The 55,823-nt window shown below is 69.5% G+C and carries 55 protein-coding genes, 2 tRNA genes and 1 pseudogene (1 of these 58 only partly in view); 34 read left to right on the forward strand and 24 right to left on the reverse strand.

Annotated features, from left to right (window positions below; all coding sequences use genetic code 11):
- Nucleotides 1–194 precede the first annotated feature (194 nt).
- On the forward strand, nt 195–1,166 hold the full coding sequence (locus tag ACGFY5_RS06175; RefSeq protein ID WP_392717858.1) for a carbohydrate ABC transporter permease: 972 nt from the start codon (nt 195–197) through the stop codon (nt 1,164–1,166).
- Nucleotides 1,163–2,116 carry a carbohydrate ABC transporter permease gene (locus ACGFY5_RS06180; protein ID WP_392717860.1) on the forward strand — a complete coding sequence of 318 codons (954 nt, stop codon included), beginning with the start codon at nt 1,163–1,165 and terminating at the stop codon, nt 2,114–2,116. The genes ACGFY5_RS06175 and ACGFY5_RS06180 overlap by 4 nt, the downstream gene beginning before the upstream one ends.
- Before the next feature lie 54 nt (nt 2,117–2,170).
- On the opposite strand, the gene ACGFY5_RS06185 is transcribed toward ACGFY5_RS06180, so the two are convergent.
- Nucleotides 2,171–2,443 carry an alpha/beta fold hydrolase gene (locus ACGFY5_RS06185; protein WP_392717862.1) on the reverse strand — a complete coding sequence of 91 codons (273 nt, stop codon included), beginning with the start codon at nt 2,441–2,443 and terminating at the stop codon, nt 2,171–2,173.
- Nucleotides 2,444–2,664: 221 nt separating this feature from the next.
- On the opposite strand from ACGFY5_RS06185, the gene ettA reads away from it, so the two are divergent.
- Genes ettA through ACGFY5_RS06200 form a run of 3 tightly spaced genes read left to right on the forward strand, consistent with a single transcriptional unit; the run spans nt 2,665 to nt 5,328 of the window.
- Nucleotides 2,665–4,335 carry an energy-dependent translational throttle protein EttA gene (gene ettA, locus ACGFY5_RS06190; protein ID WP_392717864.1) on the forward strand — a complete coding sequence of 557 codons (1,671 nt, stop codon included), beginning with the start codon at nt 2,665–2,667 and terminating at the stop codon, nt 4,333–4,335.
- A 4-nt stretch (nt 4,336–4,339) separates the two neighbouring features.
- Nucleotides 4,340–4,747, forward strand: coding sequence for an acyl-CoA thioesterase (locus tag ACGFY5_RS06195; protein WP_392717866.1), 408 nt, complete (start codon nt 4,340–4,342; stop codon nt 4,745–4,747).
- Nucleotides 4,744–5,328 carry a hypothetical protein gene (locus ACGFY5_RS06200; RefSeq protein ID WP_392717868.1) on the forward strand — a complete coding sequence of 195 codons (585 nt, stop codon included), beginning with the start codon at nt 4,744–4,746 and terminating at the stop codon, nt 5,326–5,328. Before ACGFY5_RS06195 ends, ACGFY5_RS06200 begins: the two co-directional genes overlap by 4 nt.
- Here the strand turns inward: ACGFY5_RS06200 and ACGFY5_RS06205 are convergent.
- The 4 genes from ACGFY5_RS06205 to ACGFY5_RS06220 all read right to left on the reverse strand — a co-directional run bounded on the left by ACGFY5_RS06205 (nt 5,312) and on the right by ACGFY5_RS06220 (nt 9,622).
- Nucleotides 5,312–6,166: a hypothetical protein gene (locus ACGFY5_RS06205; protein WP_392717870.1), complete on the reverse strand. Its 855-nt coding sequence runs from the start codon at nt 6,164–6,166 to the stop codon at nt 5,312–5,314. The genes ACGFY5_RS06200 and ACGFY5_RS06205 overlap by 17 nt on opposite strands.
- A 253-nt stretch (nt 6,167–6,419) precedes the next feature.
- Complete coding sequence (locus ACGFY5_RS06210; protein ID WP_392718673.1) at nt 6,420–7,979, reverse strand: glycoside hydrolase family 13 protein; 1,560 nt, start codon at nt 7,977–7,979, stop codon at nt 6,420–6,422.
- Between the two features lie 85 nt (nt 7,980–8,064).
- Entirely contained in the window at nt 8,065–8,481 is a 417-nt protein-coding gene (locus ACGFY5_RS06215) for a globin (protein ID WP_392717872.1), read from the reverse strand.
- Nucleotides 8,482–8,557: 76 nt separating this feature from the next.
- Complete coding sequence (locus ACGFY5_RS06220; protein ID WP_392717874.1) at nt 8,558–9,622, reverse strand: mechanosensitive ion channel family protein; 1,065 nt, start codon at nt 9,620–9,622, stop codon at nt 8,558–8,560.
- 171 nt (nt 9,623–9,793) lie between these two features.
- Between ACGFY5_RS06220 and ACGFY5_RS06225 the strand changes: the two genes are divergently transcribed.
- From ACGFY5_RS06225 to ACGFY5_RS06240, 4 genes are all read left to right on the forward strand, one after another.
- Nucleotides 9,794–10,312, forward strand: coding sequence for an HNH endonuclease (locus ACGFY5_RS06225; protein ID WP_392717876.1), 519 nt, complete (start codon nt 9,794–9,796; stop codon nt 10,310–10,312).
- A 139-nt stretch (nt 10,313–10,451) separates the two neighbouring features.
- The gene (locus ACGFY5_RS06230; RefSeq protein WP_392717878.1) at nt 10,452–12,332 is read left to right on the forward strand and encodes a serine/threonine protein kinase; all 1,881 of its coding nucleotides are present in this window, start codon (nt 10,452–10,454) and stop codon (nt 12,330–12,332) included.
- A gap of 152 nt (nt 12,333–12,484) precedes the next feature.
- On the forward strand, nt 12,485–12,796 hold the full coding sequence (locus tag ACGFY5_RS06235) for a hypothetical protein (protein WP_392717880.1): 312 nt from the start codon (nt 12,485–12,487) through the stop codon (nt 12,794–12,796).
- A gap of 49 nt (nt 12,797–12,845) precedes the next feature.
- Nucleotides 12,846–13,238, forward strand: coding sequence for a DUF5130 family protein (locus tag ACGFY5_RS06240; RefSeq protein ID WP_392718675.1), 393 nt, complete (start codon nt 12,846–12,848; stop codon nt 13,236–13,238).
- 71 nt (nt 13,239–13,309) lie between these two features.
- Here the strand turns inward: ACGFY5_RS06240 and pepN are convergent, their stop codons facing one another.
- The gene (gene pepN / locus ACGFY5_RS06245; RefSeq protein WP_392717882.1) at nt 13,310–15,853 is read right to left on the reverse strand and encodes an aminopeptidase N; all 2,544 of its coding nucleotides are present in this window, start codon (nt 15,851–15,853) and stop codon (nt 13,310–13,312) included.
- A gap of 225 nt (nt 15,854–16,078) precedes the next feature.
- Between pepN and ACGFY5_RS06250 the strand changes: the two genes are divergently transcribed.
- Entirely contained in the window at nt 16,079–16,705 is a 627-nt protein-coding gene (locus ACGFY5_RS06250) for a DsbA family protein (protein ID WP_392717885.1), read from the forward strand.
- Here the strand turns inward: ACGFY5_RS06250 and ACGFY5_RS06255 are convergent.
- Nucleotides 16,702–17,334, reverse strand: a complete 633-nt coding sequence (locus ACGFY5_RS06255; protein ID WP_392717887.1) for a hypothetical protein — start codon at nt 17,332–17,334, stop codon at nt 16,702–16,704. The genes ACGFY5_RS06250 and ACGFY5_RS06255 overlap by 4 nt on opposite strands.
- Nucleotides 17,335–17,452: 118 nt before the next feature.
- On the opposite strand from ACGFY5_RS06255, the gene ACGFY5_RS06260 reads away from it, so the two are divergent.
- From ACGFY5_RS06260 to ACGFY5_RS06270, 3 genes are read left to right on the forward strand one after another with little or no spacing between them, the layout of a single operon-like run.
- A complete protein-coding gene (locus tag ACGFY5_RS06260) occupies nt 17,453–18,640 on the forward strand; it encodes a DUF1015 family protein (RefSeq protein WP_392717889.1) in 1,188 nt (395 codons plus the stop codon).
- Entirely contained in the window at nt 18,637–19,590 is a 954-nt protein-coding gene (locus ACGFY5_RS06265; RefSeq protein ID WP_392717891.1) for an alpha/beta hydrolase, read from the forward strand. Before ACGFY5_RS06260 ends, ACGFY5_RS06265 begins: the two co-directional genes overlap by 4 nt.
- A gap of 12 nt (nt 19,591–19,602) precedes the next feature.
- The gene (locus tag ACGFY5_RS06270; protein ID WP_392717893.1) at nt 19,603–20,070 is read left to right on the forward strand and encodes a ribose-5-phosphate isomerase; all 468 of its coding nucleotides are present in this window, start codon (nt 19,603–19,605) and stop codon (nt 20,068–20,070) included.
- Here the strand turns inward: ACGFY5_RS06270 and ACGFY5_RS06275 are convergent.
- Complete coding sequence (locus tag ACGFY5_RS06275; protein WP_392717894.1) at nt 20,067–20,369, reverse strand: hypothetical protein; 303 nt, start codon at nt 20,367–20,369, stop codon at nt 20,067–20,069. The genes ACGFY5_RS06270 and ACGFY5_RS06275 overlap by 4 nt on opposite strands.
- A 29-nt stretch (nt 20,370–20,398) precedes the next feature.
- Between ACGFY5_RS06275 and ACGFY5_RS06280 the strand changes: the two genes are divergently transcribed.
- The gene (locus ACGFY5_RS06280) at nt 20,399–21,217 is read left to right on the forward strand and encodes an Fpg/Nei family DNA glycosylase (RefSeq protein ID WP_392717896.1); all 819 of its coding nucleotides are present in this window, start codon (nt 20,399–20,401) and stop codon (nt 21,215–21,217) included.
- Here ACGFY5_RS06280 and ACGFY5_RS06285 read toward each other — a convergent pair.
- Nucleotides 21,208–21,663, reverse strand: coding sequence for an ATP-binding protein (locus ACGFY5_RS06285; protein ID WP_392718677.1), 456 nt, complete (start codon nt 21,661–21,663; stop codon nt 21,208–21,210). The two genes, ACGFY5_RS06280 and ACGFY5_RS06285, sit on opposite strands and share 10 nt — an antisense overlap.
- 226 nt (nt 21,664–21,889) lie before the next feature.
- Here ACGFY5_RS06285 and ACGFY5_RS06290 point away from each other — a divergent pair, with 226 nt between their 5' ends.
- From ACGFY5_RS06290 to ACGFY5_RS06305, 4 genes are all read left to right on the forward strand, one after another.
- On the forward strand, nt 21,890–22,264 hold the full coding sequence (locus tag ACGFY5_RS06290) for a hypothetical protein (RefSeq protein ID WP_392717898.1): 375 nt from the start codon (nt 21,890–21,892) through the stop codon (nt 22,262–22,264).
- A gap of 102 nt (nt 22,265–22,366) precedes the next feature.
- On the forward strand, nt 22,367–22,651 hold the full coding sequence (locus tag ACGFY5_RS06295) for a hypothetical protein (protein WP_392717900.1): 285 nt from the start codon (nt 22,367–22,369) through the stop codon (nt 22,649–22,651).
- Nucleotides 22,648–23,859 carry a cupin domain-containing protein gene (locus ACGFY5_RS06300; protein ID WP_392717902.1) on the forward strand — a complete coding sequence of 404 codons (1,212 nt, stop codon included), beginning with the start codon at nt 22,648–22,650 and terminating at the stop codon, nt 23,857–23,859. Before ACGFY5_RS06295 ends, ACGFY5_RS06300 begins: the two co-directional genes overlap by 4 nt.
- Entirely contained in the window at nt 23,856–24,689 is an 834-nt protein-coding gene (locus ACGFY5_RS06305) for a sucrase ferredoxin (protein WP_392717904.1), read from the forward strand. Before ACGFY5_RS06300 ends, ACGFY5_RS06305 begins: the two co-directional genes overlap by 4 nt.
- On the opposite strand, the gene ACGFY5_RS06310 is transcribed toward ACGFY5_RS06305, so the two are convergent.
- Both ACGFY5_RS06310 and ACGFY5_RS06315 read right to left on the reverse strand, forming a co-directional pair.
- Entirely contained in the window at nt 24,683–25,060 is a 378-nt protein-coding gene (locus ACGFY5_RS06310; RefSeq protein ID WP_392717906.1) for a YkvA family protein, read from the reverse strand. The two genes, ACGFY5_RS06305 and ACGFY5_RS06310, sit on opposite strands and share 7 nt — an antisense overlap.
- Nucleotides 25,061–25,139: 79 nt before the next feature.
- Nucleotides 25,140–25,796 (reverse strand): helix-turn-helix domain-containing protein, encoded by a 657-nt coding sequence (locus ACGFY5_RS06315; RefSeq protein ID WP_392718679.1) that lies wholly within the window; start codon nt 25,794–25,796, stop codon nt 25,140–25,142.
- 89 nt (nt 25,797–25,885) lie between these two features.
- Here ACGFY5_RS06315 and ACGFY5_RS06320 point away from each other — a divergent pair, with 89 nt between their 5' ends.
- Nucleotides 25,886–26,638, forward strand: coding sequence for an NAD(P)H-binding protein (locus ACGFY5_RS06320; RefSeq protein WP_392717908.1), 753 nt, complete (start codon nt 25,886–25,888; stop codon nt 26,636–26,638).
- On the opposite strand, the gene ACGFY5_RS06325 is transcribed toward ACGFY5_RS06320, so the two are convergent.
- The 3 genes from ACGFY5_RS06325 to ACGFY5_RS06335 form a co-directional block, all read right to left on the reverse strand.
- Nucleotides 26,628–28,298 (reverse strand): sulfatase, encoded by a 1,671-nt coding sequence (locus ACGFY5_RS06325; protein WP_392717910.1) that lies wholly within the window; start codon nt 28,296–28,298, stop codon nt 26,628–26,630. The two genes, ACGFY5_RS06320 and ACGFY5_RS06325, sit on opposite strands and share 11 nt — an antisense overlap.
- Before the next feature lie 2 nt (nt 28,299–28,300).
- Nucleotides 28,301–29,530 (reverse strand): hypothetical protein, encoded by a 1,230-nt coding sequence (locus tag ACGFY5_RS06330; RefSeq protein ID WP_392717912.1) that lies wholly within the window; start codon nt 29,528–29,530, stop codon nt 28,301–28,303.
- A 122-nt stretch (nt 29,531–29,652) separates the two neighbouring features.
- Nucleotides 29,653–29,723 (reverse strand) — tRNA-Gly (locus ACGFY5_RS06335).
- A gap of 120 nt (nt 29,724–29,843) precedes the next feature.
- Between ACGFY5_RS06335 and ACGFY5_RS06340 the strand changes: the two genes are divergently transcribed.
- A tRNA-Pro gene (locus ACGFY5_RS06340) sits at nt 29,844–29,917 on the forward strand.
- An 85-nt stretch (nt 29,918–30,002) separates the two neighbouring features.
- Here ACGFY5_RS06340 and ACGFY5_RS06345 read toward each other — a convergent pair.
- From ACGFY5_RS06345 to ACGFY5_RS06355, 3 genes are all read right to left on the reverse strand, one after another.
- Complete coding sequence (locus ACGFY5_RS06345) at nt 30,003–30,419, reverse strand: PIN domain nuclease (RefSeq protein WP_392717914.1); 417 nt, start codon at nt 30,417–30,419, stop codon at nt 30,003–30,005.
- Nucleotides 30,410–30,634, reverse strand: coding sequence for a hypothetical protein (locus tag ACGFY5_RS06350; protein WP_392717916.1), 225 nt, complete (start codon nt 30,632–30,634; stop codon nt 30,410–30,412). Before ACGFY5_RS06350 ends, ACGFY5_RS06345 begins: the two co-directional genes overlap by 10 nt.
- Before the next feature lie 68 nt (nt 30,635–30,702).
- Nucleotides 30,703–32,262 (reverse strand): M12 family metallopeptidase, encoded by a 1,560-nt coding sequence (locus tag ACGFY5_RS06355; RefSeq protein WP_392717918.1) that lies wholly within the window; start codon nt 32,260–32,262, stop codon nt 30,703–30,705.
- 76 nt (nt 32,263–32,338) lie between these two features.
- On the opposite strand from ACGFY5_RS06355, the gene ACGFY5_RS06360 reads away from it, so the two are divergent.
- The 5 genes from ACGFY5_RS06360 (at nt 32,339) to clpX (ending at nt 38,149) form a co-directional block, all read left to right on the forward strand.
- A complete protein-coding gene (locus ACGFY5_RS06360; RefSeq protein WP_392717920.1) occupies nt 32,339–33,700 on the forward strand; it encodes an MFS transporter in 1,362 nt (453 codons plus the stop codon).
- Nucleotides 33,701–33,856: 156 nt separating this feature from the next.
- Nucleotides 33,857–35,227: a trigger factor gene (gene tig, locus ACGFY5_RS06365; protein ID WP_392717922.1), complete on the forward strand. Its 1,371-nt coding sequence runs from the start codon at nt 33,857–33,859 to the stop codon at nt 35,225–35,227.
- 241 nt (nt 35,228–35,468) lie between these two features.
- On the forward strand, nt 35,469–36,041 hold the full coding sequence (locus ACGFY5_RS06370) for an ATP-dependent Clp protease proteolytic subunit (RefSeq protein WP_392718681.1): 573 nt from the start codon (nt 35,469–35,471) through the stop codon (nt 36,039–36,041).
- A 44-nt stretch (nt 36,042–36,085) separates the two neighbouring features.
- Nucleotides 36,086–36,751, forward strand: coding sequence for an ATP-dependent Clp protease proteolytic subunit (locus ACGFY5_RS06375; RefSeq protein ID WP_392717924.1), 666 nt, complete (start codon nt 36,086–36,088; stop codon nt 36,749–36,751).
- Between the two features lie 114 nt (nt 36,752–36,865).
- Nucleotides 36,866–38,149, forward strand: coding sequence for an ATP-dependent Clp protease ATP-binding subunit ClpX (clpX, locus tag ACGFY5_RS06380; RefSeq protein ID WP_392717926.1), 1,284 nt, complete (start codon nt 36,866–36,868; stop codon nt 38,147–38,149).
- A gap of 73 nt (nt 38,150–38,222) precedes the next feature.
- On the opposite strand, the gene ACGFY5_RS06385 is transcribed toward clpX, so the two are convergent.
- Complete coding sequence (locus tag ACGFY5_RS06385; RefSeq protein WP_392717927.1) at nt 38,223–38,912, reverse strand: hypothetical protein; 690 nt, start codon at nt 38,910–38,912, stop codon at nt 38,223–38,225.
- Nucleotides 38,899–39,408 (reverse strand): RNA polymerase sigma factor, encoded by a 510-nt coding sequence (locus ACGFY5_RS06390; RefSeq protein ID WP_392717929.1) that lies wholly within the window; start codon nt 39,406–39,408, stop codon nt 38,899–38,901. The genes ACGFY5_RS06385 and ACGFY5_RS06390 overlap by 14 nt, the downstream gene beginning before the upstream one ends.
- Nucleotides 39,409–39,547: 139 nt before the next feature.
- Between ACGFY5_RS06390 and ACGFY5_RS06395 the strand changes: the two genes are divergently transcribed.
- Nucleotides 39,548–40,441, forward strand: coding sequence for a YndJ family protein (locus ACGFY5_RS06395; RefSeq protein ID WP_392717931.1), 894 nt, complete (start codon nt 39,548–39,550; stop codon nt 40,439–40,441).
- On the opposite strand, the gene ACGFY5_RS06400 is transcribed toward ACGFY5_RS06395, so the two are convergent.
- Complete coding sequence (locus tag ACGFY5_RS06400) at nt 40,398–40,961, reverse strand: helix-turn-helix domain-containing protein (protein WP_392717933.1); 564 nt, start codon at nt 40,959–40,961, stop codon at nt 40,398–40,400. The two genes, ACGFY5_RS06395 and ACGFY5_RS06400, sit on opposite strands and share 44 nt — an antisense overlap.
- Nucleotides 40,962–41,077: 116 nt before the next feature.
- Between ACGFY5_RS06400 and ACGFY5_RS06405 the strand changes: the two genes are divergently transcribed.
- A complete protein-coding gene (locus tag ACGFY5_RS06405) occupies nt 41,078–41,932 on the forward strand; it encodes an EamA family transporter (RefSeq protein WP_392717935.1) in 855 nt (284 codons plus the stop codon).
- Nucleotides 41,933–42,010: 78 nt separating this feature from the next.
- Nucleotides 42,011–42,802 (forward strand): annotated as a pseudogene (locus ACGFY5_RS06410) (carbon-nitrogen hydrolase family protein); the annotation flags it as partial.
- Nucleotides 42,803–42,831: 29 nt separating this feature from the next.
- Here the strand turns inward: ACGFY5_RS06410 and ACGFY5_RS06415 are convergent.
- Both ACGFY5_RS06415 and ACGFY5_RS06420 read right to left on the reverse strand, forming a co-directional pair.
- Nucleotides 42,832–43,698 (reverse strand): GNAT family N-acetyltransferase, encoded by an 867-nt coding sequence (locus tag ACGFY5_RS06415; protein WP_392717937.1) that lies wholly within the window; start codon nt 43,696–43,698, stop codon nt 42,832–42,834.
- Between the two features lie 20 nt (nt 43,699–43,718).
- The gene (locus ACGFY5_RS06420; RefSeq protein WP_392717939.1) at nt 43,719–43,922 is read right to left on the reverse strand and encodes a hypothetical protein; all 204 of its coding nucleotides are present in this window, start codon (nt 43,920–43,922) and stop codon (nt 43,719–43,721) included.
- Between the two features lie 129 nt (nt 43,923–44,051).
- Here ACGFY5_RS06420 and ACGFY5_RS06425 point away from each other — a divergent pair, with 129 nt between their 5' ends.
- The 3 genes from ACGFY5_RS06425 to ACGFY5_RS06435 are packed head-to-tail and all read left to right on the forward strand — an operon-like array spanning nt 44,052 to nt 48,508.
- Nucleotides 44,052–46,691 carry a valine--tRNA ligase gene (locus ACGFY5_RS06425; RefSeq protein WP_392717941.1) on the forward strand — a complete coding sequence of 880 codons (2,640 nt, stop codon included), beginning with the start codon at nt 44,052–44,054 and terminating at the stop codon, nt 46,689–46,691.
- A gap of 27 nt (nt 46,692–46,718) precedes the next feature.
- The gene (locus ACGFY5_RS06430) at nt 46,719–48,083 is read left to right on the forward strand and encodes a bifunctional folylpolyglutamate synthase/dihydrofolate synthase (protein ID WP_392717943.1); all 1,365 of its coding nucleotides are present in this window, start codon (nt 46,719–46,721) and stop codon (nt 48,081–48,083) included.
- Nucleotides 48,080–48,508: a DUF4233 domain-containing protein gene (locus tag ACGFY5_RS06435; RefSeq protein ID WP_392717945.1), complete on the forward strand. Its 429-nt coding sequence runs from the start codon at nt 48,080–48,082 to the stop codon at nt 48,506–48,508. Before ACGFY5_RS06430 ends, ACGFY5_RS06435 begins: the two co-directional genes overlap by 4 nt.
- Before the next feature lie 658 nt (nt 48,509–49,166).
- On the opposite strand, the gene ACGFY5_RS06440 is transcribed toward ACGFY5_RS06435, so the two are convergent.
- Nucleotides 49,167–49,982 carry a hypothetical protein gene (locus ACGFY5_RS06440; protein WP_392717947.1) on the reverse strand — a complete coding sequence of 272 codons (816 nt, stop codon included), beginning with the start codon at nt 49,980–49,982 and terminating at the stop codon, nt 49,167–49,169.
- Here ACGFY5_RS06440 and ACGFY5_RS06445 point away from each other — a divergent pair.
- From ACGFY5_RS06445 to ACGFY5_RS06455, 3 genes are all read left to right on the forward strand, one after another.
- A complete protein-coding gene (locus tag ACGFY5_RS06445) occupies nt 49,968–52,361 on the forward strand; it encodes a bifunctional polysaccharide deacetylase/glycosyltransferase family 2 protein (RefSeq protein ID WP_392717949.1) in 2,394 nt (797 codons plus the stop codon). The two genes, ACGFY5_RS06440 and ACGFY5_RS06445, sit on opposite strands and share 15 nt — an antisense overlap.
- An 82-nt stretch (nt 52,362–52,443) precedes the next feature.
- Nucleotides 52,444–53,130, forward strand: a complete 687-nt coding sequence (locus ACGFY5_RS06450; protein WP_392718683.1) for a winged helix-turn-helix domain-containing protein — start codon at nt 52,444–52,446, stop codon at nt 53,128–53,130.
- A 2-nt stretch (nt 53,131–53,132) separates the two neighbouring features.
- Complete coding sequence (locus ACGFY5_RS06455) at nt 53,133–54,500, forward strand: sensor histidine kinase (protein ID WP_392717951.1); 1,368 nt, start codon at nt 53,133–53,135, stop codon at nt 54,498–54,500.
- On the opposite strand, the gene ACGFY5_RS06460 is transcribed toward ACGFY5_RS06455, so the two are convergent.
- Nucleotides 54,497–55,823: the 3' portion of an acyltransferase family protein gene (locus ACGFY5_RS06460; RefSeq protein ID WP_392717953.1), read on the reverse strand. The gene runs 173 nt beyond the window's last position; only the last 1,327 of its 1,500 coding nucleotides appear in the window; its start codon lies off the right edge, out of view; it ends in the stop codon at nt 54,497–54,499. The genes ACGFY5_RS06455 and ACGFY5_RS06460 overlap by 4 nt on opposite strands.

The following is a 55,823-nucleotide window of genomic DNA, read 5'->3' on the forward strand; positions in this document are numbered from 1 at the left end:
CGGCCGGGCATCAGCGCAAGATGGTGAAGCTCGCGTGACGGCAGTGGCGCCCCCGCGGATGGATGGCGGCAATCCTCCTGGCGTCACGGCCCGAGCACGGGCGTGCGCTGTTGAAACCTGTGCGGGTCGGATGCCCGGTGGATGTCCCCTTCGCGGGGGCCGGCCGGGCATTGCGGCATCGGAAGGAGTGGGCCGTGGATTTCGTCGACTGGGGCCCGAAGCTGTTCAACGCCCTGCTGGCCGTCGCGATCTTCGTCGCGGTGGTGGGGCTGCTGTTGATCGTGGTCGACCGGGCACCCAAGCGCGGCCACGACAAGTACCAGCTGGCGCTGTTCCTGCTGCCGGCACTGTTCATGCTCGGCGTCGGCCTGGTGATCCCCGCGATCCGGACGACGATCCTGTCGTTCACGAACGCGGCGGGCGACTTCGTCGGCTTCGACAACTACGTGTGGATGTTCACCGAGGACGAGTCCCTGGTGACGATCCGCAACACGATCATCTGGACGGTGCTGACGCCGATCCTGGCGACCGGCATCGGCCTGATCTACGCGATCCTGATCGACAAGGCCAGGACCGAGGCGATCTCGAAGTCGCTGGTGTTCATGCCGATGGCGATCTCGTTCGTCGGCGCGGGCATCATCTGGAAGTTCATGTACGCCTATCGGGGCGGCGGCAACGAGCAGATCGGTCTGATCAACCAGCTCATCGTCTGGTTCGGTGGAGAGCCCACTCAGCTGCTGCTCGACCCGCCGCTCAACACGTTCCTGCTGATCCTCGTCATGGTCTGGATCCAGGCGGGCTTCGCGATGGTCGTGCTCTCGGCGGCGATCAAGGGCATCCCGGCGGACATCGTCGAGGCCGCGCGCATCGACGGCGTCACTCCGTGGAGCATGTTCTGGCAGGTCACGGTGCCCTCGATCCGGGGCTCGCTGATCGTGGTGCTGTCCACGATCACGATCTCGGTGCTGAAGGTCTTCGACATCGTCCGGACGATGACCGCCGGCAACTTCGACACGAGCGTCCTCGCGAACGAGATGTACACGCAGGCGTTCCGGTTCCGTGAGCCCGGCCGCGGTGCCGCGCTCGCACTGTTCCTCTTCGTCCTGGTGATCCCGCTGGTGCTGTACCAGGTTCGCGTTCTGCGCCAGCGGGAGGAGACCCGATGAGCACGGTAGAAGCGGCCGCCGCTACTTCCACGCCGCCGATTGCGGTCGTCGACACGAAGTCCGGCCGGGTGCGCAAGCGGCTCACCTCGCGGACGGCGTCGGCCATCTCGTTGTTGATCGCGGTGGTCTGGACGATTCCGACGTTCGGGCTGCTGCTCTCGTCGTTCCGCCCCGAGCGCGAGATCAAGACGACGGGCTGGTGGACGGCGTTCACCAACCCGTCGTTCACGCTGGAGAACTACGAGACGGTGCTGTTCGGGACGTCGTCCACGCAGCTGGCCAGCTACTTCGTCAATTCGATCGTGATCGCCGTCCCGTCGACGATCTTCGCGTTGGTGCTGTGCTCGCTGGCCGCGTACGCGCTGGCCTGGATCGACTTCAAGGGCCGCAACTGGGTGTTCATCGGCATCTTCGCGCTGCAGATCGTTCCGCTGCAGATGGCGCTGATCCCGCTGCTGCAGCTGTTCTCCAACGGTGCGCACGTCGGCAGCCTCACGATCGTGCCGGACCTCAACCTGACCGGTTCGTTCGTGACGGTCTGGCTCGCGCACACCGCGTTCGCGCTGCCGCTGGGCACGTACCTGCTGCACAACTTCATCTCCGAAATCCCTCGGGAGATGGTGGAGGCGGCACGGGTCGACGGTGCCGGGCACGGCGCGATCTTCCGGAAGCTGATGCTCCCGCTGATCACGCCGGCGCTGGCCTCGTTCGGCATCTTCGAGTTCCTGTGGGTGTGGAACGACCTGCTGGTCGCGCTCACGTTCACCGGTGGCACGAAGGACGTCGCTCCGCTGACCGTGCGGCTGGCCGAGATGGCCGGTTCGCGTGGTGACCGCTGGGAGCGGCTGACCGCTGGTGCGTTCGTCTCGCTGATCGTCCCGCTGGTCGTGTTCCTGTCCCTGCAGAAGTACTTCGTGCGTGGCCTGCTGGCCGGTGGCCTCAAGGGCTGACGCACGAGCACGACCGAGACGCCGGGCCCAACCTCTTCGGGCCCGGCGTTTCGTCTACTTCAGGAACGTCTCGAGGTCCGCCGCGAGTCGGTCGGGGTACTCGGCGTTGACGGCGTGGGAAGCGTCGTCGTAGACCTTCACGGTGCCGTTCGGCAGCAGTCGCCGCGCGTTCTCGGCGCCGGCCTCCGCATCGTGCATCCGGGACTCGCCGCCGAAGATCACCAGCGTCGGTATCCGCAGGTTCCGGACCTGTTCGTCGCTCGGACGGGACGGCGCGGACAGCTTGATCACGTAGCACTGCATGCCCTCCTCGATCATCCGGGCCACCGGTTCGTCCTCGACCGGAGCGTCGTTGGCCGTCCAGCTCGCGAACGAGTCGCGCGGCCGATGCCCTGATCGACATGCTCCGGCGGGCTTACGGCGCGGAATAGCGGGTCGAAGCGGGACGTTCCAGTCGCGGGTCCTCCCTGGGGGCGTTGATTTCGTCGCGCCGCGCAGACCTGGGAGGATGGAAGGACGTACGCGATCCGCGGAGGAACGACCCCCTGATGGCCCAGTACATCTACACGATGCGCAAGGTGCGCAAGGCGCACGGCGACAAAGTGATCCTCGACGACGTCACGCTGTCGTTCCTACCCGGCGCGAAGATCGGCGTCGTCGGTCCCAACGGTGCCGGTAAGTCGACGGTCCTGAAGATCATGGCCGGGCTGGAGAACGCCTCGAACGGCGACGCCCTGCTGGCGCCCGGCGCCACCGTCGGCATCCTGATGCAGGAGCCGCCGCTCAACGAGGACCTCAACGTCCGCGAGAACGTCGAAGAGGGCGTGGCGGAGATCCGCGGCATCCTCAAGCGCTACGACGCGGTCAACGAGGCGATGGGCGAGGAAGACGCCGACTTCGACAAGCTCCTGGCCGAGCAGGCCGAGCTGATGGACAAGATCGAGGCCGCCAACGCCTGGGAGCTCGACAGCCAGATCGAGCAGGCGATGGACGCGCTGCGCTGCCCGCCCGGTGACGCGGACGTCCGCGTTCTCTCCGGTGGTGAGCGGCGTCGCGTCGCCCTGTGCAAGTTGCTGTTGCAGGCGCCTGACCTGCTGCTGCTCGACGAGCCCACGAACCACCTGGACGCGGAGAGCGTCCTCTGGCTCGAGCAGCACCTCTCGAAGTACGCCGGCGCAGTCCTGGCCGTCACGCACGACCGGTACTTCCTGGACAACGTGGCCGGCTGGATCCTCGAGCTCGACCGCGGCCGGGCGATCGGCTACGAGGGCAACTACTCCACCTACCTCGAGGCGAAAGCCGAGCGGATGAAGGTGGAGGGCCAGAAGGACGCCAAGCGCGCCAAGCGCCTGCGCGAAGAGCTCGAATGGGTTCGGTCGAACCCGAAGGCCCGCCAGGCCAAGAGCAAGTCGCGTCTGGCCCGGTACGAGGAGATGGCGGCCGAGGCCGACCGGCACCGCAAGCTGGACTTCGAAGAGATCCAGATCCCGCCGGGCCCGCGTCTGGGCAACGTCGTGATCGAGACCGACAAGCTCACCAAGGGCTTCGGCGACCGGGTGCTCATCGACAACCTGAGCTTCACGCTGCCGCGCAACGGCATCGTCGGCATCATCGGCCCGAACGGTGCCGGTAAGACGACGCTGTTCCGCACGCTGATGGGCGAGGAGAAGCCCGACAGCGGCGCGGTGAAGATCGGCGAGACCGTGCAGATCTCCTACGTCGACCAGGGTCGTGGCGGTATCGACCCGAAGAAGACGCTGTGGGAGGTCGTGTCCGACGGCCTGGACTACATCAACGTCGGCAAGGTCGAGATGCCCTCGCGCGCGTACGTCAGCGCGTTCGGCTTCAAGGGCCCCGACCAGCAGAAGCCGGCGGGCGTGCTCTCCGGCGGTGAGCGCAACCGGCTGAACCTGGCACTGACGCTCAAGCAGGGCGGCAACCTGCTGCTCCTGGACGAACCGACGAACGACCTCGACGTCGAGACGCTCTCGTCGCTCGAGAACGCGCTGCTGGAATTCCCGGGCTGCGCCGTGGTCATCACACACGACCGGTGGTTCCTCGACCGCGTCGCGACGCACATCCTCGCGTACGAGGGTGAGTCGCAGTGGTACTGGTTCGAGGGCAACTTCGAGTCGTACGAGAAGAACAAGGTCGACCGGCTCGGCGCCGAGGCGGCTCGCCCGCACCGGGTGACCTACCGGAAGCTGACGCGGGACTGACTGCATGGCGAGGCACACCGAGTGGTGCCAGGTCCGCTGGTCGGACATGGACGCTTTCGGGCACGTCAACAACGCCCGCTTCTTGACGCTGTTCGAAGAGGCACGGACGGCGCTGATCCTCGACGGGGGAGAGGCGCTGTCCGCCATGCTCGACGGCTGCGTGGTCATCCGGCACGAGATCGACTACAAGCGGCCGGTGACGTACGGCCGGGGCCCGATCCGGGTCGACTGCTGGGTCATCGAGGTCCGGGCCGCCAGCTACAGCGTCGGCTACGAGCTGTTCAACCATGCGGAAGAGACGGCGGCGCGAGGGCTGACGCGGTTGGTCCCGGTCTCGATGCCGGCCGGGCGTCCGCGGCGGCTGTTGCCCAAGGAGCGTGAGTTCCTCGAGGCTTGGCGGGAGGAGTCATGACCGTTCTCGTCGCCGAGCGACGCGATCTCGGTGTGTTCCTCGGCCGGATCGTGCGCCTGGACGCGGGTGCGCTGGTGCGGATCCGTCCGTCCGGTCCGGACCACCTGACGCTCTGGGCGGCGCTGCCGTTCGACGTCCTGGTCGCGCGCACGGTGCCGGGGTCCTGGCTGGACGACGCCACGGTGAGTGCCGCGGAGCTGCTCGAGTCGACGGAGTTGCCGCGGCGGCGCGACTCGGAGTGGCGGGGGTCCCTGCCGCCCGACCGAGACTGGCAGCCGCTCGACACCGTGCCGGCTGACGTCGTCCGGAATCTGATCACCGCAGGGCAAAAAGCTTTCCGCGCAGCCGGCACCCAGGCCGCCGGCGAGTCGCTGCTGGACCACGAGACGCTGCGGGTCAGTACCCCGGGGTCGCCGGAGGTGGCAGTGACGTTCCGGTTGCTGCTGGCGCTGGCCCGGATGGCGTTCCTCGGTGACGGGCCGGTGGGCGTTTCGTCGTGCGGCCCGTGGGTCCGCCTGACCGCCGAGCACGGCACGGTCTACCACCGCACCGCGTCATTCGGCGTCACGCTTCTGCGCTAGCGCACTTCAGCTCGACGTGAACCGGATCGCCGTCGCGCAAGAAGATCAGGGCGCCGACGTCGTTCAGCCGGGCCTTCAGCCGGAGTTCGTTGATCTCGCAGGTCTGTGCGAATTGGACCGGGTCGTAGTCGCCGTCGCGGCCGATAGCGTCGAGTCGTAACACGCCGGGTGTGACGACGTGGGTCTCGAGCCACCCGGCCCCGTCCTCGGGCCTGTGTGAATCCCGCACGCTGATCGCCGGACGGCGGACGACTCGCCACCGTTGCGTGGTCACGTCTTCCGGATCGACCGAGCCTTTCTCCGTGAAGTAGTCGCTGTCGTACCAGGGCGCCAGGGTGCATTTCGCGGTGCGCAGTGCGACGCAGTCGTCCACCACTGCATCCACGACCCCCTGCGCGGTTCGGTTACCGGCCGCCGTGACGGTGAATTCGGGTTCGTACGATTCGCCGCTGCCGGGCGCCACGACCAGCCGTGGATTCTTTGCTGCCACGGCGTCGGAAGAGACGTCGGTATAGGGCGTGTAGACGCCGGGGAACATCCAGACCTCGGCGAAAGCGTCGCGCGACAGCGGCGTTCGCACCTTGCCGATTTGCAGGAACGTGAACACTTCGAGCCGAAAGGAGACGCTGTCGAGCGGATTCTCTATTCGCCAGCTCCAGCCGTCCTCGATCAGTCGGAACTCACCCTGCTCGCCACCGCCCAAGCGGTAGGCCACCGAGTAGACGTCCTCGTTCTCGAAATCCGGTATGCCGCCCTCGACCACTTCCGGCGTCTCGACCGCGTCGATCGTCCAACCGCGCGACATCGCTTCCGGACGGAGGAACGGGCCGGTGGGCACGTCCTCGGTGCGCGCGACGTCCAGGGCGTCGGCGGGTCGGGCGGCCGACAACGCCTCCAGGTAGCCGCGAACGACCTCGTCGGGTTCGTCCCGGCTGAGCCAGGCGACGAACCACACGAGCACGACGACTGCCGATACACCGGCGGCCAACACCCGCGTCTGGCGGTCCATTCTCACGAGGCCACAAGATAGCCTCGCGTGTCTACTGTGGCTGGTTCGAGGCCCGCGCCGGTTGGGCGCGGGCCTCGGCCGCTCAGACCAGCCAGGCGGTGGCGTCGCCCGGGAGTTTGCCGTCGACCAGCGGGACGCTGGTGAGCAGCACCTCGCCGGCGGGCAGGGCCACCGGGTGGTTGGTGAAGTTCACCAGGCAGGTGAGGCCGCCGTCGCGCTTGAACGCGAGACACCCCTCCGGCGCGTCCAGCCACGTCATCTCACCGGAGAACGCCTCGTTCGACTTCCGGATCGCGATCGCTTCCTGGTACAGCGAGTGGGTGCTTCCGGGTACCCCGACCTGCGACTCCACCGCCAGCGGCGACCAGCCCGCCGGCTGCGGCAGCCAGGTGTCGACCGCCTCGGGGGAGAACCCGTACGGCGGCTCGCCGGGCGTCCACGGCATCGGGATCCGTTCCGCGTCGCGGCCACGGACCGAGTGCCCCGAGCGCTCCCACGTCGGGTCCTGCAGGACCTCGTCGGGCAGCTCGACGTTCGGCATGCCGATCTCGTCGCCGTAATAGACGTAGACGACGCCCGGCAGCCCGAACGTCAGCATCGCGGCGGCGCGGGCGCGCCGTTCGCCGACCAGGCCCTCGCCGAACCGCGAGACCGACCGCACGATGTCGTGGTTCGACCAGACCCAGCACGGCGGGGCCGGGGTGCCGCTCACGGTGTCGAGCGAGTCGTCGATCGCCTTGCGCAGCTCGTCGGAGCGCCACCGGGACTGCACGATCACGAAGTTGAACGCCAGATGCAGCTCGTCGGCGCGCAGGTACAGCTTGAGCCGCTCGACGTCCTGGACCCAGATCTCGCCGACCGCCATCGCGTCGGGGTACTCGTCGAGCACCTTGCGGATGCGGCGGTGGATCTCGTGGACGCCGTCGTAGTCGAAGCGCGGGTGACCGTCGCCGGCCAGCGTGTCCTTCTCGGCCTCCATGTCGGGCAGGCCCGGCGGCTTGGCCAGACCGTGCGCGACGTCGATGCGGAACCCGTCCGCACCGCGGTCGAGCCAGAACCGGAGCGTCTTCTCCAGGTCGGCCATGACCTCCGGGTTGTCCCAGTTGAGGTCGGGCTGCTCGGGCGCGAACAGGTGCAGGTACCACTGGCCGGGCGTGCCGTCGGGCTCGGTGACCCGGTGCCACGCCGGTCCGCCGAAGACCGAGGTCCAGTTGTTCGGCGCTTCGCTGCCGTCGGCTCCGCGGCCGTCGCGGAAGATGTAGCGCTCCCGCTCCGGGCTGCCCGGCGCCGCCTTCAGCGCCTGCTGGAACCAGACGTGCTGGTCGGAGCTGTGGTTGGGGACCAGGTCGACGGTGACCTTGATCCCGAGCCGATGGGCCTCGGCGACCATGTCGTCGAAGTCCGCCAGCGTGCCGAAGACCGGGTCGACGTCACGCGGATCGGCGACGTCGTAGCCGTGGTCGGCCATCGGGGAGCGATAGAACGGGTTCAGCCAGAGTGCGTCGACGCCGAGGTCGGCGAGGTAGGGGAGGCGGGACTTCAGGCCCGCCAGATCGCCCACCCCGTCGCCGTTCGAGTCGGCGAAGCTCCGCACGTAGACCTGGTAGAACACGGCATCGCGCCACCACGTGCCAGCCAAGATGTACCCCCGGGGTCCGGAATCGTTTCAGAGCCCTCATGCTGCCAGAGCTCGGTGAGGGTTCAATCCTTACCCCGTTTGCGAGGGCTCAAATCTGGGCGGCGCGGCCCTGCTGGATGTCCTCGATGTGGTTGACCATGAAGTCCGCGGCGCGCACGAAGTACTCCCAGATCGTGGCGTCGTACTCCGCGGGCAGCGCGATCTCGTCCATCGCGTCGCGCATCCGGTTCAGCCAGGCGTCGCGCTCGGCGATGCCCACCCGGAACGGTGCGTGACGCATCCGCAGGCGCGGGTGCCCGCGCTGCTCGGAGTACGTGCGGGGACCGCCCCAGTACTGCATCAGGAAGAGGCGGAACCGCTCCTCGGCGGGCCCGAGATCCTCTTCCGGGTACAGGGGCCGGAGCACCGCGTCCTCGGCGACACCGCGGTAGAACGCGGCCACCAGCCGGTGGAACGTCTCGTCCCCACCGACCGCTTCGTAAAAATCTGCCGAGGGCTGCGTCATGCCCCCATCCTATGAGCGCCGTTAGGCGCGCAAAGTTCGAACCTGGAGCCCAGCGTCGTTCTCGCCGGGCCGCCCACTAGGCAGGGGGTGCGGGTATGGGGGTGATGCCCGAGGTGATCTCGGCGGCGGCCAGGTCGGTGCTGATCCGGGCGCGGAGCTCACGGGCCACCCGCCACTGCGCAGCGGTCGTCGTGCGAACCGTCACGCGGAGCATGAGACCGGTAGCCGTCATCTGGTCGACGCCGAGTACCTCCGGCGGCGCGAGCAGATCGTCTTTGAAGTCTTCTTCCTCGGTGAGCCGGGCCGCGGCCTCGGTGAGCACCTCGTGCGCCTTCTCCAGGTCGGTGCCGAACGGGATGGGGACGTCGATGACGACCTGCGCCCAGCCCTGGCTCTTGTTGCCCACGCGCAGGATCTCGCCGTTGCGGATGTACCAGACGACCCCGCGGACGTCGCGGACCGTCGTGATCCGCAGGCCCACACCCTCGACGGTGCCGCTGGCCTCACCCAGATCGACGATGTCGCCGACGCCGTACTGGTCCTCGAGGATCATGAAAATGCCCGACAGGTAGTCACGAACCAGCGACTGGGCGCCGAAACCGAGCGCCACGCCGGCGATACCGGCGCTGGCGACGAGCGGCGCCAGGTTGATGTGGAAGAGCCCGAGGATCGTCGAACCCGCGACGACGAGGATGATGACCGACGTCACGCTCCGCAGCACCGAACCGAGCGTGCTCGCCCGCTGCGCGCGCCGCTCGCTCATCAGCCCCGACGCCATGAGCGCCGACTCGGCCTTCTCGCGGAACGGGCGCAGGATCCGTGGCTTCTTCTTCGGCTTCCCGTCCGGTGTCGTCGCGTCCGAGTCGCCGTTCCCGACCGACGTGATGGCTCTGATCGCCCGGAAGATCAACCACCGGATCACCATCGCGACGAGGACGATCAGCAGGATGGCCAGCGGCTTCGCGAGCAGCCACTCGACGGCGTTGGCCAGCCAGCGGCTCTCGGTCGACGTCCAGACCCACTCGCAGACCGAGCCCAGGTTCTCGTCGCCCTTCGCGCAGTTCGGCGTGACGTTGTCGTCCAGGAAGCTGGGCCACTTCTCGAACCAGGTGGGGACGGCGGCGGAAAGACGGAAACTCACGTGTTCTTGGTACAGCACCCGCCTGGATGGCGCGTCCACCACCCTCGGGACGGATCAGGACGAACCAGTCCGCACGTACGACTGTGATGAAGAAGGGACCTGAGTACCTCCCGGATCATGCGTGCAGAACTGCGTCTGGTAGGAGATCATGACGGCAGCGGAGGTGATCCGATGCCTGGTACAGCCGTATCGCTGGTACTCAATGCCACGTACGAACCATTGTGCGTGGTACCAGTACGGCGTGCTGCCGTACTGGTACTCACCGACAAGGCCGTCCCCGTGACCGAGGGGGACGGCCTTCTTCGTTCTACGACCACGATGGTGGTCGCCCCGGCAGTCGTCCGGCTCACGCGTTTCGTCAAGGTGCCGTTCCGGGGTCAGGTGTCCCTGACCCGGCGGGCGATCTTCGCCCGGGACGGTGGGCGCTGCGCGTACTGCACTTCGTCGGCGACGACGATCGACCACGTGATGCCGCGCAGCCGGGGTGGCCGGCACGTGTGGGACAACGTCGTCGCCGCGTGCACCCGGTGCAACCACGTCAAGGCCGACCGGACGCTCGCGGAGATCGGCTGGCGCCTGCGCCGGCGCCCCGCGGCCCCGACCGGCGTGGCCTGGCGCGTCCTTGGTCACCGCACGCCCGATCCGCTCTGGTACGCCTGGCTGGATATCCCTGAGCAGGCCTCTGCTTAACGGGCTCGAGGTCCGGACCCTGAGCGCTCGCAGCGCTCAGGGTTTTCCCTGAGCTTGTCGTCCTTCGGTCGCAGAGAGCCCGGGGACTGGGGTCGTGTAGGTACCGTAGGGGTTCCTGGCGACATCAGAGGACGGCGAAATGACCAGTGTGGGAGCGGACACCGTCGACCTGGTCTGCGGGCCGGACGGACCGCTTCCCGAGGGGCGCCAGCGGTACCGGCTGACCGGTCGGCTGGGCTCCGGCGGGCAGGCGGACGTGTTCCGCGGCGTGCGGCTGTCCAGTGGCGTCCGCTCGGCTCCGGTCACGGTGAAAGTGTTCCGCGAGGACCACCGGCGCCCCGTGCTCGACCAGATGCGGTCGTGGGACAAGGGTGACGCGGTTCTGATGGACCTCAACACCCGTGACGCGCCCGGTATCTGCCTGCGGGTCGACGGGTTCTACGGCGCGCCGCCGGTGTCGGCGAACGCCACGTCGGTGCTCGGGTCGGGTACCGATCGGCGGATTCCGTATCAGGTGCTGGACTTCCTGCCCGGTCACACGCTGCTGCAACACGTGGCGAAGCAGGCCGGGGGTGAGGGTGTTCCGCGCCTGAAGGGCGTCGACGTGCTCACCACGCTGGCGCGCACGATCGCGCTCCTGCACCGGCCGGTCGATCGCGACGACACGCCCGTTCTCCACATGGACGTCAAGCCGGCGAACGTGCTGGTGTTGCCCACCGGCGAGATCCGGCTGATCGACTTCACCGCCGCCCGGTACCACGACCCGCAGCACATCACGACGATCGCGCACACGCCGGAATCGGCGGGGCCCGAGGCGTTCACGGGGGTCGTGGGGCCGTCGTACGACGTCCACGGGTTCGGCGCCGTGGCGTATCACCTGGTCACGGGGTGGTTGCCGCGGGCCGATCGGGCGACGTCGCACTACGACGGTGCACTGGTGGCCCCCGGGGCTCTGCGCCGTCATCCTTTGTTGGACGCCAACCCGGCGCTCGCCGCGCACCTGCTGGCACCGTTGGACGACAACCCCGGCAACCGGCCGCTCAGCTCCGAGCTCATCAACTGGGTGACGACGCTGGCGCGGCTCGCGTCGGCCGTGCCGCAGGCGAGCACGCACGTCGACTGGGTCGTCGGCGCGGCGGGGCCGACCCCCACCCGCGTTCAGCAGATCCCGCCCCAGGCGCCCTCCGCTCCCGGGGCCCGCGCCTCCGCCCCCATCCGCGGCGCCGCCAAGGTAGGCACTGCCGCAGTAGGCGGCGCGGCGGTCGGCGGCGTAGCCGCCGCACCGTCGGCGCCCTACGCGGCGTCCGCGCCCGCCTCGGGCGGGCCGGCGTACGGCGCGGTGGCGCCGGGATCCGGCGGGGCGGCTTATGGGGGGCAGGGGCGGTCGGTGCCCAATCCGACGGCGCCGCTGCCTGATTTGGGGGCGAACGCACCGCGGTCGGGGCCGCCCAAGACGACCGCGATGCCCCGGTACACCGAGGGCAACGAGCCCCCCGCGGGGCCGAAGATCCGCAGCGGCGTGGCCAAGGTCGGCCCGCGCCAACCGGGCGTCGACGACGTCGACCACTCACGGCGCCGCGGCGGCTCCCAGGACGACGGCCACGACCAGCACGGCGGCGGCCAGCCCCCCCAGCCCCAGCAATCCGGCCCCCTGCGCCGACGCGGCAAGAAATACACGACGTTCGCGACGGTCATCGCCGCAGCGTCCTGGCTGCTCTGGCTGGCCACCGTGGCGATCATCAGCGGCGCCGACACCGGCGAACCGATCACCGCGCTGATCCTCGTCGTCGTCGGCGCGTTCGCCGTCTGGTGGCTGGTGCGCCTGGGCGGCCATCTCATCCGGTCGACGCTGGAACGGGGCTCCCGCCGCAGCACCTTCGTCCAGAACATCGCGACCGGCACGTTCATCCTGCTCTGCGCACTGGTCTTCGCCACGCGGGGCGTCAGCAACTTCACCGACGTCGGAGCGATGATCAGCGACTGGTGGTCGAATTTCTGGGACAGCGTCTGGCCGTTCTGACGGTCCGAACTCGGACCGCTTCTGGACGGTGAAAGTTCGGCGTCACCGGGTACAACGGCGGACACCCTTCACATGCGGTGCGATGGTCCTCCGCTACCGTAAGCGGCGTCCACACGTCCGCTCGCTCTATAGAGAGAGTGAGAGAGCTCCCGATGTCCGTGCTGGAGACCACACTCGTCTTCGTCCTGATACCCCTGGCGGTGGCGGGCGTCCTGGCGCTGCTGACGCTCGGCGTCGGCGGCGGTAACCGCACGCCGCGTTACCGGCCCGGAATGCCGTTCGAGTTCACGCCGGTGTGGTTCTTGTCGGCGCCGCCGACCGGCCTGTCCGTCAACGGTCAGCAGCCGGTTCTGGAGCGGGCTGCAGCGCCCGGCGTGCTGCAGTCCGGTGGTGTCATCGATCGCCCCGAGACGGTGGCGGTCGCCAACTCCGGTCCGAAGGGAGGGGCACGTGGCACCTGGTGACTCCCCGGAGATCCCGGCCTCGCAGCTCACGTCCAGCCAGCTCACGTCGATCGCGAACGGTGCGGCTGCGGCCGGTCCGTTCAGCTCGCGGCAGCTGTTCCGCATCGACGAGGCGCTCACCGCCGCCGACCGCGAGACCGGGCTGACGTTCAGCGTGTACGTGGGTGGGCTCGAAGAGCCGCTGCGCGGCAGTGCCGAGACGATGCTCGACGCGCTGCCCGAGCCGGAGGAGTCGGTGCTGCTCGCGGTGTCGCCGAACCAGCGGGCGCTGGAGATCGTCACCGGCACGCGCGCCGCGAAGCGCATCCCCGACCGGGCCTGCGAGCTCGCCGGCATGTCGATGCGTGCCGCTTTCCAGGGCGGCGATCTCGCCGGTGGCATCGTGACGGGCCTGCGCATGCTCGCAGACCGCGCCGGCAATCCCCGCCCCGCCACCCGCTAGCCCGCCATTTCGGGTGCAACTGATGAGCGCCGGATGCGGAAGCATCCGGCGCTCACCAGGCAGGCGTCGATCTAGTTGGAAGCGGACGCGTCGCAGGCGCGAGCGCGCAGGGCTCGGACCAGGCGGTCCTTGCCCTCCACGACGAGGCGCCGGAGCGCCGGCGGGTGATCCGCCTGCGCGAGCCAGGTGTCGGTGCGGTCGACCGTCTCCTGGGTCACCGACCACGCCGGGTACAGCAGCACCGCGACGTTCTGCGCGACCTCGCTGGTGCGCCGGGCCCACACGTCGGAGACGGTGGCGAAGAAGCGCTCCACGTACGGCTCGAGCAGCGCGGCCTGGTCGGGGTGACCGAAGCCCCGGATGACGGAGAGCCCGACCTGGTTGGGGATCGTGTCGTCCTCGGTGGCCAGGTGCCACGCGGCGGCCTTGGCCTCCGCGGTGGGCACGAGCGCCCGCGCGGTGGCGGCTTCCTTGCTGCCCTGATCGGTGTTGTCACGCTCGAGCTCGGCGGTGATCTCCGCCTCGCCCGCGGCGCCCCTGGCGACCAGCGACTGCAGGAAATCCCAGCGCAGCTCGGTATCGACCTCGAGCCCCGGAACGACCTCCGCGCCGTCGAGCAGCGTTTTCAACACGGCGATGTTCTCGTCGGTTCGGGCCGTACCGGCGAACGTGCGCGCCCAGACCAGCTGGACGTCGCTGCCCGGCTCGGCGGCCCGCAGCCGCTCCAGCGCGGCGTCGGCGACCAGCTTGTAGCCCTCGGGCGCCCACGAAGGATCCGCGTACGACGCGAGCGCCGCCCGCGCCTGCCGCAGCTGCGTCTCGACGACGCTGATCGTCGACTCGGCCGCGAGACCGTTGAGCACCAACCGCACGTAGTCGCGGGTGGGCAGCTCCGCGTCGCGGCACATGTCCCAGGCGGTGGCCCAGAGCAGCGAGCGCGGCAACGACTCGGTGAAACCGCCGATGTGCTCGACGACCGTCGCGAGTGACCGCTCGTCCAGGCGGATCTTCGCGTACGTGAGGTCGTCGTCGTTGAGCAGTACGACAGCGGGCGGGGTCTCGCCGACGAGCTCGTCGATCTCGGTGCGCGCGCCGTGGATGTCGGTCTCGACGCGACGGCGGCGGATCAGCTTGCCGGTGGACTCCGACAGGTCGTACAGACCGATCGCGATGCGGTGCGCGCGAAGCGTGCCGTGCTCGGCCATGCCCTCCTGGCTGACCGCGAACGACGCGTACGTGCCGTCCGGGGCGAGCGTGAACTCCGGGCGCAGCGTGTTGACGCCCGCGGTCTCCAGCCACTGCGCCGACCAGTTCGACAGGTCGCGGCCGCTGGCCTCGGTGAGCGCGGTGAGCAGGTCGGCGAGCGTGGTGTTGCCGAACGCGTGCGCCTTGAAGTACGACCGCAGGCCGGAGACGAACTCGTCCTCGCCGACGAACGCCACGAGCTGCTTGAGGACGCTGGCGCCCTTGGCGTACGTGATGCCGTCGAAGTTGACCTCGACGGCCTGCATGTCGGGGATGTCCGCGGCGATCGGGTGGGTGGAGGACAGCTGGTCCTGCCGGTAGCCCCAGCCCTTGCGGTCGGTGCAGAACGCGGCCCACGAGTCGGTGAAGCGGGTGCCGCCGGCGGCGGCCCAGTGCGCCGCCCACTCGGCGAACGACTCGTTCAGCCAGAGGTCGTCCCACCAGCGCATCGTCACGAGATCGCCGAACCACATGTGGGCCATCTCGTGCAGGATCGTGTTGGCCCGGTTCTCCCGGACGTAGTCGGTGACCTTGCCGCGGAAGATGTAGGACTCGGTGATCGTGACGCAGCCGGCGTTCTCCATCGCGCCCGCGTTGAACTCCGGGACGATCAGCTGGTCGTACTTGCCGAACGGATAGCGCACGCCGAAGTGCTCGTGGAAGAAGTCGAACCCCTGCTTGGTGATCTCGAAGATCTCGTCGGGGTCGAGGAAGTCCTTGAGCGACTGCCGGCAGAACAGGCCCAGCGGGATGTCGTCGTGCAGGTCGGTGACCTTGTGGTACGGGCCGGCGACGAGCGCGGTGATGTACGTGGACATCCGCGCCGTGGGTGGGAACTTCCGCACCGCGCCGTCGACCTCGGGAGTCGTGTTCGAGACGACCTCCCAGTGCTCGGGGGCCGTGACTTCCAGCGTGAACGTCGCCTTGAGGTCGGGCTGGTCGAAGCAGGCGTAGACGCGCTTGGCGTCGCCGGTCTCGAACTGCGAATAGAGGTAGACCTCGTCGTCGACCGGGTCGACGAAGCGGTGCAGGCCTTCACCGGTGTTCATGTACCGGCAGTCCGCGTCGACGACGAGGACGTTCTCTTCGGCCAGCCCGTCGAGGATCAGACCCTTTTCCGGGTCGTAAGTGCTGACGTCCAGATTTTGACCGTTCAGCGTCGCCGCGCGGACGTTGGCCGCGATCAGGTCGATGAACGTGCTCGCGCCGGGTCGTCTAGCGCTGAATTTGACCTCGGTGACCGAGCGGAACGTGTCGGTTCCGGGTTTTCCGGTGCCATCGGTCAGGTCGAGCGTGATGTGATACGACGCGACCTCGAGAAGATCTCCGCGTTCCCTGGCTTCGCCGAGGGTGAGATTGGTACCGGCCAACTGTCGGGTACTCCTTCGCCGCTCCGTTGTGCAGAGGACGCGGACCGCGTCCTCGAGCCGTGCCAATGAGTCTCCCACGCGGGCGTGGCGGTAAACGATGCGCCGCAGACCAGTGCTGCACCACCTGTTTACGCAGCTCTCACCCGAAACGTACGCCGCGCGGTGGGAATACCTCGGTGCGGGTGGCGGCTCTCGTTCGATGAGTGCTTTCTGCGAGGAGGATCGATGAGTGAGCAGAGGACCCCGGTCGATTTCTGGTTCGATCCGCTGTGTCCCTGGGCGTGGATGACGTCCCGGTGGGTGCTGGAGGCGGCGAAAGTCCGTCCACTGGACATCACGTTCCACGTCATGAGCTTGGCCGTGCTGAACGAGGGCCGGGAGCTCGGCGAACACTACGACGCGATGATGAAGAAGGCTTGGGGACCGGTCCGGGTCGTCATCGCCGCGGAGCAGGCGCACGGCAACGAGGTGGTCCTGCCGCTGTACACCGCGCTGGGCAACCGGATCCACCTGCAGAAGGTGGAGCTGGACGACCCGTCGCTGCTCGTCGACGCGCTGCGCGAGGTCGGGCTGCCCGAGTCGCTCGCCGAGGCAGCCACCTCGACCGCGTACGACGAGGCGCTGAAGAAGTCGCATCACGCAGGCATGGACCCCGTCGGCATGGACGTCGGTACGCCGGTGATCCACGTGCCGGGGCCCGACGGACCGGTGGCCTTCTTCGGTCCGGTCGTCACGCCGGCACCCAAGGGTGACGCTGCGGCGCGGCTTTGGGACGGCGCGGTGCTCGTCGCGTCGGTGCCGGGCTTCTACGAGCTCAAGCGCACGCGTACGCAGGGGCCCATTTTCGATTAAAGGCCTAGGCGGCCCAGTTCGAGCTTGGCCAGGGCCGCCACCGCCTCGGGGTGCCCCGACCGCCACGCTTCACCGGGGTCCACCTCGAGGCGGCGGGCCACCCGGATCACCTCGGACAACGGCTGGTGCGCCAGCGCGCGCAGCGCGAAGAACGACGCGTCGGCGCCGCCGCGCACCAGCCGCCGGGCCGCGGTGGCCTCCCGCACCCACCGCCACCGGCGCAGTGCCCACCAGAGCACGATGATCAGCGGTATCGCCGCCGCGACCAGCCCGGTCACGAGAGCTGCCTTCTCGATCGTGTCGTGCAGCGTCTTGCCGGCCTCCGCGACCTGCTGACCCGCCCCCGCCGCCCGGTCGAACGGCTCCCGGAGGTCGTCGCCCACCCCGGGAATCCGCCCGACCTTGCCGCCCGCGTTGGACAGCCCGTCGCTGAACCCGTTGCCCGCCGACTGCAGCGTCTCGCCGGGCGCGGCGAGTTTGGATATCTGCTCGTCGACCCATCCCTGCAGACGGACCGCCCACCACACCAGGCCGACCGCGATCAGATCGCCCAGCAGTTGCCGCACGGCCTGACCGATGCGTGCGGAGTAGAGCACCGGTGCCGTACGGGGAGCGACGGACTTGGTCATGGGAGTTCCTTCCTCCAAGGCGGGGACTAACCCATAGCGCACACGTCCCCGGGACGCGGCGCGCCCATACCTAGTGAGGAGAAGCTCGGTGCGCACGACGCGCGGTAACCTCGGCACAATGAGTGCAATACACCCCATACCGGTTGGATGGGTGTCGACCGGAGGAACAGGCGCACAGAACTACGACGAGTTCGCCGACGATGCCGAAATCACCGCGTTGGTGGCAGCAAACCCCGACTCGATGCTCGGGGTGGAGATGCCGCACCGGACGCCGGAGGCGGTCGCCGACGGACTCGACTTCGCCCGGGCGCTGCCCGCCGCGTCCGCCCGGCTGGAGAGCCTGGTCTCGCGCGGAAAGTTGGCGCAGTTCACGAACGCGATTGCCGTCTACCGGATCGGCGATCACTTCCTGGGGATGTTCTGCCTCGTCGACACCGCGGAGATCGGCGCCGGGCGGGTGATCCGCAACGAGGAGGTCTTCGCCGCCAAGGTGGCCGAGCGGACCGCGCTGATCCGGTCGCTCGGCGTGCTCGCGAGCCCGGTGCTGCTGGTGCAACCGGAAGCTGCAGGCGGCGACACCCTCCACGACCTGTTGACGGCGACAGTGGACCGGCTGGGTGAGCCGACGGTCTCCGATGTCGACCAGAACGGCCTCCAGCACGACGTGTGGCTGATCGGGCCGGGCACGGACCAGGAACGGCTGCTCGCCGTAGCCGGCACCGGCGACCTCGTCGTCGCCGACGGCAACCACCGCAGCCTCGCCGCGCAGCAGGCCGGGCTCGACCGGTTCCTCGCGGTCGTGGCGCCCGCCAGCTCGGCGAGCATCCAGCCGTACCAGCGGCTGCTGCGACGGTTGCCGATGCCGTTGACCGGGATCCTGGAGGGGCTGCGCGCGGTCGGCTGCGGCGTCCATGCCGTGGACGAGCCCCCGGCCACGCCGTCGCGCGGCACCGTCGTGCTCTACGCCGACGGGCAGACGTACGAGGTGAAGCTCCCGGCGGTCGCCGGTGACACCGTCGACCGGATCGACCACACGGTCGTCGAGCAGCTGCTGGTCCGCCAGGTGCTGGGGCTGACGCCGGACCACCCGTCGATCTCCTACATCGGTGGTGACTACCCGGCGAGCTGGCTGACCGCCGAGGTCGACGCCGGGCGCGCCGCGCTCGCCGTGCTGATCTCGCCGGTGACCGTCGAGGACTTCGTCGCGGTCAACCTCGACCGGGCCACGATGCCGCGGAAGAGCACCTGGTTCACCCCGAAAGCCCGTACGGGTCTCGTCCTCGCGGATCTGGAGTCGTCTCGATGAACTTGCACCCACAGGCCGTGGCAGACCTCGCCAGCGAAGCCATCGCGCAGGGGCCGGTACCGGAGCCCACGCTCGCGGACATCGCCGCGGCGCGGGCCGCGGAGAACGACAACGCGCTGGCGCTCGGTGGTCCGCCGGCGCCGGTGGCGATCGTCGTCGACCTGGAGGCCGACGGCGTCCCGATCCGGCTCTACAACCCACGCGGGGGACGCGGTACGCCGGTCATGTTCTTCCTGCACGGTGGCGGCTGGGTCGGCGACAGCCTGATCACGCACGACGCGGCGTGCCGACGCCTGGCGAACCGGTCGCACTGCGCGGTCGTGGCGATCGACTACCGGCTCGCGCCCGAGTACCCGTGGCCCGCGCAGGTCGAGGACGCCGTGCACGCGCTGGCCTGGGTGCGGGACCACGCGGACGAGCTCGGGCTCGACGTCAGCCGCACCGCGGTCGTCGGCGACTCGGCGGGCGCGACGCTCGCGGCGATCCTGGCCCGCCGGGCCCGGGACGCCCACGTCGGCTTCGACTACCAGGCGCTGATCTACCCGCCGGTGGAGCCGTTCGCAGAGCCGCCGCTCGGCCCCGATCCGCAGAGCGGCGTCGAACACGGCCTGAGCGTGGCGGAGATGAACTGGGCCTGGAAGACCTGGCTCGACGGCGCCGACCCCGACAACGAGGACATCGCGCCGGCGCGCACCAAGGAGATGGCCGGGCTCCCGCCGACGCTGATCGTCACCGCAGAGTTCGACGTCCTGCGCGAGGGCGCCGAGGCGTTCGGCGAGGCGCTGGCCGGTGCGGGCGTGCCGGTCGTCACGACCCGGTACCTCGGGGTGCCCCACGGGTTCTTCCGGCGGCTGGCGGTGTACGACGCCGCACGCGCCGCGGTGGACCAGGTGGCGGCGGCGGTGAAGGACGTGCTGGACCCGATCGCCCATCCCGTCGCACAGGCCTGAGAGGATGCTTCCATGCGCGTCTACCTTGGCTCCGACCACGCCGGATTCGAGCTGAAGCAGCACCTCGTCGAGCACCTGACGAAGTCCGGGCACGACGTCACCGACGTCGGCCCGCACGCCTACGACGCGGAGGACGACTACCCGCCGTTCTGCCTGGACGCGGCGCGGAAGGTCGTCGCCGACCCGGGCAGCCTCGGCGTCGTGATCGGTGGGTCGGGCAACGGCGAGCAGATCGCGGCGAACAAGGTTCCCGGGGTGCGGGCGGCCCTGGCCTGGAACGTCGAGACCGCTCAGCTGACCCGCCTGCACAACGACGCCAACGTCGTCGGAATCGGGGCGCGGATGCACTCGGTGGAGGACGCGACCACGATCGTCGACGCTTTCCTCGACACGAAGTTCAGCGGCGAGGCGCGGCACGCCCGCCGCATCGAGATCCTCGCCGACTTCGAGCGCACCCACGACTACCCGCCCCTTCCCTAGTGGGCGGGCTCCAGGTTCAAACCGGGCCTGTGGCCCGCAGGCTTGATGCCCGGCGGCAAGTTTTCTGTCGGGACGTACCGGCGGCGGACTAGGACTACGGACTCCTCGGCCTCGGCCAGGTCCTCGTCGGTCGGCCGGGACGCGTCGCGCGCGCGCATCGCGGCGCCGAGGCTCAGCTGGGAGGGGCCCGCGCCGACGAGGCCGCGCAGTACCTTGTCGTCGGCGGGCTCGGGGCGGGGTGCCTCGGTCTCGATGTGCCGTTCGCGTCGGCGTCGAGCACGATGGCGGTGGGTGTCCATCGCGTACCCCCTGAGCCTCGAGGAGAAGCGTGCCCGAAGGTCACACGATCCACCGGTTGGCCCGACGGCACAAGCGACTGTTCGTCGGTGCGCCGGTGCACGCGTCGAGCCCGCAGGGACGGTTCGAGGCCGGTGCGGCCGCGCTGGACGGCCTGACGCTCCGCGGCACGGACGCGCACGGCAAGCACCTGTTCCACGACTACGGCGACCGCTGGCTCCACGTCCACCTGGGCTTGTACGGGACCTTCGTCGACGGGAACGGGGAGCCGCCGGCTGTCCGGGGACAGATCCGGCTGCGCATGACCGGCGGAAAACTCCGCTCCGGAGTTTTGGCTCCGGCCTGGGCCGAACTGCGCGGGCCGACGGCCTGCGAGGTGCTCGACGACGGCGCGCGCGACGCGTTAGTGGCCAGGCTCGGACCCGACCCGCTGCGCACGGACGCCGACCCCGACCAGGCCTGGCTGCGCATCAGCCGTAGCCGCACGTCGATCGGCGCGCTGCTGATGCGCCAGGACGTGCTGTCCGGCGTCGGCAACGTGTACCGCGCGGAGGCGCTCTTCCGTGCCGGCATCGACCCCTACCGGCCGGGGCGTGACGTCTCGCTGGGGGAGTGGGAAGCGGTCTGGGCGGACCTGGTCCTGATGATGGCCGACGGGGTGCGGGTGGGTCGGATCCTGACGCTGCGGCCGGAGGACAAGGTCCGGGAGCCTGCGGTCGGCCGGGACCGGGGCCGGGGGCGGTACGTCTACCACCGGGCCGAGCGGCCCTGCCGGATCTGCGGAACGCCGGTGCGGACGGCAGTGGTCGAGGCGCGGAACCTGTTCTGGTGTCCCACCTGTCAGAAATGACCCACGGGTTCGGCGACCCGAGCCGCTAGCTCGAACCAGATCCGCTTCCCCGGACGAGCCGGACCCTGTGGTTCGACCCCCCACCGGTCGGACATCGCGTTCACGAGGGCCAGACCGCGCCCGGACGTCGCGTCGGGGTCGAAGCTGCCCATGCGGGGTGGCTCGTACGCGTCGTCGTGCACCTCGATCCGGACCCGGCCGCGGTCCCCGGCGGTGACGATGAGTACCCGCGCTCGCGAGCGGGCGTGCACCACGGCGTTCGTGACGAGTTCCGTGACCAGCAGTTCCGCCGCGTCGACCAGCTCGACGTCGGCCTGCGGACCGAGAGTGTCGGCAACGAACCGCCGCGCCAGCCGAGGGCTGCGGGCGACAGGCTCGAGCTCGATCAGGGCGCGGATCGGGCACCTCCTCGGGTCACTCTCTCGAACTGTGACGGACGGGCGGATAGTTCCTAGTGTGCCGCTTTGTCATATCTCAACCACGCCTGGGTACCCCTGTGCTGTCTGGGTCCGGACAAAGTTGGACTCTTGAACGGTACGGATAGGGATGTGACATATACGAAACCCGCTGGACGTTCCTACGTTGATTCACAGGGGTAGGCATGGGTTAGCTCGATCGGTGGGCCCTGCGCCTACCAGGAAGAAGAGGAACCTGATGCGGGACCACGTCATCGTGAGAAACGAACGCCGGGCCCTCGTGGCGTACTCAAAGAACACCCAGCCGCTCGCCGGCCCGGAGTTCGGTCATTTCCTTCGCGGTGCGGCGGCGGCTCTCGACTGGGCGACCGGTGTGGTGGCGATCGCGCCCGTCGGTCCGGGCACCGGCCCCGCGGACGCCGCGCTGATCGTTGCCGAAATCCAACTGTGCGACGTCCTACTGGCCGGGGCGGTGTCGCCGCTGACGACCGTCCGGACCGATCCGCACTACGTCAACGGCGTCGAGCACGCCCTGCGGTGGCTGCTCGAACTCGAGGCCGAGCCGCCGGTGCCGCTCACCTCCTCAGGCTCCGCCGTGGCGGAGCAGCCGGTTGCAATTCCTGCGGCCTGAGCAGGGACAAATCGGCGCAGGGAGTTTGACGGGCGGGGGCCCGGGAACATGCCGTGACGTTCGACCGGTGTGAAAACCGGGCTCCCAGAGGAAGGAACGTTCATGGCTCTCAACGACGACGACATCGTCACCTCCGGCCCCGGTAGCAGTGAGGGCCCCGCTGACGGTGGCGCGAACGCCGGTGGCCACGACGGTGGCGCGGACGGCGGCGCTGACGGTGGCGCCGAGGGCCCGGCCGACGGTGGCGCGAACCCGGGCGGTCACGACGGTGGCGCGGACGGCGGTGCTGACGGTGGCGCCGAGGGCCCCGCTGACGGTGGCGCGAACGCCGGTGGCCACGACGGTGGCGCGGACGGCGGTGCCGACGGCGGCGCGTCGCGGCTGTGACTGATTCTTCGCTTCGGACGACCGGCCGCGAGGCCGGTCGTCCGGCGTTGGAGCGCTGCATTTCGGTTCCGGTGGCGCAGTTCCCGTGGGGGCGTGAGCCGTTGCTGAGCGCCGGGCTCGGCTTCAGCGACCTATTCAGCCTGGATGCGGTCGACGACCTGCTCACCCGCCGCGGTCTGCGGACTCCGTTCATCCGGCTGGCCAAGAACGGCGCGGTGATCGAACCGGCCCGGTACACCGGTTCCGGCGGTGCGGGTGCCGAGATTTCCGACCAGGTCGACGACGCCCGCGTCACCCGGCTCTTCTTGGACGGCGCCACGATCGTCCTGCAGGCGCTGCACCGCACGTGGCCACCGCTCGTCGATTTCGGGCAGCAACTGGCCACCGACCTCGGCCACCCCGTCCAGATCAACGCCTACGTCACGCCGCCGCAGAACCAGGGGTTCGCGGCGCACTACGACGTGCACGACGTGTTCGTGCTGCAGGTGGCCGGCGAGAAGCGCTGGCGGATCCACGCGCCGGTGCTGTCCGCTCCGCTGCGGGACCAGCCGTGGAGTTCGCGGGCCGACGACGTCGCCGCGCGGGCGGACGAGGAGCCGGTGATCGACACCGTTCTGCGCCCCGGCGACGCGCTCTACCTGCCCCGCGGCTGGCTGCACTCGGCGACCTCGCTCGGTGAGACGTCCGTGCACCTCACGGTCGGCGTGCACCCGGTGACGCGGCACGCGCTGGTGGAGGTGCTGGCCGGGCTGGCGGCGGAGGATCCCTCGCTGCGCGAGTCGTTGCCGCTGGGGTTCGATCCGACGGACCCGAGCCTGCTCTCGGGAGTGATGGACGCGCTCGTGCCCTGGCTGCGCACGGTGGACCAAGCTGCGGTCGCCGACCGGCTGCGGGAGCGGGTCTGGCCGCAGGGGCGGTCGGAGCCGGTGTCGCCGCTGGCCCAGGAGCGCGTCGTCGCGTCGCTGCGCGCGGACACGACCGTCCGCCTGCGCGACCACCTGCGCTACACAGTGGACTCGTCCGCCGCCGGCGTCGTGCTGCGCCTGCCGGACCGCACGCTCACGCTTCCGGCGGTCACCGCCGCCGCGATGAAGACGGTGCTGTCCGGTGCGCCGGTGCGCGCCTCCGAACTGCCCGATCTCGACGCCGACGACGGGCTGGTGCTGATCCGGCGCCTGCTCCGTGAGGCGCTGGTGGTACCGGCTTGACACCGCGGTGCGCGGTTGCGGCCCGGGAGCGCGGTGACCAGCTGTTCGGCACGGCCGCTCCGGGGTCGCGCTGGCTGCTGGTCGAGCACGCGGGCCCGTGGCCGCGCCGGGCGTTCGAGGCGTCGCCGGTGCTGACGTGGGTCGCTTCGCGCGCGGTCGCAGCGGGTGTGCGGGCGACGCTGATCCGTCGGCCCGGGCGAGCCGTTCCGTCTGAAACCCGCGCCTACGCGATCGTGGACGCCCGTCCGGGCCGCGAAGGCATCCACTGGGGAACGTTCGTGTCCGAGTCGGAGCTCCTCGAGGTGCCGCTGGAGCTGACCGGACCGGCGTCGACCGAGCCGGTGCACCTGGTGTGCGCACACGGGCGACACGACACGTGCTGCGCGGTGGAGGGCAGGCCGGTGGCGGCTGCTCTCGCGGACGCGTATCCCGGAAGTACCTGGGAGTGCTCGCACGTCGGCGGTGACCGGTTCTCGGCCAACGTCGTGCTGCTGCCACACGGCCTGTACTACGGAACGCTCGACCGTTCTTCGGCCCTGGCGGTCGCGGACGCGTACCGCGCAGGCCGGGTCGTGCCCTCACTCCTGCGCGGACGCTCCGCGTTCCCACCGTCGGTGCAGGCGGCTCAGCACTACGCCCGCCTCGACACCGACGACGACCGCGTGGACGCGTTCGCGCCCCTGAGCACCGAGACACTCGACCCGCAGACCGTGCGCGTCCGCCTCGACGGCGCGACGATCACGGTCCGGGCCGGGTGGTCGGAGCCGGCGGTGCTGACGTGCTCCGCCGGCCGACCCGAGGTCGCCCGGGTGTTCGAGCGGGTTCAGTAGGCGTGACCGTTGATCGTGGACGGCGCGGTCATGCGCTCCCACTCGAGGAAGTTGTCGGTCTCGGCGAAGAGCGCGCCGACCAGGTACACCGCAACCGCGGCGTCGTCGGCGAGCCCGAGCACAAACATGAACGCCTCGGGCATGGCGTCGATCGGTGAGACGATGTACGCGGCACCGACGCCGAGCATCGCCAGCTTGAGCCGGGACAGCCCCGGGTAGCGGCCGGACGCCGACGCGCGGATCATGCGCGGGATCGCGCCGATACGGGCGCCGACCGACGGCGAGCCCGGACGGGACGCTTCGCGGGCTACCTTTGCTGCGGCGGCGAGCCGGGTCTTGCGCCGCAGAGACCCACTTGCGTTTCGAGCCATGAGGACACCTCCGATGTGTGCTTCCTCCTTGATACCCGCAGAGAGCAACGTGACGCGTCCGGAGCGTGTTCCACGCTCGTCAGGCCGCTTCGAGCGTCGAGCAGTGGCGGGGAGCCGGGGTGTGACCCGCCGCGAAGGCGGCGGGGGAGACACCCATGAGCTGGCGGAACTCGCGGCCGAGGTGCGACTGGTCGTAGTAACCGGCCTGCGCGGCGAGTTGGGCGAACGGCGCCGACCCGATGTCGCCGAGCACGCGACGGATGCGTTGGATGCGTGCGTAGTGCTTGGGAGAGACCCCGACCGCGGCGGCGAACCGGTTGCGCAGGTGCCGCTCGCTCACCCCGAGGTCGTCGGCGACGACGGCGATCGGACTGCCGGTGCTCAGGCGGGCGGCCGCCGCGTCGACCCAGCGGGTCTCGCGGTCGGCGGCCGGGGCAGCGGTGGCCAGGTACGGCCCGAGCACGGCAGCGGGATCCAGCGGCGCGTCCGTCCAGCGGTGCGCCAGTTGCCCGGCGTCCGGCGAAAGGAAGGGAACCACCTGATCGGTGAACTCGGACACCGGTGCCCCGAACAGCGCGCGGGCCTGGCCGGCGGTCAGGCGGAAGCGCGGGGCGAGCGGGCCGCCCTTCGGCTCGTAGTAGAGCGCGCGCGTGCGCGGACCGAGGACCATCAGCTCCGGGCTGCCCGAGTGGCAGACCGAGAGCGCCAGTTCGGTGGTGGTGGTCGGCGCGTGCATCACGATGTCGAGCCTAGGGATTCAGCGCCCGTACGCCAGTGCCGAAACGTCCTATCCAGTGCGCGGAGGAGCGCCACAGGGTTGGCGTCATGATTCTGGTGACAGGTGCCACAGGCACGATCGGTTCCGCTCTCGTCTCGACTCTCGCCGCTGCCGGGGAGCCCGTGCGGGCGATGACTCGAGGGGCGGCTGTTCCGGCTGCCACCGAGGTGGTGCACGGCGACTACGGGGACGCCGATTCGCTGCGTGCCGCGGTGCAGGGCGTCGACGCGGTGTTTCTGCTGACCCCGCCCGATCCCGCAGCGCCGGCGCAGGACCTGGCGATGCTGGAGGCAGCTGCCGACGTGCCGCGGATCGTCAAGGTCTCCGCGTTCGGCATCGACAGCGGGCTCGCGCCCTGGCACGAGCCCGGCGAAGCTGCGGTGCAGGCCGGCGACCGGGAGTGGACGATCCTGCGGCCGTCGGCGTTCGCGACGAACGCGCTCCAATGGTTGCCGCAGCTCCGCGCCGGGGAGCCCGTTCCGAACCCGACCGGCGACGGGAAGCTCGGCGTCATCGATCCGCGGGACATCGCCGCCGTGGCCGCGGTCGCGCTGACCGGTGGAGCGCCGGGCGTGCACACGCTCACCGGCCCGGAGGCGCTGAGCACTCCGGAACAGGTGGCGATCCTCGCGTCGGTGCTGGGTCGGCCGCTCGGGACGCAGGCCGTCGACGGCTCCCACCCGGGACACGAATTCGTGCGGTCGGGGCAGGGCGCGGTCGTGACCGACGACGTCCCGCGCATCCTCGGCCGCCCGGCCCGGACGTTCCGGGAGTGGGCGACCGACCACGTCACTGGTTGAAGGCCGTCAAGAACTTGTCGCGGAACGCGTCCATCTTCCAGACGGGGGCGTTCTTGGCCGGCTTGATGCCGTCGGTCCAGCCCCAGGTGTTGATGCGCTCCATCACCTTCGGGTCCTTCGCGACGATCGTGATCGGCACGTCCCAGCTCGCGTTCTGCCCGACGATCAGCGGCACCGGCTGGTGGTCACCCAGGAACACCAGTACCTGGTCGTCGCCCAGGTACTTCTCGGCGTAGCCGGTCAGCGTCTGCAGTGAGTACTCGATCGTCTTGCGGTACTGGGTACGCACCTCGTCGGGCTTCTTCGTCGAGTGCGGCCGCCCGCCGTAGGTCGCCTTGCCGTCGCCCACCTGGTCCCAGTCGGCCAGCTTCGGGAGGTACGACCAGGGCGCGTGGCTCGACGTCGTCTCGACCTCGGCCACCACCGGGGTGTCGCCGGCCTTGGACAGCTCCGCGCGCTGCAGCTTCGACAGCAGGTACTGGTCCGGAATCGCCGACCACTGCGGCTTCGGCCCCTTGAACCCGAGGTTGCGTGAGTCGTAGATCTTGTCGTAACCGAAGAACTCGCCCTCGGGCCAGTAGCCGGTCAGACCGGGCATCACGCCCACCGACCGCCAGTCCGACTTCTTGAACGCCTGGGTCAGCGTCAGCCGGTCGCTCTTGGTGAGCGAGCGGTACCGGGCCTCGTTGTTGATCCAGAGTCCGGAGTAGAACGTCGAGTGCGCGAGCCAGCTACCGCCGCCGATCGTCGGCGAGGTGAGCCAGCCGCTGCGTGCGGTGAGCCCGGCTGTCTTCAGCTTCGCCGATCCCTGGTCCAACACCGCGTCGACCTGCGACGCGTAGGTCGGGTCCTCGACCGCGCTGCGTCCGTAGCTCTCGATGAACGTGAAGATGACGTCCTTGCCCTCGAGCCCGGCGAGCAGCTGGTTCTGGCCCTTGAACTTGTCGACGGCGAGTTCCTTCTCGAACTCCTTGTGGTCGGCCAGCGCGTGCGGGACCTTCCGGAACATGTTGTAGCCGAACAGCGAGGTGGTGTAGCTCGTCTGTGGCAGGCCCGGCACCGTGTAACCGAAGGCCGCACAGAAGAACCAGATCACGGTGAGTGCGGCGACCGCCTTGGTCGCGTGCGGCTGGGCGTCGACCAGTGCCTGGGAGAGCCGGCGAACGGCGAGGACGATCAGCGTGAGCAGCGCGATCAGCGCAACTGCGGCGCCGACCATCGCGCCGACCGCGGCGGCCTTGCCGTACGAACCCTCGACGAAGTCGTAGCCGTTACCGAGGAAGCTCCAGTCGAAGATGACGTTGAACGGCCGGGACAGCACCGCGAAGAAGCCCATGTCGAGGACCTTGATGAACGTGAGCACGCCCAGCACCACACCGGCGAGCGTGGCCACGATCTTCCGGGTCCGCCCGGGCAGCACGAGCAGCACGGCGGCGCCGACGACGGCCTCCACCGGGATGCGCATGAACGCCTTCGTCGTCAGCAGGTACTCGCGGTTCGGGAGCAGCAGCACCAGGTAGACCAGCACCAATGCCAGTGCGGTGAGCGTCCAGCGCAGCACCGTGCGCACTCTGCTCCGAGGCTTCTCGGAAGACGGCGCGATCGGGGTCAGGTCGCCGTCGTCCGTCGATGGCTCCTGCGTACCCGTGAGAAGCGCCATTCCTAGGCCCTTTCCGAAAGTTGTGGGGTGTCCGTTGCCGCGAGGTTCACGTCTTCGTCCGGCGGAAAGTTCACGTCTTCGTCCGGCGTCTCCGTCGTGAACGTGACACCCGAGAAAAGGCGGTAGCCGGTGATCAGAATCGCCCCGAGCATGAGCGTGGCCAGCAGCCGGCGGTCGATCATCGGGCCCACCGGTGCCTTGCTGAACAGGAACGGCAGATACGAGAAGAACGACGACGCCTGGACGATCAGCGGCAGGTACCAGAGCCGGGGTACGTAGAACGCGAGGATCAGCGTGAGGACGTCGGCGAGGAAGAAGTAGCGCTCGTGCATCGCCGGCAGGAGCCACGGGATGGCGATCGCGAAGAACGCGCCCGCAGTCAGCCAGCGCACCCGGTCGAGCTCGACTTTCGTCGCGATCAGCACGTAGGTGACGCCGAGCGTGAGCGCGGCCGCGAACAGGTAACCGAGGTTGCGCAGGACGCCGAGCGCGACGTTGACGTGCAGGTACTGGTAGACGGTAGGGCCGCCGCGACGCAGTGCCGACGGGTCGTCGAGCTGGTGGGAGTAGATCGTGAGCAGCTCGATCGCGTCGCGGCCGGCGATGAGCGCAGGGACGTCCCAGGCGAGATAGACGAGCGGGAACGCGATCAGCGTTCGCCAGCGGACCCGTCCGGCCAGCACGGCCAGCAGGAATATGGGTGCGATGAACACGGCTTGTGGCTTGAACGCCCAGGCGGTGGCGGCCATCGCGACGGCGGCCCAGTCGTTGCCCTTGAGCACGTAGTAGAGGGCAGCGACGCAGAACGCGCCCCAGATCGAGTCGCACTGGCCGTACAGGGAGGCGTTGAGCACGACGGTCGGCATGAATGCGGCGACCAGCGCGGCCATCGCGGGGATGCGCCAGCCGTCCCACTTGAGCGCGACCGTGCGGAAGACGTAGTAGACGAGCACGACGTCGAACGCGACGAGGACCAGCTTGATCTTCATCAGCGTCGCGCCGGGGAACCAGCTCGCGATCTCGAGCAGATAGAGGAACGGCGCGTTGTAGTTGCCGACCGGGCTTTTCAGCCCTTCCCGTTGAAGCTGGTCGTACCACTCACCGAAAACGTCGAGGTCGGTCGTCCAGTAGCTGCGACAGGCGTAGCGGATGACGACCGCCAGGCCGACCAGTCCGGCGAGCAACAGCCACTCGGCGGGCGGCACCGTCCGGGCTCGTCGTACCCACGACACGAGGGCGCCCCTCTCACTGTTTGCGACCGGTCGCAGGGGTACACGGAACGTGCGCACCGGAGGTTCGACGCTCGACCCATAAAAAACGCCCAGGTCGTCTGACCTGGGCATCTACCTCGCGGAGCGGGTGACGAGAATCGAACTCGCGTAGCCAGTTTGGAAGACTGGGGCTCTACCATTGAGCTACACCCGCAGGCGCTTTTCAGCGGCCTCGACCATAGTAACGGCATCCTCCGGACGGCACGCCACCGACTTACCTCGGGGCAGCGAGCCGCCGCGTACCGCGACGGCCTACACTGGCGGCGCAGTGCCGCGGGGTGTGGCGCAGTTTGGTAGCGCACTCGCTTTGGGAGCGAGGGGCCGTGGGTTCAAATCCCGCCACCCCGACCGTGTTCAGGCTGGTCGCCGCGGTGGCGCGGCGGCCAGCGGGCCTATGTCGGCCCCCGCCATGCACGGATGCACCGAATCGGTGTCATTCGGCCAAAGAGTCGACGGGCTGGCCGGTGACGTCAGCGATGAGATCGAAGTCCTTGTCGACGGCGAGGACGGTTAGACCCGCCCTTTCGGCCGTTGCGGCGATGAGTAGATCCGGAATGGAGGGCGCGCGGTGCTGGCCCCGGTCGGCGAGCAGCATCTGAACCTCGAAGGCGCGGTCCTCGATCGCGGGTGTGAGGTGCTCGACCGGCATCAGAGACAGCGGCGGGACGGTGAACTGTCCGCGGCCGGCCTCGCCTGAGCGTGCGGAGAAGCCGAGTTCGAGCCGTGTGATAGTGGAAAGCCGCACCAGTCCGCGACTGATGCGGCTACTCCACTCTTCGCGGTCGGCCGTCTGCCCCCGCTGCAGGCGGACGTAGGCGGATTTGTCGATCAGCCAGCTGGTTACCGCCACGCTGCGTCCATCACCGCCGGATCGGCGAGGTCGGCGAAAACCTCAGCGGAGCGTTGCCAGTCTTCGGCGGAGACGGTTTGCTTCGGGGAGGGGGTGATGTCTTCCTCGAACCTGCGGCGCAGGTACTCGTTGCGGGAGAGCCCGAGGTTGGAGGCCGCTGTGTCGATGCGGTCGACGGCTTCCTGGGTCAAGTCGCGGATGAGGATGTTGGGCATCGCGCACCTCCGGATCTATGCGTGATATCACGATATCACGCGGATCCTCGCCGCGACGGCGGTGACGCTCAGGCTTCGAACGTCGCCGCCAGTGACCAGCCGGTGCCCGGCGTGTAGAGCCGGCACGAGGCATCCAGCGCTGTGTACGTGAGCACGCGCCCGTCGCCCAGCGCCCACGCCACGTCACCCGCAGCGCCGTCCAGTGACGTCCACGCCGAGCCGTCGAACGACCAGACCCCGTCGGGGCTCGCGACGTACGAGCCGGCCACGAAGTGCCCCGCCGGTGCCGCCGCACCCACCGGCCGCCACGTCAGCGCACCGTCGACCAGCGACCCCGACACCGTGGAATCCCCGGTGTCGACGAGCAGCCCGCCCGACGTCACCCCGAGCGCACGCCCGGTCGACTCGCCGACCACCGACCACGCGAACTCGTCCCCGTCGAGCCGCGCGCACCACCACTCCCCGCCGTCCTCGACGAGCAGCTCGTCGACGCCGTCCCCGTCGACGTCACCCACGAGCAGCGTCGAGATGTCGGCGGTGAAGCCTTCCGTGTTCCCGGCGTAGACCCACTCCGACGACCCCAGCCACCACGAGTGATCCTCGGGGTAATACGTCAGCACCTGTTCGGAACCCGCGCGGAACCGCCCCACCCAGGACAGGGCTCCGAGCACGCGCGCCTCCACGGGAGACCAGCTCAGGACCCCCCCGACCAGCCGCCCCAACCGCCCGGTCGCGGCGTCGAGCACCTCGTCCAGCCCGTCGGAGTCGAAGTCACCCACGAGCCCCGCCGGGCCGGTGCCGACCGTGGTCCAGGTCAGCGCCCCCGTCGCGAGCGACCCGAGGTGCCACGTTCCGCGGCTCGCCAGATGGAACAGCACGCCCCACGACGAGGCCCACGAGTTCGCGTCGGACGGCTCGAGATCGGCGTACAGCTCCCGGATCGCCGCCCGGTCACCCGCCGACAGGGCGTCTCGCTGACCGATCTCCGCGCCCTCGAGGAACGGCACGATCGTCGGCTCACCGTTGATCGAGAACGACACCGCCGGGTAATGCATGATCGACCCGTAGTCGTACGGCCCGACGTCGTCGCCGTCGGTGATGTGCTGGTCGAAGTTGTGCCGCTGATCAGGGTCGATGTTCTCCCAGACGATCCGGACGAACTCGTCCCGGTCCTCGCGGCTCTGCTCGTGCCAGAGCCCCGCGGCGTGCCCCAGCTCGTGCGTCGCCTGACCGAAGAAGCAGCCGGTGCCCAGCGTCAGCTCTTGCGGCCCGCCCTGCCGGCCGACCGAGGACGTGCACCCTCCGCTGGGCACGAACCGCACGTAGTCGTCCTCGCCGTCGCGCGGTACGACCGCCAGCCGGGTCCGCGTGTTCCAGTGTTCGACCGCACCCTCGACCGCCTCGCGCTGCGCCTCCGGTAACGCCGGATCGATCTCGTACGGGATCACCCCGCCGGGCCAGCGGAACCGCTCGCCGGGGATGGCCACTGCGGAGCGGGCCGACACCTCCGCCACGGAGCCGAGCACGATGTCGCCCTCGAACATCGCCAGGCCGTTCTCGACGCTGAACACCACCCGGCGCGCGCCGAACGTAACCCCGTACACGTACCCAACGCCGGTCTCCGACATGGACACATCAATACACGGTGCCTCTGACAGATCCAGAGTGGAACTGCAGAAAACACCGTAAGGTGTCGGAACCCCGGTGAAGGGAGTCCGCACGGTGGCGACGACCTCTCCAGCCGGTACCGCGACCCCCCTCGGCCAGGAACCCTGGCCACCGCGCGCCCGCCCGATCGTGTTCCTGCTGGCCGTCTTCATCATGCTGGCGTTCGGCGACAAGGCGATCCTCGGCCTGGTCGGCCCGCCGATGATGGAGGACCTCGGGCTCACCAACGCCGAGTTCGGTCTGATCGGCAGCAGCTTCTCCCTGCTGTTCTGCTTCACCGCGATCTTCATCGGCCTGCTCGGCAACCGCGTCTCGCCGCGCTGGCTGCTGGCCGGGCTGGCCGTCGTCTGGTCGCTCGCCCAACTGCCCGTGCTGTTCCCGGTCCTCGGCTTCGCCGGCCTGGTCGGCACCCGCATCCTGCTCGGCGCGGGGGAGGGCCCCGCCGTCCCGCTCGCCTCGCACACGGCGTTCACCTGGGTGCCGATCCGCAGCCGCGCGCTCGCCGCGGCCCTGCTCGCCATCGGCGGCGGCGCCGGCATCGTCGTCGGTGCCCCACTGCTCATGCTCGCCATCCAGGCCTACGGCTGGCGTGCTCCCTTCGGGGTCCTCGGCGCGCTCGGGCTGATCTGGGCGGTCGCCTGGCTCGCCGTCGGTGGTGCGGGTCCTCATCTCTACGCCGCTCCGGGCACCACCGCCGGCAATCCGCTGGGCGACTCCCGCGGAACACCCGGAACGGCCGCCGGCGCCGCGGGCGAGACAGTGCCCTACCGGCGGATCTTCGCGCTCGGCACCTGGTGGGGTGCGGTGCTGGCCGGCTTCACCGTCTTCTGGACCCTGGGCCTCGCCCTCACCTGGCTCCCCACCTACCTCGAGGAACAGGCCGGCTACGCCCCCTCCACCGTGAGCCTCCTCGTCGGCCTCCCGAGCATCTTCTCGATCGTCTCGATCCTGGTCGCGGGCATGACCGCCGACCGCCTCCTGCGCCGCGGCGCCTCGCGTCGCGTCGCCTACGGGGTCGTTCCGGCGGTCGCGATGGTCGCCGGCGGACTCGCGCTGATCGCAATGAGCCGCCTCGGCGCCGGCTGGCCGCTGCTGGCCGCGATGACGATCGCGTTCTCCACCGGTCCGGCCCTGACCCCGCTGACCAACGCCGCGATCGCCGACGTGTGCCCGCCCGCTCAGCGCTCCGGCGTCCTGGCGACCGCACACGCGTTCGCCACCACCGGCAACGTCGCCGCCCCGTTCGCCAGCGGGCTCATCGTCGACCTCGCGCCGACCGAGAGCGCGGGGTTCGCCGCCGCGCTCGACCTGGCGGGCGTCCTGCTCCTGGCCGGGGCCGCGCTGGCCGCCACCGTCATCCGTCCCGACCGCCATGCGGCCCGGCTGACGGGGGCGTGAACGCGGGTAGGACTGTGGGGTGCGGGCGCTGATCGGCGGTCGCATAGACTGCGTAGAGTCAATCCTGCGGTATATCCGCGTGCGCGTCTTCTTGTGGTGCCGCATCCCACAGAGATTGAACAACTAATTACACCCGCAGCGTTGAGGAGCACACACGTGAAGAGCACCGTCGAGACCTTGAGCCCGACGAGGGTGCGGCTCGCCGTGGAGGTGCCCTTCGAGGAGCTGAAGCCCAACCTCGACGAGGCCTACCGCTCGATCGCGAACCAGGTCTCGATCCCGGGCTTCCGGAAGGGCAAGGTTCCGCCGCGCCTGATCGACCAGCGCATCGGCCGGGCCGCCGTGCTCGAGGAGACGCTCAACAACGCGATCCCGACGCACTACTCCTCCGCCGTGCGTGAGCACGACATCAAGGTGATCGGCCGCCCCGACGTCGAGGTCACCGAGCTGCAGGACGGCGAGAAGGTCTCGTTCACCGCCGAGGTCGACGTCCGCCCCGAGCTGACGCTCCCCGACTTCTCGACGCTCGAGGTCACCGTCGACGAGGCCCAGGTCTCCGACGAGGACATCGACAACCAGGTCGACAGCCTGCGCCAGCGGTTCTCCACCCTGAAGGGTGTCGAGCGCGAGGTGCGCACCGGTGACTTCGTCCAGCTCGACCTGGTCGCCACCATCGACGGCGAGGAGATCGAGGGCGGCAGCGCCGAGAACGTCTCCTACGAGGTCGGCAGCGGCCAGCTGCTCGAGGGCACCGACGCCGCCATCGAGGGCCACCAGGCCGGCGACGAGGTCACGTTCACCACGACGCTGGCCGGTGGCGAGCACGCGGGCAAGGACGCCGACGTCAAGGTCACGATCCGCACGGTCAAGGAGAAGGAGCTCCCGGAGCTGGACGACGAGTTCGCCCAGACCGCCTCGGAGTTCGACTCGCTCGACGAGCTCAAGGACGACGTCCGCAACCGGCTCGGCCGGGTGAAGAAGCTCGAGCAGGCCGTCGCCGCCCGTGACAAGACGCTGGAGACGCTGCTCGAGGCCGTCGAGGTCCCGATGCCGGAGAAGGTCCTCCAGGACGAGATCGAGTACCGCCGCCACCAGCTCGGCCACGCGCTGGAGAACGCCGGCGTCAGCCTGGAGCAGTACCTCGAGAACGAGGGCCAGACCCAGGAGGAGTTCGACGAGCAGCTGGAGAAGGACTGCGCACAGGCCGTCCGCTCCCAGCTCGTGCTCGACGCCATCGCCGACAACGAAGAGGTCGGCATCGACGACGGTGAGCTCACCAGCGAGGTCGTGCGCCGCGCCCAGCAGTCCGGGGTCAACCCGCAGCAGTTCGCCGACCAGCTCGTGCAGAACGGCGAGCTGCCGATCGTCGTCGCCGACCTCCGCCGCGGCAAGGCGCTCGGTCTCGTCACCGAGCAGGCGAAGATCGTCGACGGGGCCGGTAACCCGGTCGACCTGAAGGCCCTGCAGGACGAGATCAACCCGCCCGAGGCGGACGTCGAGGCCGAGCCCACGCCGGCTCAGGTCTGACCTTCCGGTCATGCTCGTGCGCTCACAGCGAACAGCCCCCCGAGGCCCCGTCAGGGGCCTCGGGGCCGCGTTAGTGTCAGGCGTACGGCCAGCCGCGTAGTTCTGCTCGGTCCAGCACTCGCAGGCCCCACAGCTCGAAGAGCTTCAGCCCAGAATCACGTTCAAGGCGAAGGCAGGCATCGTGACCCACTTCGACACACCGGCAGCACCCGCCGTCGGCCGCGCGCCGAGCTCGGGCGGTATGGGCTTCGATGACTCGGTGTTCAACCGGCTCCTCAAGGAGCGCATCATCTTCCTCGGCCAGCAGTTCGACGACGAGATGGCCAACCGGATCTGCGCTCAGCTCCTGCTGCTCTCGGCGGAAGACCCGGTGCGCGACATCGCGCTTTACGTCAACTCCCCGGGCGGCAGCGTCTCGTCCGGCATGGCGATCTACGACACCATGCAGTTCATCCCGAACGACGTGGCCACCTACGGCCTCGGCCTCGCCGCGTCGATGGGGCAGTTCATCCTGTGCGCCGGTGCCCGCGGCAAGCGGTACGCGCTCCCGCACACCCGGGTGATGATGCACCAGCCGTCCGGCGGTATCGGCGGTTCGGCCAGCGACATCGCGATCCAGGCCGAGCAGATGCTGTACACGAAGAAGCTGATGCAGGAGCGGATCGCGTACCACACCGGTCAGTCCGTCGAGCAGATCGAGTCGGACTCGGACCGCGACCGTTGGTTCACCGCCGACGAGGCCAAGGAGTACGGCCTGATCGACGCGGTGCTGCCGACGACTTCCGACGTGGCGGCCACCACCGGCGCTCACTGAGCGCGCAGCCACCGAACCGCCATTTTCTCGTCCGGAGGACCAGAATGAGTGAACTGAACTTCCCGGGCTCCGGGTTGTACAACCGCGATACCGCACCGCAGGGCCGTTACGTCCTGCCGTCGTTCGTCGAGCGCACGTCGTACGGGATCAAGGAGATGAACCCGTACAACAAGCTGTTCGAGGAGCGCATCATCTTCCTCGGTGTGCAGATCGACGACGCCAGCGCGAACGACGTCATGGCGCAGCTGCTCTGCCTCGAGTCGATGGACCCCGACCGGGACATCTGGATCTACATCAACTCGCCGGGCGGCTCGTTCACCGCGCTGACCGCCATCTACGACACCATGCGGTTCGTCCGCTGCGACATCCAGACGGTGTGCATGGGCCAGGCGGCATCGGCCGCTGCCGTCCTGCTCGCCGCCGGGACGCCCGGCAAGCGCCTCGCGCTGCCGAACGCCCGCGTGCTGATCCACCAGCCCTACAGCGAGGGCGGCGGTCAGGGCTCGGACATCGAAATCCAGGCGCGTGAGATTTTGCGCATGCGTACGCAGCTGGAACAAATGCTTTCCTCGCACTCCGGTCAGCCGATCGAGAAGGTCCGCAAGGACATCGAGCGGGACAAGATTCTGACCGCGGACGAGGCCAAGGAGTACGGCCTCATCGACCAGGTGCTGGAAAGCCGCAAGAAGGTTCCGGTCGCGGCAGGTTGAGCGGTGAAGTAAGGCGACGCGCCCTCGCGACCAGGGGTCAGCGAGGGCGCGGAGCATGTACCGTCGAGGAGTCAGTCGGCCGGCGGTCCGGCGAGGACAGGGAGATGGTCGTTCGTGGCACGGATCGGTGACGGCGGAGACCTGCTGAAGTGCTCCTTCTGCGGGAAATCGCAGAAGCAGGTCAAGAAGCTCATCGCGGGCCCAGGTGTGTACATCTGCGATGAGTGCATCGACCTGTGCAACGAAATCATCGAGGAGGAACTCTCGGAGTCCTCCGAGCTGAAGTGGGACGAGCTTCCCAAGCCGATCGAGATCTGCGAGTTCCTCGACCAATACGTGGTCGGGCAGGATTCGGCGAAAAAGGCTCTCGCGGTAGCGGTGTACAACCACTACAAGCGTATTCAGGCCGAGAACACGGGGCACCGCAACGGCGGCCCGGAGCCGGTCGAACTCGCGAAGTCCAACATCCTGCTGATCGGCCCCACCGGCTGCGGCAAGACGCACCTCGCGCAGACGCTGGCCAAGCTGCTCAACGTTCCGTTCGCGATCGCTGACGCCACGGCGCTGACCGAGGCCGGCTACGTCGGCGAGGACGTCGAGAACATCCTGCTGAAGCTGATCCAGGCCGCCGACTACGACGTCAAGCGCGCCGAGACCGGCATCATCTACATCGATGAGGTCGACAAGATCGCTCGGAAGAGCGAGAACCCGTCGATCACGCGTGACGTCTCCGGCGAGGGCGTGCAGCAGGCTCTGCTGAAGATCCTGGAAGGCACCACCGCGAGTGTTCCGCCGCAGGGCGGTCGCAAGCACCCGCACCAGGAGTTCATCCAGATCGACACGACGAACGTGCTGTTCATCGTCGGAGGGGCGTTCGCCGGGCTCGAGAAGCTGATCGAGAGCCGGGTCGGCAAGAACGGGCTCGGGTTCGCGGCGAACATCATCTCCGCGTCCGAGCGCACCACCGACGACGTGTTCGCCGACGTCATGCCGGAAGACCTGCTGAAGTTCGGGATGATCCCGGAGTTCGTCGGCCGTCTGCCGGTCATCACGACGGTGCGCAATCTCGACCGGCGTGCGCTGATGCAGATCCTCACCGAGCCGCGGAACGCGCTGGTCAAGCAGTACCAGCGGCTGTTCGAGCTCGACGGTGTGGAGCTGGACTTCACGCACGACGCGCTGGAGGCGATCGCTGACCAGGCGATCCTGCGTGGCACCGGTGCTCGAGGGCTCCGGGCGATCATGGAGGAGGTGCTCCAGTCGGTGATGTACGAGATTCCCTCGCGTCCCGATGTGGCGCGCGTCGTGATCAGCCGCGAGGTCGTCATGGAGAAGGTGCTGCCGACGATCGTCCCTCGCGACGTTCCGAAGCGTGAGCGGCGCGAGAAGAGCGCGTAGTTAGTTCCACACAGCGTTCGTTCCGCACAGCGGCCCCCGCCTTCCCAGGCGGGGGCCGCTTGCTGTGTGCGGGTCAGGTCGCGCTCTGCCAGTGGGCGATGCGTCTGCCGTCCTTCGGATCGAACACTTCCAGCCCGTCGTCGAGGCGGTAGACCGGCCCGCGGGGACCGCGGAGCTCCGCGACGGTCGCGAGCAGCGTCGGGCTGCCGAGCGAATCCGCGGTGTAGGCCAGGAGCTGCCAGACGGAGTCGTCCGGATTCCCGCTGTCGAGCGCGCACTGCACCAGGACGACGGCGTCCTTGACTCCGTCGTCGGACAGGTCGGCGTAGAGGGGTCGGGCGCCGTCGAACATCTCGTAGTTGGTCTGGCCCTGGTTCTGCACCCACCCCTGGTTGCTCCTACCGTTGCGGAACGTCGCCAGGTTCGCGATGCAGAGCTCGGACTCCGGGATCTGGAGCGTCGTGTTCGCCCAGTCGACCTCGGCCAGCGGGTTGGGCCGGTTGTCGGCCGAGGGCGCAGTGGGCGCCGGCCGGGTCGGGTTGTTGATCGGGTGGACCTGATCCGGCCGCTCGACGGCTCGGACCGCCCATCCGGCGCCGATCAGCACGACGAGGACGAGTGCCGCGACCGCCGCGAGCCGGTTACGTCGCCGCCGGCGGCCGGCGCGCGCGGTGAGCGTCTCGCCGGGTCCCTCGAAGGCGTCCGACGGGTCGTCCCGGAGGCGTCCGAACAGTGCTGCGGCGGGGTCGTCATGCTCGGCCATCGTCGTGCCTCCCTTCGACCCTCTCGCTGTCCAGGTGGGCGGCCATCGCGGCCCGTCCGCGGTGCAGCCAGGACTTGACAGTGCCCTCGGCCACCGACTCCTCGGTCGCGATCTGGGCGATCGACAGGTCCGCCAGGTAGTGCAGGACCACCGCCCGGCGCTGCCGCTCGGGGAGCGTGGCCAGCGCAGCGACCAGCGTCACGTGCTCGGGGCCCGGCGGTGGTGCGTGGACCTCGCGTTGGCCGTTCAGGTACCGCAGCGCCGTGCGGGCGCGGCGCCAGCGGCTGATCGCGAGCCGCCAGGCCACCTGACGCACCCAGCCGGCCGGGTTCTCGTAGCGGGATACGGACGCCCAGCGCGTCCAGGCTCGGACGAACGCTTCCTGCACCGCGTCCTGCGCCTCGGTGGCGTCGCCGGTGTACGCGTACAGCTGCTTGCAGAGCACGGGGAAGTTGTCGGCGTAGAAGCGGCCGAAGTCCCGTCCCGTCCCGGTCACGGCCCTCCTTTCCTGCCGGCGTCGGAGTCGGTCCGCCTGTCACACGCCTGGGCCGGTTGGCGGGTTGCAGACAAATTGTTGAGCGGGCGCTCAAGACAGCGGTAGAATTTGAGCGATTGCTTAAACAAGGAGGTCAGCCATGCGATGGGCGGTAGTTCCGGCGATCGTGCTCGGCATGCTCGTGATCGTTCCGGTGGGGTTGGGGTTGCTCGAAGCCCCGGGGTTACGGGTGCTGCGGGCATGCTGGCCGCCGGTCGCCATCGTCGGTGCGCTGTCGCTGGCGCTGCCGGTGAGCATCTTCGCGGTGGGGCTCGCCTGTGTGTACGCGCTTGGGACGTTCGTGCTGGCGGGCACGGCTGCGGCCCGGTTCGTCCGGGACCGGTCGTTCGCTCCGGTGGACGTCGCGGCGCTCACCGCGCTCGTCACCCCGGCGGTGGCCGGGGCGTCGCTCGTCGTCGAGCGGGCGGGCGGAACCCTGCTCGGCTTCGGGCCGAAGATCCTCCTGCTCACCGTGGCTCACTTCCACTACGCCGGCTTCGCCGCCGCCCTCGTGGCCGGCTTGGTCGCCTCGGCCGCCTCGAGCGAGCCGGCCGCGTGGGGCGCAGCGGCGGCGCGGGGCGTGGCGGTGGTGGGGCGGAGGGCTGCCGACTTCGCGGCGTTGACCGTGCCGGCGGGGACGTTGTTGGTGTTGATCGGGTTCTTCGCGGGGGAGTTGGTCGAGCTGGCGGGTGCCGCGGTCCTCACCGCAGGCATGTGGGTGGTCGGCACGCTCTCCTGGCGCGCCAGGGCGTCGGTGCGGGACCGGACGGCACGGATCCTGCTCGGCGTCTCATCGGTCGTGCTCGTGCTCACGATGCTGCTCGCACTCGACTGGGCACTCGGCGAGGCGTTCGGCGTCCCGAAGCTCAGCCTCACCTGGATGGCCGCGACGCACGGCGTCCTCAACGCGGTGGGCTTCGGCCTCTGCGCGGTCCTGGCCTGGAGTCGCCTCAGCGACGAGTACGCCGGTCGAACTCCCCGGGCGGCATCGTGACCACCATGTGCACGCGAGCCGGCTCGGTGCCGTCGTTGCGGTACCGGTGCGGGACGTCGCCCGGATAGACAGCGGTCCGGCCGGTCTCGACCCGCAGCTCCACCTCGCCGACGACGAGCGTCATCGTGCCGCTCAACACGTGCGCCATCTCCCGCGTACCGACCGAGTGGTCCTCGGAGACGTGCTCCTCGCCGGGCTCGAGCACCCACTCCCAGAACTCGACGAACTCCGGATCGTCGAGACCGGCGAACAGCGTCGCCCGGCCGCCCGAGGGCCCCTCCCACAGCACGCTGTAGTCGCTGGGGCCGGTGACCTGCACCTCCGGAGGCCGAGCCTCCTCCACCAACCGCGCCACGGTGACGCCGAACGCGTCGGCGATCCGCACGAGCGTGCCGATGCTCGGGTTCGTCCGGCCCGCTTCGATCTGCACGACCATGCCCTTGCTGACGCCGGAGCGCCCGGCCAGTTCGTCGAGCGACCAACGGCGGTTCGTGCGCAGGCTCCGGACCCGCTCGCCCACGAGGAGAGCGATCGCGGGACGTGCGTCATCGCGAGCTGCGGTCAATATATTGGCCTCTTCGGTCAATGCAGTGATACAAACGGAGTCATGAACCACGCTACCGGTTGGAGCCCGCGGTGATTCCGGTACTGCTCGCCGCCGGGTCGGCCCTGGTCTACGGCGTGGGCGACTACTGCGGCGGCACCGCGGGCAAGCGCGCTCCGGCCGTCGCCGTGACGCTCGTCGCGAAGGTGTTCGCGTTTCCGCTGTTGCTCGTGCTCACGCTGCTGCTCGGTGCCGACGCGGTGCCGGGCGTCGCGGATGCCGGTTGGGCGGCGCTGGCCGGCCTCGCCGGTGTCGGCGCGGTCGTCCTGTTCTACAAGGCGATGTCGGCCGGGGCGATGGCTGTGGTGGCTCCGATCACGGCGGCGGCGTCGGCAGTGCTGCCGGTCGTCGTCGGCATCGGAGTGGATGGTTCGCCCGGCGTGGTGCCGTTGATCGGCGTCGGGTGCGCAGTCGTGGCGATCGCGCTGGTGAGTGCCGGCGGGGGCCGGCCTGCGACCACCGGCGCGGTCGTCACCCCTTCGCTGGTGGGCCTGTCCGTGGTGGCCGGGTTCGGGTTCGGGCTGTTCTTCGTCCTCCTCGACCGAGTCGACTCCGCCACCGGGCAGTGGCCGTTGGTCGTCGCACAGGTGACGGCGGTCGTCGCGCTGGTGATCGTGAGCCTCGTGCGCCGGGAGCGGATGTCCGTCTCGCGTGCCGCGGTGCCGTTCGTGCTGGCCGCTGGTGCGTTCGACGCCGTGGCGAACGTGCTCTACGTGCTGGCCAACAACGCTGGGCAGCTCGCGCTGGTGGCGCCGGTGGCGTCGCTGTACCCGGCCAGCACCGTCGTCCTGGCGCTCGTGCTCGACCACGAGAAGGTCCGCGGCTGGCAACTGCTCGGCCTGGGCCTGGCCGGAACCGCCCTGGCCCTCCTCGCCGCCACCGGCTAGCCACGCGTCTGGCGCGGGTGCGGCGTGCGCGCTCTGCGACGGTGGCGATCTCTGCCGCTGAGGGTTAAGAATTTCTCCATGCGTGTTGCGGTGTGTCAGCTCAATGCACGGGACGACCGGGCGGCGAACCTCACGGAGGCTCGGCGTCTGCTGGAACAGGCCGCCGCGGCGGGTGCCGACTTCGCCGTGCTGCCGGAGTTCGTCGACTACCTGGGTCGGCGGCGAGGGGAACCAGAGCCGGAGACCGTCGACGGCGAGTTCGCGGAATTCTTCTCCCGGGCCGCGCGTGAGCTGAGCCTCAACGTGCTCGCCGGCTCGTTCCGCGAGCGGGCCGAGGACGGCGAGCGGGCCTACAACACCAGCCTGGTGTTCGACCGGTCCGGCGAGCGGGTCGCCGCCTACCGCAAGATCCACCTCTACGACGTCGAGATCCCCGGTCGCGTCTCCTACCACGAGTCGAAGACGATCGCGCCGGGTGAGGAGCTCGTCGTCGCCGGCGTCGAGGGCACCCCGATCGGTCTCTCGATCTGCTACGACCTGCGGTTCCCCGAGCTCTACCGCGCGCTGGCGGTAGCGGGCGCGAAGGTGCTCGTCGTACCGGCGGCATTCATGGCCCACACCGGCCGGGACCACTGGGAGGTCCTGCTGCGCGCGCGGGCCATCGAGAACCAGTGCTACGTCGTCGCCGCCGGCCAGATCGGCGACCACGAACCGAACCGCACCTGCTTCGGACGCAGCATGGTGATCGACCCCTGGGGCACGGTCGTGGCCCAGGCACCGGACGTCGTCGGTGTGGTCACCGCCGACCTGGATCTGGCGCGGCTGGACGAGGTGCGGGCCGAGCTGCCCAGCCTGGCCAACCGGCGGTTGCCGGATCAGGACGGAGTGCTCTGTAACTACTACGCGAAGACCCAGGTTTCGCCCTCGGCCACCGGCCGGTAGCCGATCCGCTCGTAGACACCGTTGCTGGTCGGGTTGTGCGCGTCGGTGAACAGCAGGACGCCACGCGCGCCGATGTCGAGCAGGTGCTGGCTGAGTTCGGCGGTCGCGGCTGCCGCGTACCCACGTCGTCGGTGCACCGGCGGCGTGTAGACGGCGTTGATCCGATAGATGCGGTCGGCCGGGGGAGCGAAGCAGACCATCGCGACGGGTGTTCCGCGGACCTCCCAGATCCACGCGCGCCCGCCGCTCAGGAAATAGTCGACCCGATCGGCCGCGTCCTGCTCGGTGAACTGCCCCGGCTCGTCGTGCGGCGTGTCGTTCATGAACCCGAGCACGCCCCTGACGAGCCAGGGGCGGTATGTCCAGTCGGCGCGGATCAGCTTGCCGGGAACGTCCACCGGCGGTCGTAACGAGTCGAGGACCAGCAGCTTGGTGGACATACCGGGGCGTGCCAGTGCGCCGGTGCGCGCGGTCCAGGCCCGGGCCACCGCTGTCGGACCCGGCGACATCCCGGTGACGCCGGGCAGCGCCTCACCGGCCTCGAGCAGGGCATCGACGAGCGCGTCGGCGGCTTCGTCGTCCAATTCCGGGACGAGCAGCAGGTGCGGCGGGGTCCAGGTCGCGACCCAGGTCGGCGGCAGACCCCGATCGGAGCGGATCAGCGCCCAGAGCGAGTCCGGTTCGGTGGGCAGCGTGCCGTCGGCCCGCTGGCTGACGACGGTGGCGAGATGGTTGTGACGGACCGGGTCGTGGGTCAGCCACGAGGCCGCGGCCGGGGCGAACGCGGACAGGCCGATCGACCCGCGGAGCAGTTCACAGCGCACGTTTGACGATCTTGGATCAGTTAGGGCTGTACCACTGCGTTTCCGGGAGAAACGGCCGGGCCGGAGCAGCCCTCGGCCGCGACGCCGATCAGGAACACCGCGACGATGCCGCCGCCGATCGTGAGCATCGCTCTCCGCATCGGCGCGGAGCCGGGACCGCGCATCCGGACCGCGCCGACGATCACCGCGATCAGCACCAGAAGACCGATCAGCGGGCCCCACATCGGGGCAATCAAGTCCTCCAACCCGCTACGCCCCCCACCCTGCCGCCCGAAATCGGATCCAAGCGACTACCCTGCCACGCTCGCATCCGGGTGGCGAACGCGCTCGCCGACCGAACTAGGATTCACGTCGTGACCACACAGCCCGACACCCAGGCACCGCCGTCGTCGTCGACCGAACTGTCGACCAAGTACACGCCGGCGGACGTAGAGGGGCCGCTCTACGAGCGGTGGGTCGCGGCCGGCTACTTCACTCCCGACGCGACGAGCGACAAGCCGCCGTTCTCGGTCGTGATCCCGCCCCCGAACGTGACCGGTGTGCTGCACATCGGCCACGCGCTCGACCACACGCTCATCGACACCCTGACCCGGCGTCGCCGGATGCAGGGGTACGAGGTGCTGTGGCTCCCCGGCATGGACCACGCCGGCATCGCCACCCAGAACGTCGTCGAGCGCGAGCTGGCCAAGAACGAGGGCAAGAGCCGTCACGACCTGGGGCGCGACGAGTTCGTGCGCCGGGTGTGGCAGTGGAAGGAAGAGTCCGGCGGCAAGATCGCCGGTCAGATGCGCCGCCTCGGCGACGGCGTCGACTGGACGCGCGACCGGTTCACGATGGACGAGGGCCTGTCGAAGGCCGTCCAGACGATCTTCAAGCGCTTCTACGACGACAACCTGATCTACCGCGCCGAGCGCATCATCAACTGGTGCCCGCGCTGTCACACCGCGCTGTCCGACATCGAGGTGGAGCACTCCGACGACGACGGCGAGCTCGTCAGCATCCGCTACGGCGACGGCGAGAACGCGATCGTCGTGGCCACCACCCGGGCCGAGACGATGCTCGGTGACACCGCGGTGGCCGTGCACCCCGACGACGAGCGCTACCAGCACCTCGTCGGCACCGAGGTCGAGCTGCCGCTGACCAACCGGCGGATCCCGATCGTGGCCGACGAGCACGTCGACCCGAGCTTCGGCACCGGTGCGGTGAAGGTGACACCGGCGCACGACCCGAACGACTTCGAGATCGGTCAGCGCCACGGCCTGCCGAACCTCACGATCATGGACGAGAAGGCCGTCATCACCGCGCACGGCCCCTTCGAGGGGCTCGACCGGTTCGAGGCGCGCCCGGCTGTGGTCGCGGCGCTGCGCGAAGAGGGCCGCATCGTCGCGGAGAAGCGTCCGTACGTGCACGCGGTGGGTCACTGCTCGCGGTGCGACACGGTCGTGGAACCGCGGCTGTCGCTGCAGTGGTTCGTGAAGGTGGAATCGCTCGCGAAGGCGGCCGGTGACGCCGTCCGCGACGGCCGGGTGACGATCCACCCGCCGGAGCTGTCGAAGCGGTACTTCGACTGGGTCGACAACATGCACGACTGGTGCATCTCCCGCCAGCTGTGGTGGGGCCACCGCATCCCGGTCTGGTACGGACCCGATGGCGAGATGGTGTGCGTCGGCCCGGACGAGCAGCCGCCCGGTCCGGAGTGGACCCAGGACACCGACGTGCTCGACACCTGGTTCTCGTCGGGCCTCTGGCCGTTCTCGACGCTGGGCTGGCCGGACGAGACGCCCGACCTGGCGAAGTTCTATCCCACCAGCGTGCTGGTGACCGGGTACGACATCCTGTTCTTCTGGGTCGCCCGGATGATGCTGCTCGGCCTGTACGCGATGGACGGCAGGCAGCCGTTCGACGTCGTGGCGCTGCACGGGCTCGTGCGTGACAAGTACGGCAAGAAGATGTCGAAGTCGCGCGGTAACACCGTCGACCCGCTGGACTGGATGGACGCCTACGGCTCCGACGCGCTGCGTTTCATGCTGGCGCGCGGTGCCAACCCGGGCTCCGACCAGGCCTCCAGCGAGGAGTGGGTGGCCGGCGCCCGCAACTTCTGCAACAAGCTCTGGAACGCCACGCGGTTCGCGCTGCTCAACGGCGCCGACGCGAGCGCAGAGCTGCCGCAGGAGCTGTCGCCGGCCGACCGGTGGATCCTCTCGCGGCTGCACACGGTGCTCGCCGAGGTCGACGACCTCTACGAGCGCTACGAGTTCGCCAAGCTCACCGACGTGCTCTACCACTTCGCGTGGGACGAGGTCTGTGACTGGTACGTCGAGCTGGCCAAGCCGGAGCTCGCCGCGGGTGGCATCCGCGCCGACACGACCCGGGCGGTGCTCGGGCACGTGCTCGACCGGTTGCTCCGCGTGCTGCACCCGGTGACGCCGTTCGTCACCGAGGCACTGTGGACGGCGCTGACCGGCAAGGAATCGGTGGTGATCGCCGAGTGGCCGATGCCTGAGCTCAGTCGCCGCGACCCCGCGGCCGAGGCCGAGATCGAGGCGCTCCAGCGGGTCGTCACCGAGGTGCGTCGCTTCCGCTCCGACCAGGGCGTCAAGCCGACGCAGCGTGTGCCGGCCCGGCTCGACGGGCTGGACGCGCTCGGCGTGGCCGCGCACGAGGCGCTGATCCGGTCGTTGTCGCGGCTCGACCCGGCGGGGGACGACTTCACCGTCACCGGCACGGTGCAGGTGGGTACTGGGAATACAGCGCTCACGGTCAGCTTCGACACGTCCGGGACCATCGACGTCGCCGCCGAACGGCGTCGGCTGGAGAAGGACCTGGCGGCGGCCGAGAAGGAACGCGCACAGAACTCGGGCAAGCTCGGCAACGAGGCGTTCCTCGCGAAGGCGCCCGACGCGGTCGTCGCGAAGGTGCGCGAGCGCCTCACTGCCGCCGAGGCCGACCTGGCCCGCCTCGAATCCCAACTCGCCGCCCTGCCCGGCTCGTGAGTACATGCGCATCGCGGGGGAGTCGGCATGAGTAACGACCGCGACCGGGCCGCGGCGGATGCGGCTGAGCTGGCGCGGGCCGAGGCGGGGCTGAATGCCCGGGGGCCCGGGCGGATGGTGCCGGACCGGGACCGGATCGTCGCGTTGCTGGATCTGCTGGGCAACCCGCAGCGGGCGTACCCGGCGATCCACCTGACCGGCACCAACGGCAAGACGTCGACGTCGCGGATGATCGACAGCCTCCTCAAGGCCTTCGGGCTGCGAGCGGGCCGCTACACCAGCCCGCACCTGGAGTCGGTCACCGAGCGCATCGCGCTGGACGGCGAGCCGATCCCGGCCGGGAAGTTCGCCGCGGCCTACGACGAGGTCGCGCCGATGGCCGACCTGCTCGACGCAAAGAACGCAGACCCGGTCACGTACTTCGAATTCACCACCGCGATGGCGTTCGCCGCGTTCGCCGACGCCCCGGTCGACGTCGCGGTCGTCGAGGTAGGCCTCGGCGGCGAGTGGGACGCGACGAACGTCCTGGACGCCGGCGTCGCGGTCATCACGCCGATCAGCCTCGACCACGCCGCCCTGCTCGGCGGCACGGTAGCCAGCATCGCCACCGAGAAGGCCGGCATCATCCACGGTGACGCGAGCGTCGTCACCGCGGTCCAGCCGGCCGACGCGATCGAGCCGCTGCTGTCGCGGGCGGCGTCCGAGGGCGCCTCGGTCGCGCGCGAGGGCGTCGAATTCGGTGTTCTCGAGCGCACGATCGCGGTCGGTGGCCAGCAACTGCGGCTCAAGGGCCTGGCCGGCCAGTACGACGACATCTTCCTGCCGCTCCACGGCGCCCACCAGGCGCAGAACGCGGTGCTCGCGCTCGCCGCGGTCGAGGCGTTCCTCGGCGCCGCACCGGGCCGCGCGCTGGCGTCCGACGCCGTACGCGAAGGCTTCGCCAACGTGCGGTCGCCGGGACGCCTGGAGCGGCTGCGTACCTCGCCGACAGTGCTCGTGGACGCCGCGCACAACCCGGCGGGCATGACCGCCACGGTGCAGGCGATGGCCGAGGCGTTCGCGTTCCGCAAGCTGGTGGCCGTCGTCGCGGTTCTGGACGACAAGGACTACCGGGGCATGCTCGAACTGCTCGAGCCGGTCGCGGACGCGATCGTGGTCACCGAGAACTCGTCACCGCGCCGGTTGAGCGTCGACGATCTGGCCGCGGTGGCGGTGGAGGTGTTCGGTGCCGATCGGGTCGATGTCGCCTCGCGGCTGGACGACGCGATCGAGTCCGCGGTCGCGATCACCGAAGAGGACGACGCCGGCGACGCGCCGCTGGCCGGAGCCGGGGTACTGGTCACCGGCTCGGTGGTGACGGCGGCCGAGGCCCGGAAGCTGCTGGCCCGATGAGCCGGCCGGAGGAGGACGTCGTGGCCGAGTCCGACGACCCGACCCCGGCCGCCGAGCCGGCCGAGGACGGTGCGCCGCAGTCGGGGTTGAAGAATCCCGGTGCGGCGGTGCGTGGCGTGGGCGCCGCCGTGCTCGTGCTGGAGTCCCTCGTCCTGTTGCTCGCGATCCAGCCGCTGCGGACGCTGCTACCGGATGCCTCCGGCGCGGCCACCGCTCTCGCGCTGGGGCTCGCGGTGCTGTGTCTCGGCGCGGCGGGCCTGCTGCGCCGCGGATGGGCGTGGAATGCGGTCACCGTCCTCCAGATCGTGATCGTCGCGACCGGCGTCATTCACTGGATGCTGGGAGTGGTTGGCGGCATTTTCCTGCTGGTGTGGATCTACGTCCTCAACGTCCGGAAAACGATCCTGGGAAACCGTCCACAGTAGTGACCACGAGTATGTGATTCACTACTGAAAGTAATTGAATCAGTCGCCCTTCTGAAGCAACTTCAACGCTGTTCACAGCGTCTATTGGGTGTGTCCTACACCTGCCTGAAACCAGGCGAAGTTTGCCGTCTCTGTAGCGGTTCGCATCCGTACCGTGATGGATGACCGTTCCGCAGAGTGAATGCAGCACAACGCTCCGGTGTCGGATCGGTGCTCAGGACTGTAGCGCTGACCTGGCAGAATATGCTGCGCGCAAGCGCGACGTTCTCGCTACTCCCGGTAATTTCAGTCGTCAGCCGTACGAACCAAATGCTCCGGTCGGCCGTCTGATTTTTAAGACGCGCTCCGTCGAACAGTTGAGGTTCTATGTCGGATTGGTGACTTCACAGGAATGGCACTGTCCGTGATGACCGATTGAACCCCGCCTGTCCGCCCAAATTAGAGCGCGTTGGGTCGGAAGTCCATCTTGTCGGTTTCGTTGACGTCTTTGAGATATCGCTTAAGGTGCACTCGTGGAATCAGGGCTGAATTCCGATACCGAGCAGGTCGAGGTCTTACCTGAAGACATCGTCGCTGCTCCGGTGTTCGTGGATGCGACGGGTAAGCGGCGTCGACGCCTGCGTACCGTCGGTTTCCTCACGGGGGGCGTTGCTGTCGCCTACGCAGCCGTGCTGGGCCTGAGCTTCGCCGGCGGTCCCATCGCTCCCAACGCGTTGCTGCCGATCCCCGGCGTTCCGACCGTCGCTCCGCTGGCGAACGACGACAAGGAGCCGGAAGGCTCGCTGTCCGCTGTCAGCAGCGACCAGGAGATCGCCCGGAGCGGCGACGACGGTAACCGCGGTGACCGGATCGACTCCACCGCCACCACCACGCCGAAGGTGACCCTGTCCGGTACGGCCAAGGTGCCGGTGAAGCCGACGCCGACGAAGCCGTCCGCGACGCCCACCAAGCCGTCGCCGACGCCGACGAAGCCGTCCCCGACACCCACCAAGCCATCGCCGACGCCCACGCCGACGAAGCCGGCCGACCCGCCGCCGACGACGAAGCCCGCTGACCCGCCGCCGGTCACCACGAAGCCCGCTGACCCGCCGGTCACGACGAAGCCGGCGGACCCGCCGGTCACGACGAAGCCCGCGGACCCGCCGGCGAATCCGCCGGCCAACCCGGCTCCCGGCACCGGTGCCGGTGGTGGCGGGAGCAGTGCCCCCCCGAAGCCGGCCGACCCGCCGGCCACGACGTCGAATCCGGCCAACCCGGCGCCCGGCACCGGGGGCGGCGGCAGCAGCACCGTGCCGAAGCCCGCCGACCCGCCGGCGTCCACGACGCCGCCGGCACCGGCCAGTAAAGCGCCGACCACGACATCGGCCACCACCACGGCGCCCAAGAAGAAGAAGCCGAAGAAAAAGAAGGCGCCGAGCATCAGCCCGAGCCCGAGTACCACCACGGAGAGCTGACCGAGATGCAGCCTGGGCAATACGGCCGCGTCCCGCAGCCGACCCAGTACCCGCAGTACCCCGCACAGCGTTACCCGCAGTCGGCGCCTCCCGCGCCGGCTGCACCGGCGCGTTTCCCAGGTGCGGAGTCGGGGACGCAGTTCCCGCAGCAGCGGCCACCAGCCAACCCGCCGACGTTCGGCGACGGCGGCGGCCCCGCGAACCCACCGCCGGGCGGAGGCGGCAGTGGGGGAGGCAGCGGCGAGAGCGGCGGCGAGGCCCGCAAGGTTCCACCGCGCCCGCGCTTCCTGTTCGTCGCGTTCCTGCTGCTGGTGCTGGTCGCGGTCCTGATGGTGCAGGCCTACGTCCAGGCGCAGGTCGCAACGCCGAAGAACGTCCACCTCTCTGGTGACTCCGATCAGGTTCCGGACTCGGTGCTCAACGGTGGGCCGATCATCGACACCACCCACGACAAGCCGTACTCGTACCGGCTGCCGCAGAAGACGATCGCGTTGACGTTCGACGACGGCCCGGACGAGAAGTGGACGCCGCTGGTCCTCGACCTGCTGAAGAAGTACGACGCCCACGCGACGTTCTTCCTCGTCGGCTCCGCGGTCACCGAGCACCCCGACCTGGTCAAGCGGATGGTCGAAGAGGGCCACGAGGTCGGCATCCACAGCTTCACCCACCCCGAGATGTCGGAGATGGGTGCCTGGGAGCGCAAGCTCCAGTACTCGCAGACGCAGATGGCGATCGTCGGCGCGGCCGGCGTCACCACGTCGCTGCTCCGCTTCCCGTACTCGTCGCAGGCCGACGCGATCGACAACGTGTACTGGCCGATCGTCGAGGAGGCCGGAAAGCTCGGTTACCTCAACGTCGTCAACGACACCGACAGCGAGGACTGGAAGAAGGAAGGCGTCGACAAGATCGTCAACAAGGCCTACCCGTCCGACAAGCGGTACGGGGCGGTCTCGCTCTTCCACGACGCCGGTGGCAACCGCGCGATGACGCTCGCCGCGATCGAGAAGATGCTCCCGCGGTTCCGGAACGAGGGCTACCAGTTCGTCACCGTCGGTGAAGGCCTGAAGAAGTCCCCGGACTGGAACAACAACGACGGCGGCAGCAACTTCCAGGCCATGCAGCCGGCCAGCGCCGGTGAGATCTGGCGCGGCCGGGCGATGATCTGGGTCGTCCAGGCGTCGGGTTGGTTCGTCACGGGCCTGGTGGGCCTGCTGACCGTCGTCGGTGTGCTCACGCTCGCCCGCCTGGTGCTGATGCTGGTGCTGGCCACGGTCCACGCACGGAAGCGGCGGTCGAAGAACTTCCGCTGGGGTCCGGAGTTCCTCGAACCGGTCTCGGTCGTGGTGCCGGCCTACAACGAGAAGGAAGGCATCGCGGCCGCGGTCAGATCGCTGGCGACCAGCAACTATCCAATGGTCGAAGTGATCGTGGTCGACGACGGTTCGTCGGACAACACCGCGGAGATCGCCGAGGGCCTGGGCTTCGCCAACGTGCGGGTGGTCCGGGTACCCAACGGCGGTAAACCCGCGGCGCTGAACATCGGCACCGCCTGGGCGCGTGCGGACGTCATCGTCATGGTCGACGGCGACACGATTTTCGAGCCCGACTCGGTCTACGAGCTCGTGCAGCCGTTCGCCGACGCGCGTGTGGGTGGTGTGGCCGGCAACGTGAAGGTCGGTAACCGCCAGAGCATCGTCGCGCGCTGGCAGCACATCGAGTACGTGATCGGCTTCAACCTCGACCGGCGGATGTACGACATCCTGCAGTGCATGCCGACGATCCCCGGCGCGATCGGGGCGTTCCGCCGGGAGGCGCTGCGTGACGTCGGTGGGGTCTCGCACGAGACCCTGGCCGAGGACACCGACCTGACGATCGCCATGGGGCGCGCCGGCTGGAAGGTCGTCTACGAGGAGAAGGCCCGGGCCTGGACCGAGGCGCCGTCGACGATCCAGCAGCTGTGGAAGCAGCGTTACCGCTGGAGCTACGGCACGATGCAGGCGATGTGGAAGCACCGCAAGGCGGTGTTCGAGAGCGGTCCGTCGGGTCGGTTCGGCCGGTTCGGTCTGGTCTTCCTCGGTATCTTCCAGGTCGGTCTGCCGCTCTTCGCGCCGCTGATCGACGTGTTCGCGCTCTACGGCCTGGTCGCCTACGACGCGGCGCTGTCGGCCGCGGCGTGGGTCGGAATGCTGGCGCTCCAGTTCTTCCTGGCGGTGTTCGCGTTCAAGCTGGACAAGGAGAAACTCGGCCCGCTGTGGTCGCTGCCCGCACAGCAGTTCGTGTACCGGCAGCTGATGTACGCGGTGATGATCCAGTCCGTGGTCACGGCGCTCACCGGCGCCCGGCTGCGGTGGCACAAGTTGCACCGCACGGGCCTCACGGCCCCCGGACAACCGAGCTGAACCGTCCCGAAGGGGCCCCCGCGACCGGGGGCCCCTTCGCCGTTTCCGGGTGGGCGCCGCGTGGGAGAGTGACGGCGTGAAGGTGCTCGTGGTCGAGGACGATGCCGACCTGGGATACGCGGTCGCGGCAGCGCTGCGTGGTGCCGGGCTGGCCGTCGATCTGGTGGGTGACATCCCGGCCGCGGACGAAGCGGTCCTGGTCAGCCCCTACGCGTGCGTGGTGTTCGACCGGATGCTTCCGTCCGGGGACAGCGTCGACTACGTCTCCGCGCGCAGACGCGGCGGATGGGCCACCCCGGTGCTCTTCCTGACGGCCCGTGACAGCGTGGCCGACCGGGTCGCCGGCTTCGAGCACGGCGGTGACGATTACCTCGTGAAGCCGTTCGCCGTGGCGGAACTCGTTGCGCGCGTCCTGAGCCTCGGCCGTCGCTCGCTCACCACCGGGCCGCCGGCCGCTCCGGTGCTGCGCGTCGTCGATCTCGAGATCGACGTCCCGCGGCGTCAGGTCCGGCGCGGAGGAGTGCTGCTGACGCTCACCGCCAAGGAGTTCGCGGTGCTCGAACTGCTGGCCAACCACGCCGGTGAGGTGGTCAGCCGGAGCACGCTCATCGAGCACTGCTGGGACGCGATGGCCGAGCCGATGTCGAACGTCGTGGACGTGCTCGTGCGTCAGCTGCGGCGCAAGCTCGGCGGCCCGCAGCTCATCCACACCGTCCGGGGCGCGGGCTACCTGCTCGGTACCGACCCCGCCGAACCGGCCTACGGCTGATCGTGGTCGCCACGCCGCCGCTCGCGTCTACCGCGCCCGGGAAAGCTCCGGCGCGGCGCTCCGGCAGGCTCCGGAAGCGGAAACTCACCGGCAAGGGCACCGGGACGGTCGGCGTCCGGCGGTCGCTGCGGCTGCTGCGGTGGCGGCTGACCGTTCTGTACACGGTAGTGGCCGGCTGCGGGCTGATCGCGTTGGCGACGCTCGCGATCAACACCGACAACCACCTGCGGGAGACCCGGCTCGACAACGCGATGGAGACCAGGGCACGCACCGCTGTCGCGCTTGTCTACTTCACCGGCTCCGGTGGCGTCCAGCTGCAGGACATCGCCCAGGACGAGGTCTCGACGGGGTCCCCGCAGGTGGTCATCCTGCTCGGCTCGCCGCCGCAGCGCTCGGTGTTCGCGAGCAGCGATCCGGAGCTCAAGGTGACGGTGTCCCATCTCAACGGTGTGGCCGCGCAGGCCGTCGACGCCGGTGGGATCGTCCGCACCGACGGTGAGGACGACGCCGGGCACCCGACGCGCCTGCTCTCGGCACCGCTCTACGACAACGAGGGAATCGCCGCCGGTGCGGTGGTCGTCGTCGGCGACCCTACCGACGGTGACGAGGAGCACGAGAAGCTCGTCGCGGCGCTGATCCTGGGGTGCGTGACGCTCGTGACGTTGGCCGCGCTCGCCGGCCACGCGCTGTCGGGGCGTTCGATGCGGCCCGCGGTCGACGCGCTGGAGCGTCAGGAGGCGTTCCTCGCTGACGCGGCGCACGACCTGCGCACCCCTGTCGCGACGCTGCGGACGCTGGCCGAAGCGGCCCTCGCCGACCCTTCCCAGCGGTCGGATCTGCTTCCGCGGGCCGTGGCCCTGTCGGCCCGGATGGGCGACATCATCGACGACCTGCTGACCCGCGCGCGGCTGAACGCCGGCGTTCAGCACCTCAACAAGGAGCCGCTCCGGCTCGATCTGCTGGTCGAGAGCATCGTCGATCAGCTGGCCGACCCGGTGGGTGGGCCGGGCGCACGGGCGCAGGTCACGTTCCACTCCGAGGACTGCACGGTCCGCGCCGACGCACACCTGGTCACCCGTGCGGTGGCGAACCTGGTGGAAAATGCGCTCAAGCACGGGCACCACCCGGGCGTCGCCCCGCAGGTGGACGTCGCGGTGTTGAAGCCCGGGCGGATCACGGTCAGCGACCGTGGCCCGGGCATCGACCCGACCGTGGCGTCGGCGCTGTTCGGCCGGTTCCGCAGCGACGGCGGATCGATCGGCCTGGGCTTGTCGATCACGCTCTGGGCGGCCGATCTGCACGGCGGGAAACTGACCACCGCCGCCCGTCCGGGCGGCGGTGCGATCTTCGAACTGTCGCTCCCGGCCTAGCGGTTGCGGGGGATCGTTCCCGTCTCGTCGAACGAGGGTGGCTGTTCCCCGCGGCCTCGCGGCTGCTGGTGGCCGGGGCCGGCGCTCCAGCCGACGTCGTTGCGCTCGGCGGGAACGTCCGGGAACCGGCCGCTGCGGGGTGCGCCGTAGGTGCCGCGTTCGGGCGTCCGCCGCTGCTGCTCGGGCACGCGCCTGTCATTGTCGTAGTACTGGTGGTCGTCGCGCGGCACGGCGGGGGAGCCGTACACACCACCCGGCTGGCGCTGCGGCTGCGCGTGCCAGGCGCCACCCACCGGTGCGCCCGACACGGGGAGCGACACGGTGCTGTCGTCGACGTTCGCGGCCACTGCCGGCTCGGGCAGCCCACCCCCGGTGACACCGGACGCGACGGCGGGGGCGGCGGGCGTCGACGAGCCGCCCTTCTTCCCGAGGTCCTTCGGGAGCAGCTGGGGCCGACGCTGGGCGGCGACGTCCTCGATCCAACCGAATGCGAGCATTCCGAGGATCGTCAGCACGATCGCGATGATCGCGCAGATCGCGGTACCGCCGGTCTCGCCGAACTTCCAGACGTTGATCTTGTCGCCGACCGGGTAGCTGAGCTCGATCGCGACGTTGTGCCACAGGTAGATCACCATGGCGCGGCCGTTGACGATCGTGATCAGGCGGTCGAGCGCCTTGTTCTTGCCCACCCAGCTGAACTTCGGTGCGAAGCGCAGCAGGATCAGCACGATGCCGAACGAGAAGATCGCCTGACCGGGCGGGATCAGGTTGAAGTCGTAGCTGTTCTCCTCCTGGTGCGTGAACGCCCAGGCGGTCGCCAGCCCCGCCAGTACCAGGCCCATGGTGACCACGGCCGGTACCGGAACCTTCTTGAGCATCCCCTCGCGGTGCGCGAACCCGAGCAACCAGAGCGAGAGGAACGTGAAGCCGTCGGTGAGAACACCCTCGCCGAGGTCACCGGCCCAGCCGAAGCCGATCTTGCCGGACGCGACCCCGACCATCACCAGCAGCGGGATCGTGATCATCGTCTTCGGGTACCAGCGGAAGAGGATGAGCAGCAGCGGCGAGAGCAGGATGAACCAGACGATGCTCCGCATGTACCAGAGCGGCTCGGTGAGCGATGCCGCCCACTCCGAGCCCGGTGGGTCGGACAGCGGGAAGATCCAGAACACCAGGCGCCACAGCGCCGGACGCTCGTCGGACGGCCAGCCGTGCCAGAACATCAGCGGGATGCCGATGACGCCGGCCAGCCAGAGCACGGGCAGCAGACGCTGAAGGCGGTTCTTGATCGTCTTCAGTGCGCCACGGTCGAGCGAGCGGACC

Source organism: Cryptosporangium sp. NPDC048952, from assembly GCF_043197895.1.
Taxonomy (GTDB): domain Bacteria; phylum Actinomycetota; class Actinomycetes; order Mycobacteriales; family Cryptosporangiaceae; genus Cryptosporangium.

Coding starts and splice junctions, on each gene's coding strand:
- ACGFY5_RS06255 (WP_392717887.1), bottom strand. CDS start 17,334: ATGACCAAGTCCGTCGCTCCCCGTACGGCACCGGTGCTCTACTCCGCA.
- ACGFY5_RS06250 (WP_392717885.1), top strand. CDS start 16,079: ATGAGTGAGCAGAGGACCCCGGTCGATTTCTGGTTCGATCCGCTGTGT.
- ACGFY5_RS06295 (WP_392717900.1), top strand. CDS start 22,367: ATGGCTCTCAACGACGACGACATCGTCACCTCCGGCCCCGGTAGCAGT.
- ACGFY5_RS06445 (WP_392717949.1), top strand. CDS start 49,968: ATGCAGCCTGGGCAATACGGCCGCGTCCCGCAGCCGACCCAGTACCCG.
- ACGFY5_RS06270 (WP_392717893.1), top strand. CDS start 19,603: ATGCGCGTCTACCTTGGCTCCGACCACGCCGGATTCGAGCTGAAGCAG.
- ACGFY5_RS06200 (WP_392717868.1), top strand. CDS start 4,744: ATGACCGTTCTCGTCGCCGAGCGACGCGATCTCGGTGTGTTCCTCGGC.
- ACGFY5_RS06215 (WP_392717872.1), bottom strand. CDS start 8,481: ATGACGCAGCCCTCGGCAGATTTTTACGAAGCGGTCGGTGGGGACGAG.
- ACGFY5_RS06395 (WP_392717931.1), top strand. CDS start 39,548: ATGCGATGGGCGGTAGTTCCGGCGATCGTGCTCGGCATGCTCGTGATC.
- ACGFY5_RS06435 (WP_392717945.1), top strand. CDS start 48,080: ATGAGCCGGCCGGAGGAGGACGTCGTGGCCGAGTCCGACGACCCGACC.
- ACGFY5_RS06325 (WP_392717910.1), bottom strand. CDS start 28,298: ATGGCGCTTCTCACGGGTACGCAGGAGCCATCGACGGACGACGGCGAC.
- ACGFY5_RS06370 (WP_392718681.1), top strand. CDS start 35,469: ATGGGCTTCGATGACTCGGTGTTCAACCGGCTCCTCAAGGAGCGCATC.
- ACGFY5_RS06275 (WP_392717894.1), bottom strand. CDS start 20,369: ATGGACACCCACCGCCATCGTGCTCGACGCCGACGCGAACGGCACATC.
- ACGFY5_RS06235 (WP_392717880.1), top strand. CDS start 12,485: ATGTCCGTGCTGGAGACCACACTCGTCTTCGTCCTGATACCCCTGGCG.
- ACGFY5_RS06230 (WP_392717878.1), top strand. CDS start 10,452: ATGACCAGTGTGGGAGCGGACACCGTCGACCTGGTCTGCGGGCCGGAC.
- ettA (WP_392717864.1), top strand. CDS start 2,665: ATGGCCCAGTACATCTACACGATGCGCAAGGTGCGCAAGGCGCACGGC.
- ACGFY5_RS06260 (WP_392717889.1), top strand. CDS start 17,453: ATGAGTGCAATACACCCCATACCGGTTGGATGGGTGTCGACCGGAGGA.
- ACGFY5_RS06315 (WP_392718679.1), bottom strand. CDS start 25,796: ATGCACGCGCCGACCACCACCACCGAACTGGCGCTCTCGGTCTGCCAC.
- ACGFY5_RS06310 (WP_392717906.1), bottom strand. CDS start 25,060: ATGGCTCGAAACGCAAGTGGGTCTCTGCGGCGCAAGACCCGGCTCGCC.
- ACGFY5_RS06320 (WP_392717908.1), top strand. CDS start 25,886: ATGATTCTGGTGACAGGTGCCACAGGCACGATCGGTTCCGCTCTCGTC.
- ACGFY5_RS06225 (WP_392717876.1), top strand. CDS start 9,794: ATGCCTGGTACAGCCGTATCGCTGGTACTCAATGCCACGTACGAACCA.
- ACGFY5_RS06430 (WP_392717943.1), top strand. CDS start 46,719: ATGAGTAACGACCGCGACCGGGCCGCGGCGGATGCGGCTGAGCTGGCG.
- ACGFY5_RS06420 (WP_392717939.1), bottom strand. CDS start 43,922: ATGTGGGGCCCGCTGATCGGTCTTCTGGTGCTGATCGCGGTGATCGTC.
- ACGFY5_RS06350 (WP_392717916.1), bottom strand. CDS start 30,634: ATGCCCAACATCCTCATCCGCGACTTGACCCAGGAAGCCGTCGACCGC.
- ACGFY5_RS06355 (WP_392717918.1), bottom strand. CDS start 32,262: ATGTCGGAGACCGGCGTTGGGTACGTGTACGGGGTTACGTTCGGCGCG.
- ACGFY5_RS06375 (WP_392717924.1), top strand. CDS start 36,086: ATGAGTGAACTGAACTTCCCGGGCTCCGGGTTGTACAACCGCGATACC.
- ACGFY5_RS06265 (WP_392717891.1), top strand. CDS start 18,637: ATGAACTTGCACCCACAGGCCGTGGCAGACCTCGCCAGCGAAGCCATC.
- ACGFY5_RS06180 (WP_392717860.1), top strand. CDS start 1,163: ATGAGCACGGTAGAAGCGGCCGCCGCTACTTCCACGCCGCCGATTGCG.
- ACGFY5_RS06385 (WP_392717927.1), bottom strand. CDS start 38,912: ATGGCCGAGCATGACGACCCCGCCGCAGCACTGTTCGGACGCCTCCGG.
- ACGFY5_RS06195 (WP_392717866.1), top strand. CDS start 4,340: ATGGCGAGGCACACCGAGTGGTGCCAGGTCCGCTGGTCGGACATGGAC.